We start from the raw sequence: 54,864 nt of genomic DNA, 5'->3' as shown, positions 1-54,864 counted from the left end.
GTTCAGCCCGGCTAGCGCATTGAGGCACTCCGGGCATGTTTCGATCTTCGGATCCGGGGGAGTGCGGTCGGCGGCGAGATAGTCGCTGAGCTCATCGATGGTGTTCCCACATCCCAGCACGGTGGGTGTGATCTCGGTCACCGCCATCCCTCCATTTGTGCGTAGACACTTGCCCTAGCCCGTGCGAGTTTACCCCGGACGGTCGAAGGACTGATTTCCAGCTCGTCGGCGATTTGCTCGTAGCTGAGTTCTGCAATCTCGCGAAGTAGCCAGCACTGCCTTTGGTCGTCGCTCAGGGTGTCCAGAGCTGTCGCGAGTGCTCGCAGCTGAGCGTGCCGAATCGCAAAATTTTCAGGCTCCGTCTCACGGGGGAGAGCGATCTCCCACTCCGGCAGTGCGTGATCAGCCGCACGTCGACGTACGTGCGTGAGCGCCTGTCTGCTGGCAATTTTCATTAGCCAGGCTCTCACGCTTGTAGGGTCACGCAGAGTGGGAAGCTGCCGCCACGCGAGAAGGAGTGAGTCCTGTACGACATCGTCGGCGTCGCTGATGGATCTGAGCATGCGCGCAACGTAGGCACGCATCATCGGGACGTGGCGTCGGCACAGTAGATCAAAAGCTGCAACATCGCCGTCGATGGCACGCTCCGCAAGGATTCCATCGGCCACATCCTCCCGAAGGCCGGTTGCGCCGTTTTCGCCTGTGGGAGTCATGCCGGAACCAATCAGAAATAAATTCGTGACGAATTTGGGGCGAAACGCGTCTTATTTGTAGAAAGACGATATCGCGAGATCCGCCGCCACACGGTGACGGTCAACCTTTTAACAGATTGAGGAATCATGGTCACCGAAAATGAAAACCAGTCCACCAGCTCCGTAACACCCGCGCAGAGTGGCACACCCAAGTCCTCGGGAACATCCGGATCGCGCGTCGATCGCGCTTCTTCGCCCTCGAACCTGGATTCGGGTACGTCAACGGCTGGTAAGACGACGATCAGCGACGGCGTGGTTTCGAAGGTCGCCGGCATCGCAGCCCGGGCCGTTCCCGGCGTATTTGCCCTCGGTGGCGGAGGAGCTCGCGCCTTCGGCGCCGTGCGGGACGCATTCAACGCGACAGACCTCACTCAGGGGGTAAAGGTCGAGGTCGGCGAAACACAAGCCGCCATCGACATCACTCTCGTAGTTGACTATCCGACACCGATCCAAGAGGTATCAGACAACGTGCGGGCAAGTGTCGCCGGTGCAATCACCAACCTCGTCGGCCTGGAAGTTGTCGAAGTGAACGTCGCCGTCAATGATGTGCACCTCCCTGGCGAGGACAACAATGACGAGCCCGAAGAGTCACGCGTCTCATGAGTGGCACCACGACCGGCGTTCTGAGTGGGGCGATCCTCGCGTTCGCTATTCTGCAATTCGGCTTCTGGGGGTTCCTCCTCGTCGCGGTACTGATGGCGATCGGTGGGCTTGTGGGTCGCCTCGCATCCGGGCAGCTAGACCTTCGCCGAATCGCAGACGCGTTCCGCGGTCGGGGTAGCTCCTGATGGAGACGCAAGCCGCGGTTCGTAGCGCTGACGGGTCACCTCGACACGCCGCTGAGGTGACCCTGCAGCCTGGCAGGACCGTCATCCACGACCGAGTCATCCTCAAGGTGGTAGAGCAGATTTGCGCTACTGCGTTGGACGTTGATCGCGGCAGTGTGACCGCGAAGGTCTCTTCCGCTGGTGGAGGGATGACCGTGACGGTCGCCTCCCCGCTGTCGATCCCTCCGCTGGATGACGACATAGCTGTTCACGCCGCGGGGTCGATTGTGGACCGCCTCAGCTCCACCCAAACCAGCCTCCGGGAAAGGATCGGACGGGTCACGGGCAGGGAAGTGGCCCGCGTGAACATCACGATCACCGGCGCCATTCTCAGTGAGGTACGGAGAGTTCAATGAGCGGCAATGCAGCATCTCGGCGCATCATCCGCCGAGAGACGCACTCCCCCCGAACTGTTGCGATGGTAATCGCAGCAGTTCTCTCGATAGTGGCGCTGGCGTACCTCAGCACCGAAATCGTTCTTTCGCTGCTGTTGCAACCCGCGTTGCTCGTTTCGCCGGTAGCCGTCGGCGAGTGGCTGACCCGCCTACCCGAACAGCAACCGGTGTGGGCGATCATCACTGCCGCGGCTGTTTTGGCCGTAATCGGCATTATTTTGTGCGTGATTGCGCTTACACCGGGGCGTCTACCCAAACATCAAATGATTGCCGAGGGACGCGCGGTACTCGTCGACAATGCCGTCATTGCTGCAGCGTTGGCCCAGCACATCAGCGATCACACCGGCATTATCCGTGACCGCATCACAGTCGGGGTGTCTCGCCGTGTTGTCGACGTCACCGTCGCCCCTGATGCGGGCCTTCCTGTTGTCGACTCTCAAATCCGCGACCTGGTTGCCAGCGAACTGGAACACTATCAACTCACCCGAGCAGTCAAAACTCGGGTACGAACACCGCAGCCGCATAAGGGAACACGCTCATGAACAACACCAACCGGTTCCTCAATCGCGCGCTCATTCTCGTCGTGGGTGTCATGCTCCTCGCCATGGGTGCCGGAATTGTCGTCGTTTTCGTCTGGAGCACTGCGGCACAGTGGTGGACCACAGCATCCGCTTACGCGCACACTTGGCTCGACGATGCGATAACCAGAACCACAATCGGCAACACCACAGCTAGCTGGGTAGCCTTCGGTTCCCTCGCAGCGATCACGCTTCTCATCGTGCTGCTGATCGTCGCTCTCACACGATTAGGCGGTGGGCGCACCAACGCCTTCATCCGCACCGGAGGTAAAGACAGCCCCGATGGGCGGATTGTTATCGACACCGCTTTCGCCTCCGACGCGCTGCTGAAGTCACTAGACCAGCGGCCCGAGATCCTATTTGGCCGAGTATCGGCCGCGAGCGTGCGACGCAAGCCCATGCTCCACGTCAGCATCACTCCTCGCCAGAACACCTCTCCGCGGCAAGTCACCGATGACGTTGAGCGCCTCCTCGACAACCTGGCGGCGCTTACCGGTCAGCAAATGCCCACCTACGTGTCTATCCACAGCGGGCTCAGAGCACGGCTCGCGCACGACGAACGTGGAATCGCTTGACCTAGCTTCGCTTAGTCGCGTGTGCTGGATTAGCTTCCAGTACGGGGTGTGGCACGTCCGTAGCTTCTGCAGGCGTGTCCATGCAGCACAGCGCGGCGTTCGCTAAACTTGGTCAGTGACTATTCGCCTGTATGACACTCGGAGTGCCAGCCTCGTCGACCTCGAACCGCGTGAAGCGGGCAAAGTAGGTATCTACGTGTGCGGCCCCACCGTTCAGGCAGCACCCCACATCGGTCATCTCCGTTCCGCTCTCGTCTATGACATTTGGCGTCGCTGGTTGACCTACCGTGGGCTCGACGTCACCATGGTGCGCAACGTCACCGACATAGACGACAAGATCTTGAACCAGACAATGGATGCTGCAGCAGCGGGCTCTACCGAACAATGGTGGGCCTTGGCCTACCGCAGTGAACTCGAGTTCACCGCTGGCTACACCGAGCTCGGCATCCTGCCGCCCACCTATGAGCCGCGCGCTACCGCCAACATCTCTGAGATGCGCGAGTTGATCACCAAGCTCATCGAACGCGGTCACGCTTACGCTGCAGCAGATGATTCGGGTGACGTCTACTTCGACACCCAGTCGTGGCCGACCTATGGCGAGCTCACGCGTCAGAAGCTCGACGACATGGTCGTTGCGGGCGACGCCGACCCTCGCTCCAAGAGAGATCCTCGCGATTTTGCTCTGTGGAAGGGCAGCAAGCCGACTGAGCCAGAGTCTGCCTCGTGGCCGTCGCCGTGGGGCAACGGGCGTCCCGGTTGGCACATCGAGTGCTCTGCCATGTCTCGCCGATATTTGGGTGGGGCCTTCGACATCCACGGTGGTGGCCTTGATTTGCGGTTCCCGCATCACGAAAACGAGCTTGCCCAGTCGACCGCGGCAGGCGATGACTTCGCTAAGCACTGGGTGCACAACGGCATGGTCAATGTGAATGGCCAGAAGATGTCGAAGTCTCTCGGCAACTCGGTGTTTGCGCGCGACCTTTTGGATGCCGCCCGCCCGATAGTGGTTCGTTACCTGCTGGGTGCTGCCCACTACCGCTCGACCATTGACTACACCGATGGCTCGCTTGATGAGGCCGAGGCAGCATTCGAGCGCCTTGAGGTGTTCATCGAACGTGCGGCCCGTCGCCTGCGAGACACTCGTTTTGACGTTGCCAACACCAACGAGGTTCCCGAAGCATTCGGTGAAGCGATGGATGACGATCTGGCCGTTCCGCAGGCGCTCGCAGTTGTACACGATACAATTCGAGCAGGTAATGCCGCGCTCGACGACGGAGATCTCGCGGCAGTCGCCACCGCGCGATCGCAAGTAGTCGCTATGGCACAAGTCTTGGGTATCAACCCACTAGATTCACGATGGGGTTCTGAGCGTTCAGAACCAGCCGTTGCTGCTCTGTCAGCACTGGTTGAGAAGCTCATTGAGGATCGCAATACGGCCCGCACAGCAAAGGATTTTGCTGTTGCCGACCGAATCCGTGATGAACTATCAGCGGCGGGCATCACTGTAGAAGATGACTCGACCGGATCGCATTGGAGCTTGCCGTGAATAATCGGCGCTTCCGACAGGAGCAACACTCGTGAAAAACCCAGGTAACAAACCCCGCGCAGGAGCGGTACGCAAGGGCCGCAAAGGCCCCCAGGTCGGCTCGGGAGGCCAGGGACGGCAAGCTCTCGAAGGTCGCAAGCCCACCCCCAAAGCTGTCGATCGCCCGTACCACCCCGCAGGCAAGCGCAAGGCTGCTGCCGACCGTTACGAAGCAGCTGGCGGTCGCCGCACTGGCGGCAAGCCAACAGATGCTCCTCAGCAGCGTACGAACCGACCAACTCAGTCACGCGTCGCGAAGTCTGCCGACGAGTCTGAGATGGTCACCGGCCGCAACTCGGTACTCGAAGCACTGCGCGCCAAGATTCCCGCACAGACTCTCTACATGGCTGCGCGCATTGAATACGATGACCGTGTCAAAGAGATCCTGAAGCTGGCTACGGCGCGCAACCTTGCGGTGCTCGAAGTCATGCGTCCAGAACTTGACCGTCTCGCCGGTTTCGACTCGGTGCACCAGGGCTTCGCCCTCAAGGTGCCGCCGTACGAGTACGCGCACCCCATGGAACTGCTCGACAAGGTTGAGGCGCGAGGCCAGGTTCCCCTGCTCGTTGCTTTGGATGGCATTACTGACCCACGCAACCTCGGCGCCATCGTGCGATCGGTCGCCGCGTTTGGCGGCCAGGGTGTCATTGTTCCGCAGCGTCGCTCAGTGGGTATGACGGCATCCGCCTGGAAGACCTCTGCTGGTGCCGCTGCACGCACCCCTGTTGCGATGGCCAACAACCTCACGCAGATGATCAAGGAATACAAGAAGCGTGGCGTGTTCGTGCTTGGCCTTGACGGTGACGGAGACGTATCGCTGCCGTCGCTCCCGCTGGCTAAAGAGCCCGTGTTGATCGTTGTCGGCAGCGAAGGCAAAGGCCTGTCGCGACTCGTCACCGAGAACTGCGATGCAATCGTCTCGATCCCGATTAGCGCCTCAACCGAGTCGCTCAACGCCGGAATTGCGGCCAGCGTCACGCTCTACGAAATCTCGAAGCTGCGCGCAGCCGCACGCAAAAAGAAGTAGTTCAATTCATACAACGAAAGAGCCGCTGTCCCCGAGGGAACAGCGGCTCTTCGCTTTGCGTACGACGGAGTAAGTTTGGCTACTTGCCAGTCACTGCGTCAAGCGCGGCGGTGATGTCGTTCATGAGATCTTCAACGTGTTCAAGGCCGATCGAGATGCGCACGATGCCCGCGCCCGGCTTCGCTTCAGAAGCAACCGGACGATGTGTAAGCGATGCAGGGTGCTGCACGAGAGTGTCGATTCCGCCCAGCGATACTGCGTGGGTGATGAGCTTCACTGACTCGGTGAACTTGGCCGCAGCGTCATAGCCACCAGCGAGATCTAGGGCGATGAGCGAACCGGCGCCAGCAGACTGAGTGCCGATAAGACCCGCAGGGTCCTGGCCGGGCAGACCGGGGTAGAGCACGCGAGCGAGAGCAGGATGCCCCTCAAGACGACGAGCAAGTTCGTCGGCAGTCTCCTGCTGTGCCCGCACGCGCAGTGGCAGAGTGCGCAGTCCACGGTGGAGCAGGTAAGCGGCGAAGGGGTGAAGCACACCGCCGGTGAGGGCACGCACGTTGCGTAGGCTCTTGGCGTGCTCTTCGTTGGTTGCGATGACGCCACCCATGACGTCGCCGTGACCGCCGAGGTACTTGGTTGCGCTGTGAAGAGCCATGGCAGCACCGAGCTCAATCGGGCGCTGCAACACGGGGGTCGCGAAGGTGTTGTCGACCAGCACGGGCACGTCACCCGCAGCCGCAATGATCTTCTTGATGTCGACGAGCTCAAGCGTGGGGTTGGCGGGGGACTCGATCACGACGAGTCCGGTATCGGCCTGAATGGCATCCGCAACAGAGTCGGCGTCAGCCCACGTGACGGTGGTGCCAAGCAGTCCGTTGTCGAGCACGTGGTCGGTCCCGCCGTACAGCGGGCGCACGCCGACAACGTGGGGGCGACCTGCGGATGCGATGGAGATGAGCACTGCAGAGAGTGCAGCCATGCCGCTGGCGTACGCGACGGCGGCTTCTGCGCCTTCAAGCGCGGCGAGACTGTCTTCGAAGCGGGCTACGCCCGGCTGCCAGAGGCGCTGGTATACGGCGGAGTGCCCATCGATGATGGGGTTTCCGGTAGCGAGGTTTTCATAGGAGTCGCCGCCGTCCAGAACGTTGGGTAGGGGGTTGGTGGTCGAGAGGTCAATGGAGGGAACGTGTTGGCCACTTTCGTGAACGCCCTCCATTCCCGCGTGAACAGCAAGGGTTTCGAGACGAATGTCATGAGGCAGCATCCTCTGATATGAGCAGAAACTTCGACACAAATCAACTCCTGATGTAGATCATTCACGGATTATGACGTTTTCCGCATAAGCTGCGGTCAAGGAGGACACCATGACTGAGCAGAAAGCTTTGCCGATCGACTCAATAGATCGTGCGATCCTCGCCAGTTTGGCCGCTAACGCCCGCATGTCGGGTTCTGCGCTTGCAGCTCAAGCTGGTGTTGCGGAGTCAACTGTCTCGCAGCGGTTACGCCGACTGCACGATGACGGCTACTTGCGAGGATTTCACGCCGACATCGATGTGGCCAAGCTCGGAATGAGCGTCCAGGCGCTCATCTCGATCAAGCTCGTCAAACATGTGCGCGAAGATGTGGATGCATTCCGCAGCGCCGCACCCAACTGGCCCGGCGTGCTAGCTTTTTTCCACACCGGTGGCGGAGACGACTACTTGCTGCATGTTGCGGCCCGCAGCGCGGCAGAGCTGCGCGACTTCATGCTCATGTACTTGGCGAGTCATCCGGCCGTCTCCCACACTGAAACGAATCTTGTGTTTGAGCACGTGACAGGCCGCGGCCTCGAGCAGTTGCTTTCGTAGCGCGCAGCGCCGCGCGCTAAACCGTGAGGCGCCAGTCCTCGCTGTCGCTGTCGCCCTCGCCCTCGCCCTCGTCGTCCTCGTCACCGTCTAGTTCGCCGCCGGGGATCGTGATGGGCGAGGTGAACGCGCCCGTTGGCGGGTTAATCATGGTCGCTTCGTCTCGACGGAACTGCAGCACGTTCTCGACGTAGCTGCCGACGGCTTCAGCTAGCGGAATGTCGTGGCCTGAATCTTGCGCAAGTTGGCGACGGTGGTCGAGCAGTTGGTGGAAAATCTCGGCAGGCTCGAGCTTTCCGCGCAGGGCTTTCGGGATTGCGCGGATCACGGGCTCAAAGACGCGAGCGGCCCACTCGTGGGCAAGCATCTCTTCATCCATATCTTGCTTCTCGAATGCCGCTCGGTACGAGTCCATGTCGTTCAGCAGGCGCCGGGCCTGATTCTCTTGAGCGTCGAGACCGGTGAGGCGCAGCAGGCGACGTGAGTGATGTCCGGCATCCACGACCTTGGGCTGGATGCGCACCCGCGTGCCCGAATCTTCGGTCTTGATGGCGAGTTCTTCGATGTCGAAGCCGAGAGCGTTTAGACGTTCCACGCGCTGGTTGATGCGCCACCGCTCTGAGTGATCGAAGCGTTCGGAGCCAGTGAGCTCTTGCCAGAGTGTGCGGTACTGGGCCACAATGCCGTTGCTGATCTCGACGGGGTCGATGTCTTGTTCGAGTCGGCCGCCAGCCTGCAGGTCGAGCAGTTCACCCGCAATGTTTACGCGTGCGATTTCGAGATCGTTCTCGCGTTGCCCGTTCGAGAGGCGATCATAGAGTTGGCCGGTTTCGGCATCCACCAGATAGGCGGCGAACGCGCCAGCATCGCGGCGAAAGAGGGTGTTGGAGAGGGACACGTCGCCCCAGAAGAAGCCGACGATGTGCACACGCACGAGTAACACTGCGAGCGCATCGACTAGGCGGCGAGCGGTTTCTGGTCGCAAGCTTTGCGAGTAAACAGCCCGGTAGGGGAGCGAAAACCGCAAGTGTCGGGTGACGAGCACCGACTTGAGTTCTTCACCGTCAGCGCTTGTGCGGTTGGTGATAACAGCGAGTGGATCCACGCAGGGCACGTCAAGCTTTTGCAGGGTGCGCAGCATCTCATATTCGCGCTTAGCTAGCTCGCTTGACGTCTCTTTGATCGCAACGATGTACCCGCTGAGGTTGGCGAATCTCACCAGATGGCGGGAGATGCCCTTGGGAAGCGTCGCGATCGCATCGTCAGGCCACATCTCCAGAGGCAGCTCCCACGGAAGATCCAGCAGCGCGGGGTCGACAGTGGCCGCGGTGATGTTGACAGAACCAGACATTCACGTTTCCTTAAGCTGAAACGAGCCCGTCGACGCATCCGAACAATGTTCGACGTCGACGGGCTCGATCGTAAAGCGGGAGTTAGCTCGCTACGACAGGTGTCTTTGTCAGGCGCAGGCCAGACTCGATGTCAAACACGTGAACGTGGTGAGGCTCAGGCGTAACGAATACCTGGTCGCCAGCGTTCGGGTGTGAACGGCCATCAACACGAGCAACAATGTCGACCCGCTCGCCCTTGATCTCTGCGTGACCGTAGAGGTAGCCGTCGGCGCCAAGCTCTTCAACAAGGTCAACTTCAACCGGAAGTCCGGCGCCTGAAGTCGAAACGAGAACGTCTTCTGGGCGAACACCGATGGTCACAGTCTTAGCATCGGTTTCGCCGAGCGTTTCGCGGTCAACGTGCACCACAGCATCGCCGAGCTGGAGGCCACCGTCGACAATGTCAACGGTGAACAGGTTCATTGCGGGGCTGCCGATGAAGCCAGCAACGAAGATGTTCTGCGGTGCTTCGTACAGGTCACGAGGGGTACCAACCTGCTGGAGGAGGCCATCCTTGAGGACTGCGATGCGGTCGCCCATGGTGAGTGCTTCCGTCTGGTCGTGAGTCACGTAAACGGTGGTGACTCCGAGCCGACGTTGAAGGCTAGCGATCTGGGTACGAGTCTGAACGCGAAGCTTCGCGTCCAAGTTCGAGAGCGGCTCGTCCATGAGGAATACCTGAGGCTGGCGAACGATCGCGCGACCCATGGCAACACGTTGACGCTGACCACCCGAGAGAGCCTTGGGCTTGCGGGCGAGGTAGGGCTCGAGGTCAAGCAGCTTTGCTGCCTCAAGTACGCGAGCTGCGCGCTCTTCCTTGTTGATGCCGGCGATCTTGAGCGCGAAGCCCATGTTCTCGGCAACAGTCATGTGCGGGTAGAGAGCGTAGTTCTGGAAGACCATTGCGATGTCGCGGTCTTTCGGAGGAACATCAGTGACGTCACGGTCTCCGATGAGGATGCTGCCATCGTTGACCTCTTCGAGGCCGGCGAGCATGCGAAGGCTGGTGGACTTGCCGCAACCGGAGGGGCCGACGAGTACGAGGAATTCGCCATCTTCAACATGAAGATTCAGCTTGTCTACAGCCGGGATCGTTGATCCAGGGTAGAGGCGGGTTGCGTTGTCAAAAGTTACAGACGCCATTGTTGTATTTTCTCCTTCACCGGCAGGTACGTGCCGGACGATCCTTAGTGAATGGACAGCGGTCGAAACCGCGTTGGGTCATTATCGCACTCTTTTAGGGGTCACGTGACCGGGTGGTATCGCCTGCAGAAGTCCCAATCTCAGGCTCTAGTTGGGCAATTCCCAGAGATTGCTCCTAGAATTCGACGGGTGCGCCGTGATTTCTGGTGGCCACACAGCGAAAAATACGGCAGATGAGGTTCGATTGAGCAACGGCAACTCCGGCGATGGCCGACTCAGCAAGAATGAGCGACGAGAAGCGGCACGTGAAAAGGCTCGCGTTCAGCGCGATGGGCAGAAGAAGAAAGACCGCCGCACCAAGCTGTTCCTTCAGGGCGGCGTAGGTCTCGCACTCATTGCGATCGTCGCAGTGATTGCGCTCGTGCTCGTGAACTCGAACCAGCCTGTGGGGCCCGGCCCGAAGAACTTTGCCAGCGACGGCATCCGCTTGGACCAGGGCTTCATCGCGACACCGACTGGCGCACTTGAAGCAGATGCCGACCCTATCCCGAGCGTTCCCGATGAGGAATCAGGCGTGCTCGACATCCAAATCTATGTCGACTACCTGTGCCCGATTTGTGGCGATTTTGAAGCGACCAACGCTGAGTACATCGCGAGCCTGGTCGATAACGGTGCGGCTACCCTCGAAGTGCACCCCATCACAATTCTTGACCGTTTCTCGCAGGGCCAGCGTTACTCCTCGCGCGCAGTGAACGCTGTCGCGTGTGTTGCCGATTCCTCGCCCAACGATTTCTACGGCTACCACACGCTGCTCCTCTCTGAGGGCGTCCAGCCTGCAGAGAACACGAACGGTTTGAGCAACGATGACCTCATCGCGCTGCTCGACACCGCCGGCGTTGAGAACGTGCCCGCCATTAGCGAGTGCATTCAGGAGGAGACGTTCAAGTCGTGGGTTAAGAACTCCACGGCACGCGCCCTGTCGGGGCCACTCCCTAACACTGACGTGCCTCAGGTAACCGGAACCCCCACCGTTCTTGTGAACGGAATCAAGTACGAGGGTGCAGTCAACGACCTCGCTAGCTTCCAAGCCTTCGTCATCCAGGCTGCTGGAGACGACTTCAACGAGAGCTCGAGTTCCACGCCTACGCCAACGCCTGCCCCGTAGGTAGCGTTAGCGCTTGCTGCGCTGCATACGCAGAGATGGTCCCGGTCGGCGTGGTTCGAGGCGGGCAGGATTCATTCCGAACCCAGTCGCCCGGACGTTGTTTCGAGCGTGCCGCGGCGTGGGGCACGCGCCGGCGTAATCACAAGCGCGACGGCGACCGCACCCAGCACAAGCCCCACGAGTGTGGCAGGGGTGAAGGGGTCCGAGAAGAGGAGGCTTCCGATCACGGCGGTCGTTGGCGCCACCAGATAGAGCAGCGCGTTCAGCGCTGTGATGCCTAGCCGACGCAACAAATACCAGTAGAGCGCGTAAGCGACGAGTGTGGGGAGTACGGCTAGTACGAGCGTTGATGCCCAGAATGTGATCGTAGCGGGCGGCACTAGCGCGCCGGTGGCGGCGGCGAGCACTGTCACCGCTACGAGCGTGACGGTGGCGTGCACGGCGAGCGTCGCGAAGACCCCGAGTTGTGATGTGCTGCGGCGTTCCAGAAAAGTGGCAGCGACGAGGCTGGCGAGTCCCACCAGGGGCAGTAGGTATGCGAGGGTGGGGGAGATGGCGGCCGTTACATCTGAAGCAACAATCAGGGCAACACCAATGGCGCCCAGAATCAACCCTACCCACTGCAGTGCGCGCACCTTTAGCCCGAGCAATGGACCCACAAGGGTTGCGACAACCAGCGGTTGGATGGCATCAATTAGGGCAGTCGTTCCGGCTGCGACTCCGGCTGCGACTCCGGCTGCGACTGCCAAATACACGGGCAGCACGTAGCCGGATTGCTCCGACGAGCAGATAACGCCACACCAGGGCAGTTAGCGCTGGAGCTGCGTCGGTGCTGATTTTGGCGATGATGAACCCGGAGCTCCAGCTCAGCACAAAGGTCGCAGAGGCCCCAACGAGGAGGAGGCACGCAGGTATACCGATCTGTTTACTCATTTGGTTTACTATACAGCACGGTATACTGATGTGATGACCGTCGAGAATCTTCCTGAAGCAACCCCGAGTTACACTCCGGGCGCCGAGCGACTTCTTGCCGCGGCAGCAGATCTCTTCTACCGCGATGGCATCCACGCGGTCGGTGTCGATGCGATTGCCGCCGCGGCCGGCGTCACCAAGAAAACTCTCTATGACCGTTTCGGATCGAAAGATGCGCTCGCTGTGGCCTACCTTCGCCGGCGCGACCTACTCTGGCGTGACTACCTCGAGCAGGGGCTTGCGCAATTTCCAGAGGGAAGCACCGAGCGGGTTCTTGCCATCTTTGATCTCTCGGAACAGTGGGCGCACGACTACAGCGGCAAAGGGTGCAGTGCGATTAACGCGCGTGGCGAGATGGGCGACTCCGAACATCCAATTGCCGTTGAAGCAATGCGCCAAAAAAAGTGGATGCGCGCAGTCATCGAGCAATCATGCCGCGACGCAGGCATTGCGAATGCCGAGCGCGTAGCCCGCAGCCTGACCCTGCTCTATGAGGGCTGCTTGGTGACCGGGGGAATGGGCACCTTCGCGGAGCCGTTCGCTGTGGGGCGCGAAGCTGCGGCTCTCATGCTCGACGCTGCTCGGGCCCCTGCCGGGCGCAGCTAGGGCCGCGGCTTCGGTTGTGCGCAGGGATGCGCGCCTCGCGCTGCCGACACTTACTCCTGCTGTCTGAACAAAAACTGATTCGCCGCTGACCGTTTTCAGGCGTTGAATAGAGTCATGCGAGCTACATACATATACGGCGCCGGCGATGTCCGCGTGATCACTGCACCCGACCCCAAGCTCATCGAGAGCACTGACGCGATTGTGCGCATTACGCGGGCTTGCGTGTGCGGCAGCGACCTGCACCCGTTCCATTCAATGCCAGCGGATGCGGATGCTCGCCCGATCGGGCACGAGTTCATCGGAACCGTCGAAGAAATCGGTAACGACGTCACCACCCTCAAGGTGGGCGATTTCGTGATTGCGCCGTTCGCGTACTCGGACGGTACCTGCGAGTTCTGTCTCGAAGGGCTACAGACGTCGTGCATCCACGGTGGCTACTGGGGCAACGGTGGCATCACTGGCGGCCAGGCCGAGGCAGTGCGTGTGCCCTACGCGGACGGCACCCTCGTGAAGGTTCCCGGCACGATCGACGAGTCGCAGTATGCCGGGTTGCTCTCGCTCTCAGACGTATACGCCACTGGATGGCACGCAGCCCACAAGGCACAAGTCGCCCCCGGCCAAACCGTCACCGTCATCGGCGATGGCGCTGTTGGTTTGCTCGCCGTCCTGTCGGCCAAGCAGATGGGTGCCGAACGCATCATCCTCATGGGGCGCCACAAGGCGCGCACCGATCTGGGCATCACGTTCGGTGCGACGGATGTCGTGGCTGAGCGTGGCGAAGAAGGCATCGCGAAGGTGCGCGAACTTACCGGAGGCTCAGGAAGCCACGCGGTTCTCGAAGCTGTCGGTTTCATGCCCGCCTACGAGCAAGCACTCGGTGTTGTTCGTGCCGGTGGTGTGATCAGCCGCGTCGGTGTTCCTCAGTACGAAGAGGCCCCGGTCGGCCGCCGCAGCTTGTTCGGCAAAAACGTCACCCTCACCGGTGGTGTGGCTCCCGCTCGCGCCTACATCGAACAACTGCTGCCCGCAGTGCTCGACGGAACCGTGAACCCGGGCCTCGTCTTCGACAAGACCGTTCCGCTCGAGCAGACCCCCGAGGGCTACACCGCAATGGATGAGCGCACCGCCCTCAAGGTGATGGTCGACCCGACGTAGCCACCCGTCAAACAGCAATGTCGAGGGCCGCTAGGGTTTAGACAACCCCGACGGCCCTCGACATTCTTTGCTGGGCCTCCTGTCGGATTCGAACCGACGACCCCCGCTTTACAAGAGCGGTGCTCTAGCCAGCTGAGCTAAGGAGGCTTGGACCAACGTCCTATTTTAGGCATGACTAGCCTGTGCTCCCAACCAACCCCAAAAGTTGCCGTCATGCACCGGTCGGGATTCTTGCTGCAGCCGTCGCTGACTCTCTCGCCCAACTGCAGCTCAGCCGGTTGTCATGTGCTCTGCCAGTGCACACAAAGGATTCTGGTGGGATAGGTGCTGCGCCGGGAACACCCTAATTTTGGAGTGGGCACACAGGAAAGTTGGCGGATGTGTGGTCTATTGTTCTTCAGTAGAGAACAAATCGTAGAGCTCTCTTCTACCCTCAACATTGTGGTGGCTGAGAGTGAACAACGTAGGAGATGATCAGAAGTGGCCGACAACGAGACCGATAGCGACTGGTCAACTGCCGGTGAACGAATCCGGTTGGCCCGCGAATCCGCTGGCATGAGCGTCCGCGAGCTCTCGCGCCGTATTGAAGTTTCAGCAAGCCACGTTTCTCAAGTAGAACGCGGTTTGGCCTCTTTCAGCGTACGAACGCTCTACAACGTTGTCAGTGTGCTCGGCATCTCCATGGACAGTCTCTTCGGGGAGGTGCTGTCGGGCGATGGTGATCTTGACGTGCTCGGCGACGAGTCGACAGCAACCTCATCTGAGACGCCATTAGACCAAGCCGGCATTGTTCTCCGCGGGGCATCGCGGCCAACAATCAACTTGCATTCAGGCCCACGGTGGGAGCGGTTAACCGCTAAGCCCGAGGTTGGAACAGAGTTCATCGAAGTCATCTACGACGCTGCGCCAGGGAGCGAACCACCAACCGACTTCATCCGCCACAACGGTCGCGAATACGGCATCATCATTTCTGGATCGCTGAACGCTCAAGTGGGGTTTGGGGTGGCAGAAATGCAACCCGGCGACTCTATTGCCTTCGACTCCAGCACTCCTCACCGATTCTGGAATAGCCGCTCGACGCCCGTCGTCGCCGTCTGGTTCGTGTTGGATGCCGTTGGACAGCAGGACCCGTTCGGTTCGAAGACCGAATCCGACGGCTACCACCACGGTCTGTAGCCTTCGCCCCACGCCTTCTTCGATGCCGCCTGACAAGGTGCGCGTTCTCTATGGCAGAACAATATGCACACAGTCGGGCAAATAGCACCCGATATTGTGCGTGAACGAGACCTCTAGCGCGGAATTCCCGCTTGCATCGACAAAGTGTGCTGTGTGTGTTTACACTGGGCTTCACACCCAAGTTCACTCAACCAATGGAGGTTGACCGCAGTGACGATTGACAATTCCCGGCCGGCGCTCGAAGCGAACGGAATCGTTAAGCGGTTCGGTGGCGCTCTTGCGGTCGATGACGTTAGCATCTCGGTTGCCCCGGGTGAGATTCATGCTGTTGTAGGTGAAAACGGCGCAGGCAAGTCAACACTCATGCGCGTGCTCGCTGGCATCCTGATTCCAGACGAGGGCGTCGTCTCGGTGAATGGTGTTCCATTGACCGGCGGAGCCAAGTCTGCGCTCGACGCAGGAATCGCGCTCGTGCATCAGGAACTTAGCCTCATCCCAGAGATGACGGTCGCCGAGAACATCCTCTTGGGGTCAACACCCACATCGTTCGGATTCATTCGCGCCGCAGAGCTCCGTGCCACGGCCGCAGCGGCCCTCGAAGAGATCGGCGTCTCCGTCGACCTCGATGAGTCGATCTCCCGCCTGTCCGTCTCGCTCAGACAGTTTGTGGAGATCGCCCGTGCGGTGGCGCGCAAGCCGCGGGTGCTCATCTTGGATGAGCCGACCGCCACTCTCACGCCAGCCGAGACGGATTACCTCCTTGCTATGTTGCAGCGTCTGGCAGCAAAGGGTATGGCGGTTATCTACATTTCACATCGCATCCCTGAAGTCTTCCGAATTTGTAATGCGGTTACCATTCTTCGTGATGGACAGGTTGTTGACGTTACGCGGATTGAAGACACTACTCCTGGAGCGGTCATCGAGAACATGGTGGGCAAGGAGCTCAAGCAAGATCTTGATTCGCGGAGAGACTCAACTTCCGGCGAACTCGTTCTGTCCGCGAGGGGCATTCGGGCACACAACGTAAACGGAGTTGACCTTGACGTCAGATCCGGTGAGATCGTTGGGCTGGGCGGACTCGTCGGTGCTGGACGAACGGAACTCGTACGTGCGATTATTGGCGCCGATGTGCGAACGGCCGGAAGCGCGTTCATCACCGTAGATGGAATCCCCCGCTACCTCACCAGCTACCAGGTTGCTGTGCGCTCAGGAATTGGCTATGTGCCAGAAGAGCGCAGAACCGATGGCCTTGCATTGACCATGACCGTCGCCGACAACATTGCTCTTCCGAATCGGCGTGAGCTTTCCGTCTTCGGGGTTCAGCTGAGGAAGAAAACCACTGCGTTCGTCACCGAACTTGCCGCCGCTGTCGCGCTCAGGCCACCGCAGATTGAACGCAACGTCGGCGAATACAGTGGAGGAAACCAGCAGAAGGTCGCCATAGCGAAATGGTTGGGCCGAAAGCCTCGACTGATTGTCCTCGACGAGCCAACCCGTGGTGTTGACGTCGGCGCGAAGGCAGAGATTCATCGGCTTGTTCGTGAACTCGCAGACACGGGCACCGCAGTGCTAGTCGTGAGTTCCGACCTTCCAGAACTGCTTGAACTCTCCGACGTGATTCACGTCATCCGTGACGGCCGAATCATGGGGACACTCTCCGCGGCGGAAGCGGACGAAAAATCTGTGATGTCTCTGGCGTCCGGCGAAAAGATGGTGGGTGCCTAATGACGACACAATCGATCGAGACAATTGGCGAGGTTGGCATAAAGCGCAACCAGTTCAATCTCTTGGTGTGGATTTCTGAACGCGGTGTCTTCGTGTTCACCGCGCTGCTGATCCTTTTTGGCGTCATCTTCGTCAACGGTTTTGCGTCCCTCATTAATATCACTGACGTCTTCTATCGGGCGGCTCCGATTGGAATCGTCGCCGTGGGCATGACCTTTGTTGTGATCAGCGCCAACTACCTTGACCTGTCGGTTGTGGCCCAAGTGGCAACGGCGGCCGTCATCCTCATCGGTGTCAGCAACGACTACGGGCTGCCCCTGGCTTTCGCTGTCGCATTGTTCGTCGCGGTCCTCTACGGCGTTGTCAACGGCATCGCCGTCGGAGTGTTCAAGGCGAACGCCGTCATCGTGACCCTGTCAACGACATTTATCGGGCTCGGTATCCTTCGATGGCTCTCCGGCGGAAGCATTTTCTTTGGGCCCGAGGACGGCCCAATCCGCGCGTTCGGGCAGGCCAAGATCGGTGCGATCCCGCTCTCCGCGATCGTGCTGCTCATCATCACGATGATCCTGTGGTTTGTCTTGACCCGCACGAACTTTGGATTTGTTGTGAGGTCATTTGGCTCCAACAAGGAAGCGACTCGCCTCTCGGGTGTGAATACGCCATTGGTCGTCATCGGTGCGTTTGTGATTACGGCGATCTCCGCCATGCTCGCTGGCTTTGTGCTCGCGGCATTCTCCAACACGGCAGTTTCAACGATGTCTGACGGCTACGACTTCCGCGCACTCGCCGCGATCATCATCGGTGGTACCAGCGTGTTCGGCGGCAAAGGTAGCGTGCTGAGAACTCTCCTAGGCGTGATCTTCGTCAGCGTGCTCACCAACATCCTTGTTCTGTCCGGTATTGGATTTGGCTTACAGCAGATGGCAATTGGCGCGCTCATTGTGGTCGCCGTTTCTGTTGATGCTCTCGCACGAAAGGTGACCAAGAAGTGACCGATACACAGCCCATGCGGCTCGGCAAAGAAACCGTTGGCGTCGTCAACAAACTCAAAGTTGGCATCGCTCGGAGAACCGAAGGTCGAGGCGTCGCCCTTCTGGTGATCGTGGTCGTTCTCGTGGCCATCTTGGAACCGACGACGTTTACGGCATACTCGGTCACCCTCGGTCGTATCGCCCTGATCGGTCTCGTCGCGCTCGGCCTCACTGCGGTCATCCTGATGGGTGAACTTGACCTCAGCGTTGCCAGCACGCTGGCGGTATCCGGCGTAATCATGGCCAGCATGCCCAATATCTGGCTCGGAGTAGTCGCCGCGCTGGCGGCAGGCATCGTCATCGGAATGATCAACGCTTTCTTCGTCTTCTACGTGGGAATCAACTCGTTCATCGCAACGCTCGGAATGTTGTTTGCGCTTCGAGGCCTCGCTTTCGTGCTCTCGGATGCGAAGCCCGTGCGAATCGCCGACATCGACGCCGGAATCGCATTTGGAACACCGCTTCTCGGGCCAATCACCCCACGAGTGCTGATCTTCATCGTCGCGTTCATTGCTCTCCAGATCTTCCTCAGCAAAGTGCGCGCAGGTCGGGAGTCCTACGCAGTGGGAGGCAACCGCCAAGCAGCATTCGATGCTGGAATTCCTGTTCGCCGTCGAATCTTCACCGGATTCATGATTTCTGGATTCGTTGCTGCACTCGCCGGGGTCATCAACACCCTCGAGCGGACCGCGGCCGACCCGACCGCAGGATCTTCGGTGCTTCTCGCAAGTTTCGCTGCTGCCATCATTGGCGGCGTCGTGCTCAACGGTGGCCGCGGGTCGATTCTGGGAACTTTGATCGGTGCATTCTCGCTCGGTATCCTCCAAGTCGCCCTGACCCTCTCTGGCGTGCAGGTGGACATCCAGGACATCTTTATCGGTTCCATCCTCCTCATCGCGGTCATTTCCGACCCCACACAACTTCGCGCAGCACTGACCAGTATCCGATCTTGGTTCCAGCGTCGCGAGAAGACTCAGGCTCACACCTGAGCATCGGCCCGTCAACCCTGACGGAACCACAAACAGCAGTAGTCAACAGAAAGAGGCATAAAATGCGACGTTATCGCATCCTTTTCCCCGCAGCAGCGGCGCTTGCGGTTGCAGGGCTAGCGCTCTCCGGCTGTGCAGCGACCGAGGAAGCTGACACATCAGCTGACTCGTCGGACAGCTTCAACGTGTACGCACTCCTTCCTCAGGGAACGGACCAGCCGTACGGCACCACCTACCTGCCAGCGATGCAGGCCAAGGCTGACGAGCTGGGGATCGAACTGACGATCACCAACTCGCAGTACGACGCCGACACACAGGCAAGTGACTGCGAAGTTGCAGTTGCAGCCGCGCCCGACCTGATCATCTTGTGGCCCGCCGTTGGCGACACAGTTCGACCGTGTCTCGCCGCAGCAGAAGCAGCGGGAATTCCCGTCACTGCAACGAACTCCGACGTGAACGCCGAGGACAAGGGCCTGATTCAAGGTTACTCAGGCCCCGACACATACGGACAGGGTGTTGCTTCGGCCGAGATGATGTGTGACGCCGCCGATGGCGCGCCCACCAACATCCTCGTGATCGATGGCCAGACCGGAAACTCGACGGCAATCAACCGCCACGACGGTTTTGCTGACTACATCGCCGACAACTGCACAAACATTACGATCTTGGCAGAGCAGCCAGGTAACTGGAACAAGGATGACTCACAGATTGCGGCATCAGAAATGCTGACATCAGTGGGCGCAGAAAACGTTCAGGGAATCTACGCAGCGGACGACACCATGGTTGCCGGTGCGATCGATGCACTCAAGGCTCGTGGTATCGATCCTTCCAGCATGATCATCACGTCCATCGGTAACACCTTCTTGGGCAACCCGCTCGTGATCTCCGGTGACCTGTACGGCACCGTGTTCCAGTCGTCCTCATGGGATGGCGAGAACGCTGTCGTTGTAGCCCACAACGTGCTCACCGGCGGAGCGGTAGAAGAGAACCTCTTCATGCCTTCCGTCAAGGTCACGATGGACAACGCAACAGACGCAGCCGTCGCACCTGAGTGGTAACCACCCACCTCAGTAACTAAATATAGCTACAACTAACTGCCGTCGGCTGGGTGAGCGCACTGCTCGCCCAGCCGACGCCCAGTACTTATTAACATCTTCCAGGAGACACTGTCATGATTAATAATTTCGATACCCAGCCGATATCGCCAGCGTTGGACTTCGACAACCGGATGATTCCGTCGCACGGACACATGGCAGTGGACTTCGAACAGCGCGTCGACTTCGACCGACTTCGCAACTATCGCCTTGCACGCAGCATGCAGTCGCTGGAAGCGAGCGAATGTGGCGCCTTCCTCTTCTTTGACCAGTACAACATCCGCTACTCAACCCAGACCTGGATTGGTGGCGCCCTCGGCGACAAAATGTCGAGGTACGCCCTGCTGACCCGTGACGGCAAGCCGCATCTGTGGGACTTTGGATCAGCAGCGAAACACCACGCACTCTTCTCCCCCTGGCTGGCAGAAGGCCATAGCCACGCCGGCATGCTCGGACTTCGCGGCGCAGTAAACCCAGACGTGGGCCTCATGAAGGAAGCAGTCACCACCATCAAGGGGTTATTGGCCGACGCAGGAGTTGCCGGCATGCCCGTAGGTGTCGACCTCGTCGAGCCCGCCTTCCTCTTCGAGATGCAGGCGCAGGGACTCATGGTTGTCGATATCCAGCAGTCGATGCTTGATGCACGCGCCATAAAGAACGTCGACGAGATCATGCTGCTCAGCCAAGCTGCAGCCATGGTCGATGGGGTGTACGACGACATAGCTCAAGCGCTGCGTCCCGGCGTTCGCGAGAACGAGATTGTCGCTCTCGCATCCAAAAAACTCTATGAGATGGGCTCCGAGCAGGTTGAGGCCATCAACGCCGTCTCTGGCGAGCGCTGCAACCCGCACCCACACAACTTCACTGACCGCATTATTCGACCAGGCGACCAAGCCTTCTTCGACATCATCCATTCGTTCAACGGATACCGCACCTGCTACTACCGCACCTTCTCCGTCGGCAGCTCCACGCCAGCTCAGCATGACGCCTACTCGCGCGCGCGCGAGTGGATGGATTCCGCGATCGAGACGGTGCGAGCAGGGGTCGGCACCGACGAGATCGCCAAGTTGTGGCCAAAAGCCACCGACATTGGCATTGCGAATGAAATGGAAGGCTTCGGGCTCCAGTTCGGTCACGGTTTGGGGCTCGGCCTCCATGAACGCCCGATCATTTCACGGCTCAATTCGCTGACAAATCCGGTCGAAATTGAAGCCGGCATGGTGTTCGCGCTGGAAACCTATTGCCCCGCCTCTGACGGCATTTCAGCGGCTCGTATTGAAGAGGAAGTCGTTGTTACTCGGACTGGCGTGCAGGTTCTCACGAAATTTCCGGCACAAGAACTCTTTGTTGCCAACAAGTACTAACTGAATTAATAAGCGAAGAACGTAATCACATTGGAAGGTAAATAGGGTCATGGATACCACTCGACTTGCAGGCAAAAACATACTCATCACTGGCGGAGCTCAGGGGATGGGCGCGGCTGTTGGCAAATATTGCGCAGCTCAGGGGGCGAAAGTCTGCCTCGGTGACGTCAACGAAGAGGGTGCTGCTGCTGTTGCGAAAGAGATCAACGACGCCGGCGGGGTCGCGACCTCGGTGAAACTCGACGTGACGAAGCGTGCGGATGCTGCTGCAGCAGTTGCGCACACCGTCAAAGAGTTCGGCAGCATCAACGTTTTGCTCAACAACGCGGGCATCAACAAGCCCTTGTTCTTCCTCGACATCACCGAGGAGAACTGGCAGCGCATCATGGATGTCAACGCATGGGGCACGCTCGTGTGTATGCAAGAAGCAGCCAAGCAGATGAAGGCCCAGGGCAAGAAGGACTTCCCCTACAAGATTGTCAATGTCGGTTCTATCCTGTCGCGTGAAGCATTCGTCGACGTTACTGTCTACACGGCGAGCAAGCACGCCGTGTTGGGGCTCATTAAGGCCGGAGCCAAGTCGCTCATTGAGCACAACATCACGGTCAACGGCTACGGCCCGGGCGTCGTGGCCACCGAACTCTGGGCGCAGTTGGACAAGGATCTGGTCGAGATGGGCATGTTCAAGAAGCCGGGTCAGTCCATGGATGACATAGCGGAAAACATGATCCTTATGAAGCGCTACTCGTACCCAGAAGACATCGTCGGAACGGCAGGATTCCTCGTGAGTCCCGACAGCGACTATATGACGGGCCAGCTGCTGATGATTGACGGTGGAATGGTCATCCAGTAAGTACATAACCACGCACAATAATGAAGCGCTCAGGCCACTGGCCAGGGCGCTTCATTAGTGTGGTCGGTGCTAACACTCTTCTCGACCGGCTGTTCGCCTGTGTGAAGATCGTGATCCGGACGACGCGTAACTTCTGCGACGGCCGCCCAATCGAGGTCGGCCAAGGTCGGATCTGCCTGCGCGCGCTCGAAACGATCGCGAAGAATCGCCGCCGTAGGCAGGACCACGCCGCCTTCGGCGGCGAGGTCCTCGGCAAGGCCGAGATCCTTGAGCCCGAGCGGCAGGGCGAACAGCGCGGGACTGTAGCGCCGTTCTGCAATGACAGGCCCGTAGCCGCTGTAAACGACTCCGGCAAAGAGCGTGCCCGACAGCAGGTCAACGAAGTCACTCGCATCGATGTCGTGTGCCTCGACGAGAGTCACGCCTTCGGCGAGCGCTTGGAGGGCATGGAGAATCGTGAAGTTGACCGCGATTTTAGTTGCGTTGGCGCGGCGGGGTTCCGCCCCGAACTGCCACACCCGCGAACCGAGGGCGTCGAGGATGGGGTTCACAGTTTTAAGCGCCGACTCCGGGCCAGCGACGATGATGTTGAGCGCTCCTGCCGCGGCGACTGGCGGCCGCCCCAGCACCGGGGCGGCAACGTAGTCCACGCCCGCGCCGCGGTGCACGTCGCCGAGGCGGTCTGCTGTGGCGGGGCTGATTGAGGCCATGTTGACGTGGATGCGGCCGGACACACCGGTCAGGGCCTCGGGTGTCAAGACTGCTTCTGCGGCTGCGTCATTTGCGAACATTGACAAGGAGATAGGTGCGGCGAGGGCCTCGGCGGCCGTAGCCGCCCGTGCAGCGCCGGCCGCCACGAGAACGTCGGCGGCCTCCGGCGACCTATTCCACACGATCACCTCGTGACCGGTGGCGATGAGTCGCCCAGCCATAGCGCTACCCATGATGCCGAGTCCGAGGAATCCGATTCGAGTCATGTTCGCTCCTTCTGTCGGGGTTTATGGTTGTCGCTCTGCTCGCGTTTTCCACGGCCGCTGGATGGGGGATTCCTCTGATCTGTTCGATTCAGGACGGCGCGTTCGTGCCAGCCTCGATGAGGAGCGCGGCGTTCGATGGGTCGGGTGCGAGTTCTCCGCGTTCGATGTGTTCGGCAATTCGCAGGATCGCTTCGTTGACCGGCGCACGAGTCCCGAGCGTCTGCTGCTGGGCGACGACATAACCGCTGAAGGCGTCGAGTTCGGCGCGCCGACCCTTGTCCCAGTCTTGAAGTACGGCCACGCGGGTATCCGGCAGCGAGTAGCGCTCTAGTACGGCGTCGAGCAGGTCGATGCCGTATTGGTCAGAATCGGGCACTTCTTCGGCGGTCTTCCCAAAGATCGGGACCATCGCGATGCCGAGTGCTTTCGCCGTGCGATAGGCCTCACGGGACGCCGCATCCATCACCGCTCGTACGCCCGGAATGCGGCTTGCTTCGAGGAGTGGGACGTTGAGGATCGCCGACGGAAGCATTTCGGGGATGTTGGCGATGAGCTTCATCCACTTTGAAGCGCGGATGTCGTCGGAGATGGAAATCTTGCCAGCATGCCCAAGTGCTGCGGCTGCGGCCTCGAGCGCGGGGGTTCGACCGCCATCCATGGATCCAACGGTCAGCCAGGTCTGGTCCCGTGAAACCTGACGTACGACCACTCCAGGGGTGACCATGTTGGCCGCGATTCCGAGGACTGCGCCCGCCGACCGATCACTGCCGACGATGTTTGCGATGTCATCGATCGTCATTCCGTTCTGAAGTCCGACGACTAAAGATGACTCGTGAAGGAGGGGCTTGATCAACTCGGTGGCCCAGCGTGTGTCATAGGTTTTCACTGAGGTGAAGACTAGGTCGAAGGGCTTGCGAAGCTCGGCGACTTGAGAGACATGGTAGACCGTGACCGGGGTCATTTCGCTTATTCCGTTGGGAAGATGCACCGTCAGCCCGCTGGCTCGCATAGCTTCAACGTTGGCGGGCCACTGGTCGATGAACGTCACGTCGAGCCCGGCGCGGATCATATCAGCACCAAGCGATGCACCGTTCGCGCCGGTGCCCAGCACCGCGATTCTCATTCCTGCCATGGGCGTTCACTCCTGTCGCTGTGATGCATGGCCCGCGCTACCGGCACGCGGGCCATGCTCAATGGGGGCGGTGTTACGCCTTCCAGACCGTTTTCAGGTTGCAGAATTCGCGGATTCCGGCCGCAGCAAGTTCGCGACCGTAACCGGAGTCTTTGATGCCACCGAACGGCAACTCCGGGTAGGAGATCGTCATGCCGTTGATGAACACAGCGCCGGCGTCGAGATTGCGAGTGAACCACTCTTCCTCTTCGGAATCCTGGGTCCAGACGGCGCTAGACAGACCGAACGTGGTTTGGTTGGCGATTGCAAGTGCGTCGGCGCGATCGGCCGCCCGGTACAGTGAAGCGACGGGTCCAAAGGTTTCCTCCATGACGATGCGCATATCGTCGGTGAGGCCGGCCAAGACTGTTGGCGAGTAATAGAAGCCGGGTCCCTCTGGTGCGCTTCCTCCCACGAGTACCTCGGCACCCTTCGCGACCGCGTCATCGACGAGTTCTGCCAGGTCGCTGAGGCCAGACTCTGTCGCGATCGGACCGACCTCAGTTGCTGGATCGAGCGGGTCTCCGACCACTAGTGCCGCCATTTTTTGACTAAGTAGGCGAGAAAACTCGTCGTAAACATCCGTGTGCACGATAAAGCGCTTACCCGCGATGCACGATTGGCCGTTGTTCGAGATGCGCGCCTTGACGGCTATTGTCGCCGCGGCATCCACGTCAGCCGACGGCATGACGAGGAATGGGTCAGAGCCTCCTAGCTCCAGTACAGCCTTCTTGATTTGTTCACCTGCGATCGACGCAACGGACCGCCCGGCGAGTTCTGACCCGGTCAGGGTCACTGCCTTCACACGGCGGTCTTCAAGCACCGCTTTGACCTCTGCCGATCCGATCAGCAGTGTCGTGAACGCGCCAGCGGGGAACCCGGCTCGCTCGAAGAGCGTGTCGAGGTACAGCGCAGACTGTGGCACGTTTGAGGCGTGCTTGAGCAGCCCGGTGTTTCCCGCCATGAGCGCGGGGGCAGCGAAACGGATGACTTGCCACAGCGGGTAGTTCCAGGGCATTACTGCGAGCACAACGCCGAGAGGGTCATACCGAGTCCACGCGCTCGAGGCGTTGACCGAGCTCGGGTCGGCGAGCTTCTCTTCGGCAAGGAAGCCTTCGGACTCGTCGGCGTAGAACCGCATGTTCTTGGCACACTTGAGCACCTCGGCCTTCGACTGGGCAATGGGCTTGCCCATCTCGATGGTGAGCATCCGCGCCGTTGCGTTGACCTCAGCGTCGAGCAGGTCGGCGGCCGCACGCATCCAGTGCCCGCGCTGCTCGTAGCTGGTGGATTTCAGTTCGAGAAACGCGCTCTGGGCTGCGGTGATCCTGCGCTCGACCTCGTCTAAATTGTGCGGCTCGAAGGTCTTCTCGATGACTCCCGTCGCGGGGTTAATCGTGGCAATGGCCATGGGGGTGCTCCTCAAATTTGGTGGTGGGTAGGGAGTCGCGGAGTTCAGTCCGCGAAGATTTCGGGATGCCGCGAGAGCTCAAAACGTGTGCGCCGGATGTGGGCAGCGAGAATGCGCTCTGCTTCGTCGACGTCGCGACGTCGAAGCGCCGCAACCAGAAGATGATGTTCGTGGTGCACGCTGCGGTCGCTCGGTCTGAACGCCTGCATGAACGCGCGGCGGTAGTGCTGGGTGCGATTCCACAGTTGGTGCACGGTGTCTGTGAGCAGTGTCGTCTCGGCTGCCTCGTACGACCCGAGGTGGAATTCGCGGTCAAGGGCGAGAAAATGTTCAACATCGTCGCCGTGTTCCATCTGCGTCGCGAGCGCATCCAAGTGGTCGATCTGAACGTCGCTGAGCAGCGGAACGTTATAGCGAAGGAGAAGTGGCTCGATTCGCTCCCGAATTTGATACATTTCCTCGCAGTCGGCGAGGCTCAAGTGAGTTACCCATGCTCCGGTATTTGCTACGAGTCTGACGAGGCCTTCGCCTTCAAGCATGCGCAGCGCCTCACGAACGGGCAGCCGGCTTGCACCGTAGCGGTCGGCGAGATTTTCCTGTCGAATTCGCGCGCCCGGCGCATACTGGCCGTCGAGGATTGCGGTGCGCAGGTCGTCCGCGATGCGGAGTCCGGCACCGCCGTGGGTGGAGGGCTGAGTCGTTGCCATGACTCTCATTCTGCCGGACGCGTCGGGTGCCACAGCAGGCGCGGAGAATTTTGTTCGTAGGCCTTGCCTTGGGGAAAGCTGACGAGCTCAAACTGCATTCCCCAAGGACTGCGAAAGTATTGCCAGCGTTGCCCCTCTGCCAGCTTGCCGCTTGCCACCGGTTCTCCCATGAGCTCTACCCCCTGAGTGCGCAGGTACTCAATGGCCTCGTCGAGGTCGTCAACGTAGATCGCGAAGTGATGTCCGCCGATATCACTGTTGCGTGGATTATCGGCTTGACCGTCCGCGGAGTCGTACTTGAACAGTTCGAGATTGCTGCCATTGCCGAGGCGGAGAAACCGGATCTCGCGAATGACCGTGCGCGGATGCACTCCGAGGGTTACCTGCATCCAGTCATCGTCAGCCTGTTTTGCGCCAAGAGTGTAGATGAGTTCGGCGCCGAGCACGTCAACAAAGAACCGCTCCGCCTGATCTAGATCAGGCACGGTCACCCCAATGTGGTCGATGCCCCGCATTCCCGGTAGTCCCGCGCTCATACTTGCTCCTTTGCACAGATGTTATTGGATACATTATGACTCATTACTCGAACTAATTCGAGGTTTTTCTTGAGTAGTCTCTTGGATTGGATTCAATACTGCGCTATCGTGGCCACTATGCCAAAACAGCGACGTCTTGAAACTGGTCAACCGTGGGTGGAACTCACCACGACTGCAGCCGATTGGAAATCCGCGGATGCGGCCCTATTGGCGACCATGCTCGGTGAACTGCACCTCATTCGTGCGTTTGAGGAAACCGTGCTTGAGCTCGCCGGTGAATCCTTGGTTCACGGCCCAGCCCACTCCAGCATCGGTCAAGAGGGTGGCGCGGTAGGTTCCATCGTTGGGCTCCGCACAAGCGATGCCGTCAACGGCTCTCACCGCGGGCACCACCAATTCCTCGCCAAGGCAATCACGCACGTCTCAGACGGCAACCTCGATCTCGAGTCGCTCGTGACTGAGCCGATCCAGACCGTGCTTCAGCGCACGCTCGCCGAAATCCTCGGACTCTCGCAGGGCTACTGCGCCGGGCGAGGCGGCTCGATGCACCTCCAGTGGTTCGAAGCTGGCGCACTCGGCACCAACGCCATTGTTGGTGGCGGCGCCCCGATGGCGGCAGGCAACGCCTGGGCGCAGATGCATTCCGACACCACCGACCTCACAATCAACTATTTCGGCGACGGTGCCAGCCAGATCGGCTCCGTACTTGAGTCCATGAACCTCGCTGCCGCATGGAAGCTTCCGGTCTGCTTCTTCATCGAGAACAACATCTACGCGGTCGCCACGAACATTTCAGAAAGCGTCGCCGACACCCGGCTGTCTGTGCGCGGCCAGGGTTTCTCGATCCCGTCTTGGCGAGTCGATGGAATGGATCCACTCGCCGTTCATCTCGCGATGCAACAGGCCGCAGAGGTCATGCGCTCGGGCGGTGGCCCGGCCATCGTCGAGGCCGAGGTCTACCGCTTCTTCCACCAGAACGGTTCGGTCCCGGGAAGTGCTTTCGGCTATCGCTCAAAGAAGGAAGAGGCGGAGTGGCGCGAGCGCGACCCACTCTTGCTCGTGGCGCGACAGATGATCGCCCGCGGGCTCATCGATCAGGCCGGTGTTGACTCGGTGCGCGAGCAGGCGCAGAAGGCCATGACCGCGGCAGTTGCCCCGTTGCTCGAGGCGGACCCGGAATCAGCTGGCAAGCGCAGAATTCGCCCCGAGCTGTGGCCCGACGTCGACTTCGTCAATGTCGGCGTTCGCGGCGACACCAGCGAGCTGGCCGATGCCAGAACGCTGGAACCAATCGGTGCCACCGGGGAAACCGAAACCGTGAAATTTGTTGACGCCATCGCCTCCGTCATGGCTCGTCGCATGGCCGAGGACGACCGCATCGTCGTCATGGGCGAGGACATTCACCGTCTCAAGGGCGGCACCAACGGCGCGACTAAGGGTCTTGTCGCGAAGTTCCCCGACCGCATTCTTGGCACGCCCATCAGCGAGAACGCTTTCACCGGGCTTGCCGCTGGCTTGGCGCTGGACGGCCGATTCCGCCCCGTCGTCGAATTCATGTACCCAGACTTCCTGTGGGTTGCCGCCGATCAGGTCTTCAACCAAATCGGAAAGGCCCGCCACATGTTCGGCGGAGTGAACCCGGTGCCGCTCGTGCTGCGCACCAAAGTCGCGATGGGCTCTGGCTACGGCTCGCAGCACCTCATGGACCCAGCCGGTATCTTTGCGACCAGCCCAGGATGGCGCATCGTCGCCCCATCGTCTGCCGCGGACTACATCGGATTGATGAATACTGCGCTCGCTTTGCAAGACCCGGTGTTAGTCATCGAGCACGTTGATCTTTACGGCCAGACCGAAGAAATTCCCGCCGGTGACCTCGACTACCAATTGCCTTTCGGAAAGGCGGGCATCAAACGAGAAGGTTCGGATGTCACCGTCATCAGCTACCTCTCCATGGTGCGCCACTCGCTCGAGGCAGTCGAGCAGACCGGAATTGACGCCGAAGTTGTCGACTTGCGGTGGCTTGACCGCGCATCGATCGACTGGGAGACGCTCGGTGCCAGCATCAAGAAGACCAACAGCGTGCTGATTGTCGAACAGGGAGCTCAGGGCACGTCGTACGGTGGATGGCTTGCCGACGAACTGCAGCGGCGGTTCTTCGACTGGCTCGATCAGCCCATCGAGCGGGTAACTGGCGGCGAAGCAAGCCCCAGCATCTCCCGAGTGCTCGAACGCGCGGCAATCGCGCGCACCGAAGAAGTCGTCGCCGGTCTCGAACGGGTACGCCGCGGAATGGGGGGAAACTGATGTCGACAGTCGTACGGATGCCCGAGGTACTTGCGGGCACAACAGAGGCCGCAATTCAATCGTGGATGGTCACCGTTGGCCAGGCGATCACCGTTGGCATGCCCATTGCCGAAGTGGAAACCGAGAAGGCGAACGTTGAGTACGCCTCCGAGGTCGACGGCACTGTACTGAAGCTTGTGGTTGCCGAGGGACAAGACGTCCGCGTCGGCGATCCAATTCTGCTTGTCGGCGCTGAGGGGGAGGGCACTGATCATGTTGAGCTCGACGGTCTAGGAGGGCAGAGCTCTACAGAAGCTGCTCCTCTCGACAACGGCCAAGCGGACGTCAACCCCGCATCGGAGACCGCTGCTTCCGTTGCGAGTCCAGCCGCAGCAGAGTCTGCAGACCAGAGCAGAAGATTCATCAGCCCACTCGTGCGCCGTCTCGTCAAAGAGCAAGGTCTCGACCTCAGTGCTGTCGCCGGATCCGGCCCTGGTGGCCGCATCGTTCGCCGTGACCTCGACGGACTCAGTGCTGCCACGCAGGCGGCTCAAGCAGCACCCCAGTCGGCACCCGCACCCACCCCTGCAGCGGCAGTCGCTGCGGTGGAATCCGCTGGTGCCACGACCGAGGTGCCGCACACCGGCATGCGCAAGGCGATCGCCCGCCGGCTCACCGAGAGCAAATCGACGGTGCCGCATTTCTATCTCGTCGCCGACTGCCGCGTGGATCGACTCGTCGCGTTGCGCAAAGAAGTCAACGAATCCGCATCCGTCAAGGTCTCCATTAACGATTTCGTGCTCAAGGCATCGGCGATGGCGTTCATCGATGTGCCGGACGCCAACGCGACATGGGGAGAAAGCGCCATCACCCGCTACTCAACCGTCGATATGTCGGTTGCGGTCGCCATCGAAGGCGGATTGCTCACTCCCGTTCTGCGGTCAGTGGAGCGCCAAACTCTCACAGAGATCGCACGCGGTGTTGCCGATCTGGCCGGACGCGCCAAAACAGGTCGCATCAAGCAACACGAGCTTGAGGGCGGCAGCTTTGCCGTCAGTAACCTCGGCATGTACGGCACAACCGAGTTCTCGGCCATCATCAACCCACCGCAGTCGGCGATCCTCGCTGTCGGACTTGCGCGTCAACAGCCCGTCGTAGTCGATGGCGCGATCGAAGTGGGAACAATCATGACGGTGACGCTATCGGCGGACCATCGAGTGCTCGATGGTGCGCTCGCAGCCCAATGGCTTTCCGCGTTCGTTCGCCACATTGAGAATCCACTGGGGATGCTCGTCTAGTCACCAGCACGGTGTCACCAGAACGGCGCGACCAGAACTTCCCGACTAAGTTGGGCACCCGCGGAGGGGTGCCCAACCGCGGTCGAACTAGTCCTCTTCGTCGAACGCGAGCGAGCTCGAGTTCAGGCAAAAACGGTCACCGGTCGGGGTCTGGTCGGCGTCATCAAAGAGGTGACCCAGGTGCGAGCCACAGGTTGCGCAGAGAACTTCGGTGCGCACCATGCCCAGCGAGCTGTCTTTGCGAAGCTCCACGGCATCCGGGTTGATCGCTTCATAGAAGCTTGGCCAACCCGAACCGGAATCGAACTTCGTTCCACTCTTAAAGAGTTCAGCGCTACATGCGCCACAGCGGTACGTACCCTCACGCTTTTCGTCGAGAAGCGCGCCAGACCAAGGGCGATCCGTGCCAGCTTCGCGCAGCACCGAATACTTGAGCCCGAGCTCTTCGCGCCACTGCTCGTCAGTCTTATTCACCTTATAAGCCATAGTGGTCTCCTTGTTCGTCAGCTTTCGCTGCCCAGTACATTAAACTCGTTTGTGTGCTGAATGATTCCGTGATCGCCAAATCTTGGGGCGAATTAACAACAACCGAGCTCTACTCGATCATGAAACTGCGCACAGACGTATTTTTTGTTGAGCAAAAAGTCGACGAAGAAGAACTCGACAACCGCGATCAAGAAGATGCCACCGGGCATTACTGGATAGCCGATGAGCAGGGTGTCGCCGCCTACATCCGCGTTCTCTACAATGAAACCGCCGAATATCTGGATGGCCACCGCGTCATCGGCCGGGTTGTTGTGCGCGAAGATCGCCGTGGCGAGGGCCTCGCCCAGATCATCATGGAGCGCATCGTCGAAGACTTCAGCAGTGAAGCGATGATGCTGCACGCGCAGGAATACATCGTTCCGCTTTACCTGAAATACGGTTTCGCATCATTCGGCGACCTCTATGAAGAGGCCACCATCATGCACCAGTCCATGTATCGCGCGGCCCACTAGTGCGCGGTCTCAACGTCTGCGTGCTCGGACCTGCAGCACTCATCGTGACCGCCATTGTCATCGCGCTCACGCCGATGGTTGGCAACGCTGCGGAGTCGGACGCCGCGGGCGCTCGTTCTGCGACAACCGACGTGACCCTTGCTGCCGAAGACAGCGTCTGCCAGATCTCGGATGCCGTCATCACTTGGGGCGTCAAGGAGTCGCTTCGGTCATACATCAGCGGCACCATCGCCAACGGAGAATGGGCAGTGAGCGACGGCGCCCGCTACGAGACCCCTAGCTTTGGTTGGAGCGGAGGCGCGGGCGAACTGGACGCGGGTAGCGGCACTCTCTCCTTCGACGGAAGTCTCCGCTTCATGGGTCACGATGGCGTTCTCGACACCACCCTCAGCGGACTCGAACTGCGCTTTGATGGCAGCACAACGGCACACCTCATCTTCGATGTCTCTGGCACAACACAAGACGGAACCCCGGTCGACGAAACCGGAGTTGAATTCGCGGACATCGAAACCTCTGACCTCACTGTTGCCGGCGACATCGCAACGCTCGATGCTGCACCCGCGACCCTCACCGAGGCAGGGTCCGCCGCGTTCGGCACCTACCCCGCTGGCGAGCAGTTCGACCCCATCACACTGTCGTTTAGCGCCACCAGCGACTGCATGCCCGAGCCTCACGCGGTCGACCGCGTGCTGGCACGCAACACCGTCGTGGCATTGGGGGGCGTGGCTATCGCCGTCGGAGTCGGAGTCGTCTACCTCTTCAGCCGTCGGCGCGGAACCATCCGCGAGCAAGACCAGCAATAATCAAACGGTCGCGAGAGGGCTGTTCAGACTGTCGCGACCATTCGTCAGCTGGCCCGCTTACGTCCCAGAAGCGGGCGCGTAGATCGCACGCGCGAGAGCATCAAGCACCGTGACCGTACGCGGGCCGAAGCTCAGAATCTCGCCATCATCCATCTCGACAAAACGCTGATTCTTGCCCGCCTCGGTGAGCGCGACTGCAGGGCGGGCCTCGAGCAGTCCGCTCACGCCGCCAACACTTGCGAGACCGTTAGTCATCACCAAAATGAGGTCAGGGTTCGCCGCGACCATCGCCTCATCCGTCATCGGACGCATGCCCTCAAGACCGATCTCGGCAGCGACATCCACGCCACCAAGAGCGCTGATCAGCACATCGGAACCCGACTCCTGGCCGAACAGGTAGTAGACGCCCGATGTGCCCCGCAAGTAGAGGAACATCATGCGCAAGCGTTCACCGCGCGGAACGATGCCCGCGATCTCAGTGATCTTCGCCTCGATCTCGGTGCTCAACTGCTCAGCAAGCACCTCGCCGGCCGCAAGAACACCCAACGCGGCAGCAGTCTGACGTGCCAATTCGGCAACCCCATTAACGGACGGCTCCGTTTCAACAAAAACCACAGCAATGCCAGCATCACGCAACTGCAACACCACATCAATCGGGCCAATTGAGCCGTCCGTCAGAATCAGATCCGGGCGCATTGCCAGAATCGCTTCACTGTTGAGCGTGTGTGCGCTCGACGTAATCACAGGCAACGCGGCAGCCTCATCAAACGTCGTCGAAATGTCACGCGCAACCAGAGAATCAAGCAAGCCCAGGCCGGCAATCGTCGCCGCAATCGACCCCGAGATATCCATAGCAATGACGCGGTCAGTCGACGTGACAGTCACGGACGTATCGCCACTGAGATCGTGCGACATCACCGTAGCCGGCAATGACTGCTCAGGCACGGCATCCGGAGCAGAAATACCGGATGAAGGGAGGGCTGCGCGAATAACCCCGCTGTAATCTTTGGCATCGCCCAGAGTCGCCAACCCGGCTAGGGGAGTGCCGGGATCAGCCGTGACCGTGACCGCCGGACTCTCCGCGATCGTCGCGGTCGAGCATCCGCTAGCCACAAGCGCGACACAAGACAACACCACAGCAGTGGCGAAAAGTCGTATGCGCATGAAGGCCAATCGGAGAAATCGGGTACTAAGGCAATCCTAACCTCGACGACCCCGAATTGGGCCGCCAAGCCGAGTCGTTGGGCAATCACAGAGACAGAACGCCCTAGGATTGCGTGCATATTGGAGGTCTTGCCGTGTCTGAAGCTGAATCCGCGTCGCACGCCACTACAGGCCTGCCCGAACGCGCAATTCAGATCCTCGACTTCGAACGCGAATGGACCAGACACGTTGGCGCCAAAGAAGAGGCAATCAGCTCCCAGTTCCACGTATCAAGTGCGCGCTACTATCAAATACTTAACGCCGTAATCGACGCACCAGCAGCCGTAAAATACGACCCGATGCTGGTCTCGCGACTGCGCCGCAACCGAGACAACCGGATGCCCAACCGCACCGTGCGCACTGCCAACCACCACAACGAAGAATTGACAGACTAAGCAATGGCGAGTTACCCGAAAGATCGATTCGACGAAACGCCCGACGACGTCGAACGCGTAGGAGCCCACCGCGGACCCAAACGACGCGGACGCGGCTGGATCGGCCTCGCTTGGGCACTGCTCGCAACCGGTGTGCTCGTCTTCGGCGGACTCTTCGCCCTGAGCCAATACCTCGACGACGACCTCGGCATCCCCCTCTTCGCCACCCCCGAAGACCCAGCCGCCGCCCCCAAACCCGTCGAAACAGTCGAACCCCTCACCGACCCCGCAACCATCGACCCCGAACGAGCACTCACCATCGACGTACTCAACGGAAGCCCCGACAGCGCACTACAAACAAGCGTGTTCGACGAACTCACCACCGCCGGATGGCCGATGGGCAGTGCCGCCCCAGCCTCAGCCCGCGATATCGAAGACACCTACGTCTACTACAGCAGCCCCGACGACGAAGACGTAGCCTCCGGCCTTGTCAGCGCCCTCGGCATCGGATCCATCCGCTTCGTAGAAGCCGACGTATTCCCCGCCGCAGAACTCACCATCGTGCTCGGCACCGACTACCTCGCCAGCGGCGAATAAACAGCCGAACGGCAAACGCTAAGCGTCAGAACGCACAGCGACACTCGCCTGCGAAGGCTCACATCCGCGCACAGCGGAACTGAGGCGCCGCCGACCGCAGCAAGTGCGCCGGGCTGTCTTGCACTCGCCCCTATCGAGTGCTAATTTTGACCTTGGCACTCGCACAGTTCGAGTGCCAACTTATTCGCTTGTACGACGTCCGGGAGGGACGAGAAACACACATGGCAAAGATCATTGCTTTTAACGAAGAGGCCCGTCGCGGCCTCGAGCGCGGCCTCAACATTCTTGCCGACGCCGTAAAGGTCACGCTCGGCCCACGCGGTCGCAACGTTGTTCTCGAGAAGAAGTGGGGCGCTCCCACTATCACGAACGACGGTGTATCAATCGCTAAGGAGATCGAGCTCGACGATCCTTTCGAGAAGATCGGTGCTGAACTCGTCAAAGAGGTAGCAAAGAAGACGGATGACGTTGCCGGCGACGGTACGACGACCTCTGTTGTTCTTGCACAGGCTCTCGTTCGCGAAGGCCTCCGCAACGTTGCTGCGGGTGCAGACCCCATCAGCCTCAAGCGCGGTATCGAAAAGGCCACCAACTCGGTAATCGAGGCGCTGATTGCTAGCTCCAAAGAGATCGAGACCAAGGAAGAGATCGCGGCTACCGCATCCATTTCTGCTGGTGACCCCGAGATCGGTGCACTTATCGCTGAGGCGATCGACAAGGTCGGCAAGGAAGGTGTTGTCACCGTAGAGGAGTCGAACACGTTCGGCACCGAGCTTGAGCTCACCGAAGGTATGCGCTTCGACAAGGGATTCCTTTCGGCATACTTCGTCACCGACCAGGAACGTCAGGAAGCAGTCTTCGAAGACCCTTATGTTCTGATCGTCAACGGCAAGATCTCGAACATCAAGGATCTTCTCCCCATCGTCGACAAGGTAATCCAGAGCGGCAAGCAGCTGCTCATCATTGCTGAAGACGTTGACGGCGAAGCGCTTGCAACTCTGGTTGTAAACAAGATCCGTGGCATCTTCAAATCGGTTGCTGTCAAGGCTCCCGGTTTCGGTGACCGTCGCAAGGCTCAGCTCGCTGACATTGCGATCCTCACCGGTGGTCAGGTCATCTCAGAAGAGGTTGGCCTCAAGCTGGAGAACGCAACTCTCGAACTCCTCGGTCGCGCCCGCAAGGTCGTTATCACCAAGGACGAGACCACGATCATCGAAGGTGCTGGTGAAGAAGAGGCGATCGCAGGTCGCGTCAAGCAGATCCGTGCCGAGATCGACAACACTGACAGCGACTACGACCGTGAGAAGCTCCAGGAGCGTCTCGCCAAGCTCGCCGGTGGTGTTGCAGTAATCAAGGCAGGTGCGGCAACTGAGGTTGAACTCAAGGAGCGCAAGCACCGCATTGAGGACGCAGTTCGCAACGCAAAGGCCGCTGTTGAAGAGGGAATCGTCGCCGGTGGTGGCGTGGCCCTGATTCAGGCGGGCAAGATCGCGTTCGACAGCCAGGCAATGGCTGATTTGGTCGGCGACGAAGCAACCGGAGCGAACATCGTTCGCGTTGCTATCGATGCACCGCTCAAGCAGATCGCGCTCAACGCAGGTATGGAGCCTGGTGTTGTTGCTGACAAGGTCCGCAACCTCCCCATCGGTCACGGCCTCAACGCAGCAACCGGCGAATACGTCGACATGCTCGCTGCTGGCATCAACGACCCGGTAAAGGTAACTCGATCAGCGCTGCTCAACGCATCGTCGATCGCTGGTCTCTTCCTCACGACCGAAGCTGTTGTTGCTGACAAGCCTGAGAAGAACGCGGCACCCATGGGTGACCCGTCAGGCGGCATGGACTTCTAAGTCTTACTGCTTTACACAGTTTCACCGCTGTACACAGAATGGGCGTCTCCTTCGGGAGGTGCCCATTCTGGCGTTAACGGGCGGCAGCCGCCACAGCGGCTCTAGCGCGCAAAGAGGCGAGCGTTGGCTGCCTCGATCTCCGCATACTGCTGGCCTGCCTGCGTAAGGGAGTGATTGATGGCCGCGAGGTTCTCTTCAACCCGCTGCTGGGTGGCCTTCCAATCTGTGACCACTGTGGAGAAGGCCGTCGCTGCTTGCCCGGTCCACGAACCCTGAAGGTTGGTGAGCTGGCCATGTAGCCCGGAAACCTCTGCTTGGATCCTGCTGATGGAGTTCTGCACCGCTCCGGTGGCACTGAGAACGGCGTCGCTATCTACTTGGTATCGAGTCATTTCTCGACGGTAGGTCGCAGCGGAAGCGCACGAGGTAGGCTAATCCTCTTCGGTGCCCTCAGGCGCGTCAGGTTGGCTGGGGAGGAGGGGAAGCTCAACCCGGAAGGTTGCACCACCACCGGGCGTCTCGAGCGCTTGAACGGTGCCCTTGTGTGCGTGCACGATCGCGGCAACGATCGCGAGACCGAGGCCACTGCCTCCGGTGTCGCGGTTTCGCGAGCTATCCGCGCGCCAGAAGCGTTCGAAGACTTTGTCGCGAATCTGTTCCGGGATGCCCTCGCCATGGTCAATCACAGACAGCACAGCTAGCTGGCGCTCGCGGTCAACTCCGACACCGATCTCGACCGGAGTCTCTGGCGATGCAAAACGCAACGCGTTTGTGACCAAGTTGGTGAGCACCTGGCGAAGCTTGTTCTCTTCTGCCATCACAACAGCATGGAGATCCTTGGGCGGCGGGGCGACCACCTGAGTGATGCGCGCCGCAGCTTTGGCTACAGCAACAGACTTCTTGCGTGACGCAAGCCGTGACAGGCGGGCGCCGGCAGCCGCGATGGGCCCCGTTGCCAGCGCAGCCACGCCGCGGGGTGGGGTGCCCGGCGACGGGTGTGAACTCTCCGGCAACACAATCACCTTCGTGTCAGTGCTTGTGTCAGTTCCCGTGTCAGTACTGGTGTCAGCGCTGGGTTCAGGTTTGACGGTGGGGTGGGCGTCGATTGAGGGGTTGGTGTTGATGACGTTCACGATGCGGCCAGCGGAGGCGCGGGCATCCATCGCCGCATCGTTTGCTAGCGGCAACAGGTCGACCTCGGTGAGTTGCAGGGGCTTGGTTTCATCGATGCGGGCCAGCTCAAGCAAGTCTTCGACGAGACCGCCCATGCGGATGGCCTCTTTCTCGATGCGTTCCATGGCCTGTGCAATGTCATCCGGCTTGGTGATGGCGCCCATGCGATACAGCTCGGCATAGCCGCGCACGGTAACGAGTGGTGTGCGCAATTCGTGGCTGGCATCACCAACAAAGCGGCGCATCTGGTCGATGGTGCGCGCACGGTCAGCGAAGGCGCGATCGATTCGGCCAAGCATCGAGTTGAGCGAGCGGTTGAGGCGACCCACTTCAGTGTTGGGTGTTGCCCCCGAAAGTCGTTGGTCGAAGTCACCGTCAGCAAAGCGGGCGGCAGTCGCCTCGACTTCGCGCAGCGGAGAGAACGTTGAGGTAACGAGTAGGCGGGTGAGGGCACCGCCGACGATCACGACGGTGAGGCCAAAGAACAGGAAGATGGCGGCATACCGAGAGACGAGTTCGTTGGAGTCGACCAGGTCTCGGGCGATCACGATCGTCACAAAGTCGATGCCGATAGTGCTGGCCGCGGGGTAGGCGATGACCCGCCACTGGCCTCCGATAGAAGTGCTGGGGAGAGTGAAAGCGCCGGTTTGCTCACTGGCAATCTTGAGCGTGAGGCCGTCGAGCACGGGGCGGGCGGCATCCTCTTCACGGCTGTTGCAGCGCATGCTGCCATCGTGGTTGAGAACCGCGAAATAAAGGTCGTTGGGCAGGCGGGAAACGCTGCACTGAGGGTCACGGGCTGTTCCCGTGTATTGGATACGGCCATCGAGATCGTCGGCTGCGGCCGTGATCTTCTCGTCAGTTTGCTGCAGCAGATAGTCGCGCAGAACCGCAGCCGTGCCGACGCCGGCAACGAGGAGCCCCATGGTGAGTAAAAGCACCGTCACTCCGGTGACTTTCGTGCGAAGCGAGATGCGGCTCCACGCGTCGGGGATGTTCTCCTGCATGATAGTGAACGGTACCTTGCGTGGCTGGGAATCGGTGACCAGTTGTAGCCAGCTCAACCACGTAAACGAGTCGAACTGACCACCTAGTTAGGTCAGGCCTTTGCAGCCTTCAACATGTAACCAAAGCCACGCTTCGTTTGGATGAGTGGCTCTTCGGTGTGAATGTCGAGCTTGCGGCGCAGGTACGAAATGTAGCTCTCGACAATGCCTGCGTCGCCGTTGAAATCGTACTCCCAGACGTGGTCGAGGATCTGAGCCTTCGAGAGCACACGGTTGGGATTCAGCATGAGGTAGCGCAGTAGCTTGAACTCGGTGGGGCTGAGCTCGATCTGTTCGCTGCCGATGCTCACTTCGTGGGTGTCTTGGTCCATGGTGAGGTCGCCGGCGCGGATGATCGTCTCTTCGTCATCTGCCATCGTGCGGCGCAGGATCGCCTTGATGCGGGCCACGATTTCGTCAAGGCTGAATGGCTTCGTGACGTAGTCATCGCCACCGACGGTGAGGCCGGTGATCTTGTCTTCCGTGTCATCTTTTGCCGTGAGGAAGAGGATGGGGGAGGTGTATCCGGATGCGCGTAGGCGCTTGGTCACCCCGAACCCGTTCATGTCGGGCAACATCACATCGAGGATGATGAGGTCGGGTTCTTCTTCAAGAACCGCCGAGATCGTCTGTGCCCCGCTTCCTACCGCACGCACCGCAAATCCTGCGAAGCGCAGGCTCGTGGTGAGTAGGTCGCGAATGTTGGGTTCGTCGTCAACAATCAGAATCTTGGGTCCGTCAGCCATTTACCCAGTATCTGCATGTTTCCTGAACGTTGGCTGATGGGTCGGGCGTGTCGGCGAGTTGTTCATTCAATCTTTCGTTGAGAACTCGTCATTTTTAAGCGTAGGGTACATGTATCGGGATTTCGGGTGGAGGGGAGACGCGTGATGAAACGTCTAATTGTGGGAACGCTGGTTGCGTTCGGCGTTGGGGCGCTGTCGTTTGTTGTAACGGCGCTCATCGCAAACTTTGCGCACTCGAACAGCGCCCAGTGGGGGAACGTTGACGGGATGACTCCGATGTGGCCTCTGGGTGTCGGCTTTGGCGCCATGTTGTTGATGGCCCTCAGCATTGCCGTGTTGGTTGTGTGTGCCGGCGTTAGGTTGATTCGCGACCTGCTGGTAAAGAGTCGCGCAAGAACGTAGAGAAGCGCACACTGGATGCGTGAACGACGCAACGGATGACGCGACTGGCAGTGACCGCGCGGGCGATGCCGCCTGCTGGTTGCGACGCGTCTGCACCGAGTGCGGTGCCCTCGTCGAAACAGAGCTGCCGGCGAAATGCTGGCGTTGTGGCGCGATCGTTGGCGAGCCGTCAGCGTGACCAGCGGAGGCTAGGTCAGGTCTGCGGCATCCAGGATCGTGTAGCTGTAGCCCTGCTCGGCCAAGAACCGCTGACGGTTTTGGGCGAAGTCTTGGTCGACGGTGTCGCGGGCGACGAGCGTGTAGAAGTTGGCAGGAAGTCCGCTCTCTTTGGGGCGCAACAGCCGGCCCAAACGCTGGGCTTCCTCTTGGCGTGAACCGAAAGAGCCACTGACTTGGACGGCGACGGTCGCCTCAGGCAGGTCAACCGAGAAGTTGGCGACCTTCGATACCACCAGCAGCTTCGTGATGCCTTCGCGGAACTCTTGATACAGGCGCTCACGCTCAGACACCGGTGTTGCGCCCGTCAGTTTCGGGGCGTTGAGCTGTTCGGCAAGCTCGTCGATCTGATCGAGGTATTGCCCGATCACGAGTATGCGTTCACCGGCATGCTTCTCCACGAGCGCACGCACAACCTCGGTTTTGGCTGGAGCTGTGGCGGCAAGCCGGAAGCGTTCGTCATCGGCGGATGCCGCATATTCAAGTCGCTGAGTCTCGGGTAGGTCGACGCGCACTTCGAAGCAGCTTGCGGGGGAGATGAAGCCTTGAGCCTCGATCTCTTTCCACGGGGCATCGAAGCGCTTAGGGCCGATGAGCGAGAACACGTCTCCCTCACGCCCGTCTTCGCGCACGAGTGTGGCGGTGAGACCGAGTCGGCGGCGCGCTTGCAGATCGGCGGTGAGCTTGAAGACGGGTGCGGGCAGCAAGTGAACCTCGTCATAAATGACAAGACCCCAGTCGAGAGCATCCAAGAGCGACAGGTGGGCGTATTCGCCCTTTCGCTTAGCCGTGAGAATTTGGTAGGTCGCGATGGTGACCGGCCGAATCTCTTTAGTCTGCCCCGAATATTCGCCAACCTCGTCTTCAGTGAGGGTGGTGCGCTTCAGAATCTCAGAACGCCACTGACGCGCCGACACCGTGTTTGTGACCAAAATCAAGGTTGTGGTCTTGCTTTGGGCCATGGCACCCAAGCCGACGAGCGTTTTGCCTGCGCCACAAGGCAACACGACAACACCGGAGCCGTGGTGGAAGAAGTTGTCTATTGCGTGCTGTTGGTACTCGCGCAAACCCCAGCCCGAAGCATCCAGATCCATCTCGTGGGGAGTGCCCGGCGTGTAACCGGCATTGTCTTCGGCAGGCCAACCCAGCTTCAACAGTTCTTGTTTGAGCTGACCGCGTGCCCACGGCTGCACCACAAAGGTGTGCTCACCACGACGCTCGAACAGCAGACTCGCTACCTTCTTGCCGCGCGTAATCTCACGCAGAACAGCCGGATCAATCGCAGTGAGTGTGAGCGCACCATCGTCATCGCGGTTGATGACAAGGCGACCGTAGCGGCCGACAGTCTCCGTAATATCAATGCTGACGCTCTGCGGAATCGGAAACTTCGAATACTTCTCGAGCGTCTCCAACATCGCATCGGCATCGTGGCCAGCGGCGCGCGCATTCCACAGCCCCAACCGCGTGATGCGATACGTGTGGATGTGTTCGGGGGCGCGCTCTAGCTCAGCGAACACAGCCAAATCGTGACGTGCGTCTTCCGCGAGGGGGTGCGCGACCTCAAGCAGAACCGTGCGGTCAGACTGCACGATCAGAGGTCCGTCGGGTGCTGTGTTCATCCGACCTAGCCTACGCCCGGATGCTTAGCGTTCAGTCGTCGCTTCAACCCCGATGATGCTCGACAGCGGCAGAGTGCGCTCGATATCTGCGCCGCGGTCGAGCCCGCGCATCCGCCCCGCTGCCACGGTTGACGGTTCGAGTGTGTAGAGAACCTCTCGACCATCGGGCATTTTCACGGTGACCTTCAGTAGAAGTTTGTTGCGAATAGCGACCTCGATTTGTCGAGACAGCCACGCCTGATCCTCATCACCGGTAGCCCCGCCCTGGCCGTTGCGAAGCTTCGTCAGCAACTGCTCTGGTTGGGCATCCTGAGGCTCGGATGGGTTTGCGTCGCTCACCTGATCACGGCGCAACGACAAAATGTTGCCAGACCTGTCTTCGGCGGCAACCGGGTAGCGGGCGTCACTGAGCGCCCAAAACAGTTGCTCAACACCAAATCGCGAGACCAAACGATCGGTGTCGTGGCGCAGCCCAAACGGGCCAAAGTTGGGGTCAATGGCAATCGACTGCAGCAACAGGGAATCAGGTGACATGACATAGCTGCCAACGGACCCGTGCAAACCGACACGCACAAGCCCATGTCGCGATGCAGCTTCGGCGAGCAGATACTCCACCGGCTGCGGAACACCCGTCAACGAAATCTTGGCCAAGAACTCGCGCATACCTTCAAGCGTTTCACCAAGCGTCATCGCGTGATGCAGGCTTGACGGCGAGATGCGATAAGTGGATGCCAAGGCCCGAGTCTCAACATCGGCAAGAGTGCGCAAGCGAGCATCTAGTTGCGGTGCCAAAGGTCCGGGCGAAATCACCGTCAGGTCGGGCTGCACGTAAACATGGTGAACTTCTTTCGGGAACAGCGCAGCCATTGCCGCCGCCGCTTCAGCCGGGGTGCGAGTGAGCAGCGCAACCCCTGCCGTGCTGGGGAGTCGCTCTGCGGTCACGCCAAGCAATTGCGCATCGCGACTGTAGCGCCGCACTTTTTCGAGCATCCAGTCAACGCCGGCGGGGAACAGCCAGCGAACATACGCTTCGACTCCGTCGCCCCAGAAGCTGTGAGTGCGGTCGGCCAAGATGGTGCGAATCTCATCGGGCACGCCCTGATGCCAGGCTTCGGCGAGGTGCAGCCAGCGTTCGTCTGCGGAACGTGACATCCACTCTGTGGCCTCAGCGGTGGGCATCCATTGGGCATTCGTGGTTGCGACAAGCCCGGCACGTTCAGCAATATCGACGAGCCCCGCGACCTTGTCGAGCGGCACAGACATGGAGAATGCGAGCCGTTTTGAATCGGGTAGCGAGACGCCGCCTCGAGCAAGATCGCGCACAGGGGAAGTGCGAAGCTGATTGAGAAGTTCGGTGACTTCGTTGGTGGTGGCGAAGGCGTTCTCGGCGGCAATGCGGTCGAGAGAGGCACGCTCGGAAGGCTCAACCGAAGTAAGCGTCGACGGGGAAGCCGTATCGAGCAGCTCTCCGGTCGACGGCAGGTCATCGAACGGCCAACCAGCGAGATGGTCGGTGACACCGTCTGGGGCGCTGTAGCGACCCCCGCGGAAAATCAGCAGCGCATGCTCAACAAGCCGGTCGAGTCGCGACTGCACCGCCACCGGATCGGTGCCGAACCCGCCAAGCGCGGCCGCAACATCATCCGCAGTCAGCGAAGTCGTGTCGGCAACAACCGCCATCGTCGCGAGAGTGGGACGGTCGAGAGTGCGAAGAACCCGCTCGAGTGAGGTGGTCTGCTGCAGGGCATCCGCGAGGTCAAAGAAGTCGCTGACGGAGTTGCTGCGCACAACGCGCGAGCGCAACAATTGAAGGAGTTGACTATCGTCTAGTGCGCGCAGCTGAGCGGCGAGCAGAAGAGCAGCGTCACTAATTGTGGCCATTCCTATATTCACGTTGGCGGCGGCGCCCGTTCAGCACCAAAAGGGTGATGATGAAAGCCACACCCAACGGGAGAGCAAAGTAGGGCATAGTGATGACTGCGGGCCACGCACCTGTGTCGAAATCGCTGAGACCGGCTGCCGTGGCAACAACTACGGCGACAAAGCTAATCACGGCGAGTGCGATCGAGATGGCGACGAGGTAGGCGAGCACACGCTCGATACGAAGGTCGCGTTCAGTTGAATGATTTGTCACGGTGACAAGGATACGCGCCCGTTTACGTTCTAAGCTTGAGTCACGATACGAAGGAGCATGCCCATGCCCACCGGCAAGGTTAAATTTTACGATGACGAGAAGGGTTTTGGCTTCATCATGAGTGATGAAGGCCAAGAGGTCTTCTTGCATGCCTCTGCGCTGCCTGCAGGCACGACAGGGATAAAGGCGGGCACTCGTCTTGAGTTCGGCATCGCTGACGGCAAAAAAGGCGCCCAGGCACTCTCGGTGCGAGTCATGGATGCTCCTGCGAGCATGAGCAAGCTCAACCGCAAGCCAGCCGATGACATGGCCGTGATTATTGAAGATCTCGTCAAGCTCATGGATGGCATTGGTTCCGGCCTCAAGCGGGGTCGTTACCCTGACAAGGCGCACAGCGCCAAAATTGCTTCAATGCTGCGAAAGGTAGCGGACGAACTAGATGCCTAATAGCCAGTACGAAAAGCTTGCTCGGGGAGCACTCCTCGAGATCACTGACACGGCGTCGATTGGTGCACTCGTTGGTGAGCAGGTCGAAAGCGACGGTGCCGTCTCGGTGATCTTTGCTTCGGCCATGCGTGGCTATCCGGGCTGGAACTGGACCGTCAGCATCGCCCACATTGAGGGTTCAGAGCCGACGGTTCTTGAAGCGGAACTCATGCCGGCCGAAGGCGCACTGCTTTCACCCGACTGGGTTCCGTGGTCTGAACGACTCGCTGACTACAAGGCTGCCCAGGCGGCAACCGAAGCCGCGGATGCTGAAAAAACGGCGTCAGAAGAAGCGCCAAGCGGCGACGAATCAGACGACGACGACGAATCGGATGACGACGACGACCTCGATGACGACGAGGAAGACGACGACGACCTCGATGACGACGACGATGACGACAGCGCGTTCGACTCAGGTGCCTTGCACGGGGGCGACTTCGATGGAGTCGACATCGATGACCTCGACGAGTCTGACGATGACGACTAGCGTCTAAGCCTCTGTAATGGTTATAGCTGATACCAGACCAGCTATAACCATTACAGAGGCTAAGCGCCACCGCTCGGCGGCACCCGCTCACTCGCCGACATTGCCCGTTGGGCTGGCCTACAACCCCTCGGCGATTGCGGCCGTGGCCCGCAGCCAGGCCGCGCGAGTGCGCGGGTCGAGTGCTTCTATGTTCATGGGACCACCGGCAACCAGCCCAGGGTCGAATGGGACGTCGACGACCGATCGGGTGAGCTGCTTGAAGTGGTCGTGCAGGCGCCGTGACAGCTTGCCGTCAACACGCTTCGCCGGCGACGCCAGGATCGTAACGGCCTGAGCAACCTTCTCCCCGTGGCCCTTGTGCCTGAGGCCGTCGAGCAGCGACGCGGCGCCGTATGCCGTGTCCTCGCGGATCGTCGACACGACGACGAGCTGGTCGGCCGTCTCCACGGCCGCCTCCCAGTTGGACGCCCGCATGTTGTTGCCCGTGTCGATGACCAGCACGCGGTAGAAGCGGTTGAGCGTGGAATGCAGCTTTCGGAAGGCAACATCGTCGATGCTGGCCGCACCGGCCGGGTCCTGGTCTGATGCCAGCGCGTCGAAACGGGAGGCGCCCTGGTTCCGCACGTAACGGTCGATGTCGGACACACTCACCGTGCGGTCGCCGTCCAGGCGGTCGAGGTCCCTGAGGAGGTCAACGGCGGTGTTGGCGTGACTCGCACCCTGCGCCCGAATCCCGAGCGTGCCCATGGTTTCGTTGTTGTCCCAGGCGAGCGTGTAGCCGCTGCGGTGGATGCCGAAAGTCGCCGCGATCAGCAAGGTGGCCGTCGTCTTGTGGGCCCCACCCTTGGGGTTCAGTACCACGATCGTGCGAGGACCGTTGAATCCGCGTTGAACCGCAGCAACGGAAGCGCGGTGGGAAACCTCGGCTCTGTTGGGCGAGGGCGAGAGGCGCCCGCCGGTCATCCGGCTCATCGAACCCTGCCATCCCTTTTCGGCGGGGCCTGGTGTCTCCGCCGGTCGGGAGTTGAGGAAGTCGGCGAGGCGGGGCGGAGCGCCAGCGCCCGACCGATTGGGCAGGGATGCGGGCGGCGCGCGCCTGACCGACGTGGCTTCCGCGGGTACTCCGGCGAGAAGCGCGTCCATTGAGACGATTTCGGGCTCCGACGTCGGTGTGAGCTTCGGCTCCGCGTTCGGCAGGGGGATAAACATTGGGGCCGGCGTCGAGGCCGACTTCGGCGCAGGTGTCGGCTCGGGCTCGGGCTTTGGCTCCGTGACCAGATCCCCGGCCGTGGGGCGCCGATCGGCTGCAGGGATGAAGTCCCCGTCAGGCTCGACGCGACCGTCCGGGTACACGATCAGTGGCGCCTGGCCCTGCGAATCCTCGGCCACAAGCCGAACCGGTCCGCCACTCTTGATCGCCGCCCTGGTGACCCGCGCGATGATCTCCTCGCGCACCCCGGCTTCGTCCGCCGCGGTCACCATCTGCCGCACCCCGTTGATCGTCAAATCGGCCGTCGAGTCATCCCTGACGAACGCGCTGAAGCTGGGGAGGAGGGGTGCTTGCTTTGTCATGGTGCTCTCTTCTAGTGTTCCGCGATTCCTCTGGCGGAACCTTGACACTGAGGGTTCCTTGAAGCGCACGGACAACTCGCCGATCGGGCCTTGCCCCTGCAGTTTATGGATAGATCATCCCCACTATAGGCATCGGGACTGCTAATTCGCGGGCGGTTCGCCCCGAAGGCTCTCCCGCTAGTCCAGCCCCGGGATCCGCAGCCAGCCGGCCGAGGCCAGCACGACGACCGTATTGGCGACGAGCGCGACGATGACCAGCGTCGGCGCGCCTTTGCGTCCGCGGCCCGGCACGAGCAGCAGGAGCAGAAGGACGGCTTCGAGAACGAGCGAAAAAAGGAACGTGGTGAACGGCGCCGGCAGCGCAGTGAAGGAGGAAACTAGCATCAGCGCCGCGGCCGCAACCTCAATGATGGGCAGGAGCGAGTTGCCGCGCCTTCCGCGTAGACGCATGGCTCCGTCCACAATGGCCAGCGCCCCCGCCACGATGGTGACGAGCAGAAGCCAGGAAACAGTAATCATGCTTCTTCCTTTCAGGAAGGAGGTTCCACGGGCCGAACGCGGCTCCGACCCCCAAGATTAGCCGCCCCCGGCCACCGCGCAGGCGTCAGCAGAATGCGAGATGCCGGTGACGGCCCTGCCGACGAGGAGGGCGTTGACTTCGTAGCTGCCCTCGTACGAGTAGATCGCCTCCGCGTCCGCGAATATTTTGGCCATCTCGAAGTCCGTGCTGATCCCGTTTCCGCCGAGGATGCCGCGGCCGAGCGCAACCGTTTCGCGCATGAGTGAGGTGCACGATGCCTTGGCGAGCGCAACCTGGTCCATGCTGAGGCGGCCGGATTCCTGCAGCCGCGCCAGCTGGATCATCAGCGACAGCGACAGCGTTGCGTTGCCGATCATCCGGGTGAGCTTCTCCTGGACGAGCTGGAATGACGCGATCGGCTTGCCGAATTGGCGGCGGTCGAGGGCATAGGCCCGCGTTCTGCACGATCCGCACGGCGATCTTGTTCTCGATCGTCGACGCGGTGAACCCGGCGCTTCCCTTCTCAACGATGAAGCCTTTGATCTGATGATCCGCCCCAACCCGCGACCATCTGACCACCAAGCCGAACGGCGCAACCAGGACCAGGAACACCAGACCAGCTATAACCATTACAGAGGCTACGGGACTAGCGCGAGCGCTTCCCGCGCCTCACGTGCGTGTAGATCATCCCGATTAGTCCGAGCACGAGCCCAGCGACCGCCGTCCACAACCACCACAGGTTGCCCGCAGTGTTCAGCGGTTCGATGAACAGCAACAAAATGGCGAGGGCGACGACCCACACGGCGATGCCAACGAGCATCGCCTTGCGGTCATCGGTCTCGACCGGTTCTGGGTCGGGCCGTCGTTCCGAGTCTTTGAGCCAGATACGCACGGTTTCAGGTTAGTGGCTGTTGGCAATCACATAGTCGATCGATGAGACCAACTTGCGTACGTCATCCGGTTCAATGGCAACGAACGTGGCAACGCGCAGCTGGTTGCGGCCGAGCTTGCGGTACGGATCGGTATCGACGATGCCGTTGGCTCGAAGCGTTGTGGAGATTGCGGAAGCGTCGATGGAGTCATCGAAGTCGATCGTCGCAATAACCTGCGAACGGTGCTCTGGGTTGGTGACGAATGGCGTAGCGATGTCGCTGGCGGCAGCCCAGTCGTAGAGCACTGACGACGATTCGCGAGTGCGGGCATCCGCCCACGTAAGTCCGCCGTTGCCGTTGATCCAGTCGATCTGGTTTTCGAGCAGCAGCAGAGTGCTGAGTGCTGGAGTGTTGAGGGTCTGGTTGAGGCGCGAGTTGTCGATCGCGTTCTTCAGCGACAAGAACTCGGGGATGTAGCGGCCAGAGGCGGCGATCCGCTCGACGCGTTCAATCGCGGCGGGGGAGAACAGGGCGATCCACAATCCGCCATCCGAGGCAAAATTTTTCTGCGGTGCGAAGTAGTAGACGTCAGCCTGGCCGGCGTCGAACTGGATGCCACCCGCTGCGCTTGTGGCGTCAACCACGGTGAGCACGTTGTCGCCGTCGGCCCGTCGCACGGGAGCCATCACGCCGGTTGAGGTCTCATTTTGGGGGTACGCAAACACGTCAGCACCGTTGAGGTCGTCGAGTTCGGCTAGCGACCCGCCCGGGGCGGTCACAACATGAGGCGATTCGAGATGCGGCGCGGCGGCGGCTTTGGCGAACTTGGAGCCGAACTCTCCGAAGGAAAGGTGGGCGCTGCGACGTTCGATGAGGGCAAAGGCTGCGGCATCCCAGAAGGCAGTCGATCCGCCATTGCCGAGTACTACTTCGTAGCCTTCCGGAATCTGGAACAGCTCGCCGAGCCCCGTACGTACGCGGCCGACGAGGTCGCGAACGGGCGCCTGACGGTGAGACGTGCCAAGGATGGTGCGCGCGGCAGACGCCAAATATTCGACCTGTTCGGGGCGCACCTTGGAGGGGCCAGCTCCGAATCGTCCGTCGGTGGGAAGGAGGTCAGTGGGAATCGTCAGGCTTGCCATACGTCCGATTCTATTGGCCAGTTCGGGCTAGTCTTATTTCATGACCGATCTCGTTGACACCACCGAGATGTACCTGCGCACGATTCTTGATCTTGAAGAAGAGAACATTGTTCCGCTGCGGGCACGCATCTCTGAACGGCTCGGCCACTCTGGGCCAACCGTTTCGCAAACTATCGGCCGCATGGAACGTGACGGCCTTGTCGTCGTTGAAGGCGACCGCCACCTCGAATTTACGGTTGAGGGCCGCCGCCGCGCTACGCATGTGATGCGCAAGCACCGTCTTGCTGAGCGACTGCTCGCTGACGTGATCGGCCTCGACTGGGCGCTCGTTCATGACGAGGCTTGTCGCTGGGAGCATGTGATGAGTGAGCAGGTTGAGCGCAAGCTCATCGAAATCCTCGATCACCCCACCGAGTCGCCCTACGGCAACCCGATTCCTGGTCTGGAAGAGTTGGGTGGCATTGCCGCTGCCCTGTTCAGCGACGGGATGGTGAACATTGTTGACCTGGTTGCGGACACGACGTCTCCGGTCTCAGGTTTTATCCGTCGTCTGGGCGAGCCAGTGCAGTTCGAGCCAGAACTTTTGCAGCAGTTGTTCAACGCGGGGGTCATGCCCGGTAAGACGGCTACATTCTCTGCCGCCGACTCGTATGTTGCGGTAACCGTCGAAGGCTTCGGCGAAGGCCTTGAGTTGCCCAATGAAGTAGCCGTGCACATCTTCGTAGAGAAGCCAGTCGCCTAGTTCTCTGAAACTGGTGTTCACGGAGGCGTTACGATCTCGTCATTCGATGCGGCGCGCCCGCGTGCGGAATGCGCCAAAAATTGGGTTAGCCTATAGCCCTTGGAGTTCACGAATGAACCGGAGAATCGCATGTTAAGTAGGTGTAGCATCCAAACCGTGGATGCGCGCGCTCACTTTTACATACGACACAGCAGTACTGTGCGCGGCAGTTTTCGCGCACTGAATCATTAGGCATCGTCTTACGACGATGTCTTTTTGTTTTCTGCCTCCTATTCGCTGAGCCTCAAGGAAGTCGATTGCCTGCAAGCCGTGCAGGCTCTTTCGAGAGGATGACAATGCGCACACTGGTACTGAACGCCGGCTATGAGCCGCTTGCGGTCGTGTCTTTCAAGCGAGCGATTGTGCTCGTGTTGAATCAGAAGGCAACGATCATTGCTGCTGATTCGGAGCATCCCGTCTGGGGCTCAAGCGGATCGTGGGATCGCCCGTCGGTGATCATCCTGCGAAATTATGTGCGCATCCCTTCTACGCGCAGACTGCCGGTGTCGCGCAGGGGAGTGCTGCGGCGTGACGGACACCGTTGTGGTTACTGCGGCGGTTCAGCGAACACCATCGATCATGTGTTGCCGCGTTCGCGGGGTGGGCAAGACACGTGGGAGAACTTGGTGGCGTGCTGTTTGCGGTGCAACAACATAAAGAGCAATCGCACTCCTGGAGAGATGAATTGGCGCCTGCTGACTAAGCCGCGCCCGCCACACACGAGCGCGTGGCTTGTGAGGGGAATTGAAAAGGCACTCCCGGATTGGGAAGAATATTTGGCTCCAGCGGCGTAGCTGTTATGCTGTTGTGATTATTCTCGTCATTCGTGGTTTGCCCTAGATCAGTCTCGAATGCGCTCCACTCGTAAGGTTTCCGTTTGTCCCGCATGCCATCTGATAGCACGGATGCCTTTGGTGTCCCCGCGGGCGAATTCACCAGTGATGCACCAGTATTCGTGTCGCGCCGCGAAGCGCGTGCTGCCCGCGAGGCTGCAGCGGCAAGCTCTTCGACAGCTGAGACCGCCACCGTTGTGCCTCAGATTCCTATTGCGCCAGCCGCGGTCATGCAGTCGGATGTTGCTCTTGCGCACCCTATAGCCAAGTCTGCGAATGTCGCAGTCGCCCGGCCGCGCGCGGTTGCGCCGCCGAGACGTGTACGCCGAAACCCGGTGCGGGCCATGGCATCGATGGTTGTTATCGGTGGCCTTTTTGCTGTTGCTGCGTTGCCTGCTTACGGGCAGACCGGCTTCCTCTCGGATGAGGGTTCGGTAGTTGCTTTGGCAACGGTTGCAGATGCTGCCACGCTGAGCGCACAGTCAGTCACCGTGAGCGCGGATCTTGCGCTTCCTGAGCTTGAGCGTGACCAGTTCGAGGCGACTTCGCCTGAAGATCTTGCGCTGATCCGCCAGCAGTCTGCCATTGCTTCGTCGAACGCCCTGTATGCGGCATCGGGCGCTCGTGAGCTGGGCGATGACTACCCGTGGGCGACCGGTGGGTATGAAATGTCGTCGCTCAACTACTACATACGCCAGTGCACCGACTTTGTTGCGTGGCGTTTGAACCGCGATGTTGGTTCATTCTCGGCACCGTTCCGTTGGGCGTGGGCTGACCTCACCCCGAACGGCGGAAATGCTTCCCAGTGGAAGGATGCCTGGGATGCTCACGGCTGGACCGTTAGTGCCACACCGATTGTCGGTTCGGTTGCTTGGTTCGGCTGGGACAACCACGTTGCCTACGTGAAGACGGTCAACGAAGATGGCAGCGTTCTGGTTGAGGAATACAATTACGTGAACCGCGTTTACGGCCAGCGCACTCTCGCTGCAGCCGACGTAGAGGCTTTCCTCTACCCGCCCGGCCAGTAGTCGGCGACTCGGCTACACTCGGAACGCCAGCCTCTGTAGCTCAACGGAAGAGCAACTCCGTCCTAAGGAGCAGGTTGGGGGTTCGAATCCCTCCAGGGGCACCATGTGAAAGTGCTGGTCAGGGCCGCTATTTACCCGCAAACTCGCGGATCATGAATCGTGTTTGCCCACAACTGAGCAGGATCGGCCCGATTCTCGGCGGTTTTGCCCACGGTTTGCCCACATTCGACGCAAGATTATGGACCACCGCGAGGAGCGTCCTCTGAGGGTCTTCAGAGCTGTGGGCGCTGTTCCTGTGAGCGCGATCCGCGTAGTTGCAGTTCGCCGACCCATGCTTTCTTTGTTGCGACGATGAGCTTCTGATCAATTTTCGATAGCGGAATGATGGTGCGGATCAGATCGAATGCCTCGCCGATCATGGCAGGCAGATCCTCGATGCTCACGGTCGACGCTCGCTGGAGGATCTCGGCTGCGACAGTAGGATCGACATTCTCGAGTTTCAAGAGGGCCAGAATCTCGCGCGCATCTTTCTGGCCCTTCTCGGAGAAGTCTCGGTCGAGCAGGGCAGCCATCTTGGTCGCGATGTGTGCTTCGAGTTGCAGAAGTGTCCACTTCTCGAATGAGAGCTCGTCGGGATATTCAGCGAGCACTTCGACCTTGAGGCGCAGTTTGCCGCCGAGTTGGGATTCGTTGCGCGGAGCTTTCGCCCTTGGTGATTGTTGCTGGGCGAGAGGTCGGTCATCAGTTGCTCGAGTTTGTGGCGGCTCTCCTGCGAAGTGATGAGGTCAATGTCGAGGCTGATCTCGCCGCCGACGCGAACGAACGTTGCCCACCCGCCGATGAGGATCGATGGTTCGAGGTCGTGACCAAGCCGGTCAACGAGAGCACGGATGACGCCGTTGTCGTCTTCGTAAAGGCTAGGCACTGTTGCGTTGCTCCCAATCGGCTTCGGCGAACAGCTTTGTCTTCAGTGCGCGCGTGAACTCGGCGGCCTGCCAGCCGGGGCTCGCCCACAGGTCGGCATAGGTTTGCGCGAGACTGGCGTATCCGGTTCGCCAAGTACGAGCCGCGACCGGATCTTGAGCGAGGATGATGACGTCGTCTCCCGCGGGGAAGTCACCTTGGGACACGGGGCGGGTTGTATAGACGATCCGCCGTCCGAGATCGGCGACAGTGTTGCGGCCGCCAAGGTAGTGCACGGCGCCGCTGCCGCCGCTCAGTGCGTAGTCAACCTTAGCGTCGTCGAGAAACTCTTGCGCTGCGGTCAATGTCGTTGAGACCATGGTGTCGGCGCGCAGGTTGCGGTGGGCAGCGAAGGCATCCAAGAGCTTCTCCGGCGAGACGACAGTGTAACCGCGACGCGGATTCGCGCGCACGGCCCCGATATCGACCAGTCGCCCCAGCGCTTGGTGAGTAGTGGATGGAGCAACCGACGCAGCGTCAGCGATCTCGCCGATACTGGTCCAGTCTCGCTGACCATCTAGCGCGGCGTCCGCCAGAGTGCGCCAGACTATCTCCACGTTCTTCATAGCACCATGCTCACAGGTTTCATATAAATACGGAAGTGCGCATCCGTATTTATATGGATCAAGAATTTTGCCGGATCCGAGAATGAAATGGTGACATCGTTGAAATTAAATAACGCAAAACGATCGAGTAGCAAAAGTGCAGCATCAACCATGAATATGACGCCACGACATTAATTGTCAGCATCTACTCGCTAAAATAGCTCTATGCAAGAGATCAAGTATCCGGAGTTCGCATTTGACAGTGACCTCACTCGAGCAGTCATCGAACTGGAACGTGCCCGCGCTGACTTGAATCGCGGTACCACCCCGCCGGAGTTCTACTTTCAGCTTAAAGATCTGTTCCAACTGTTGACCAGCATCATGTCAGCACGAATCGAGGGAAACCGCACATCAATTCTCGACGCAGTCGTCGGCGATTCCAACCGTAGAACATCGCCGGGCGCGGGGCCCTTCGACGAAGGAGTCCAGGAGATCCTGAATATTCAGGAAGCGATCGATTTCATCGAAGAGCACGTGAGAACGTCGCCAATCAACCATGTGTTTATCCGCGAGCTGCACCAACTCGTTGTTCGGGGGCTTTCGAGGGAGGGTGACCGCACACCGGGCGCCTACCGTCTTGGCGAAGTGCGCATAGGACAGTCGGCGCACCAGCCACCGTGGCCAGCCGACGTCTTTGACGACATGACGGAACTGATCGAGTTCATCGGGCAGGACGTTGAGCCACAAATGCAGCTTCTTCAAACCGCGATTGCGCACCACCGCTTCTTGTGGATTCACCCGTTCGGCAACGGCAACGGTCGAGTATCGCGCTTGGTCACCTACGCGATTCTGGTAAAACAAGGATTCACTTCCGCGTCGGACTACCGCGCAGTGAACCCCACCGCGGTGTTTGGTTCGGACCGTCAGGGCTACTACGACAACCTCGAAGCAGCGGATTCTCTGACAAACGATGGCATCGTCGCATGGTGCACCTACGTGCTTGCCGGATTGAACACCGACCTGAAGAAACTCTCGCGCCTAAGTGACGCAGACTTCGTCACCAAACAGATACTCGTTCCCGCTATCGAGCGCCTGCGGGCGGCAGGTGGGCTCACGGCAGGGGAAGCGCGCGCACTCACCATCGCCGTCCTCAAAACGGTGATTAAGGCCGGTGACCTCAGCGAGGCTCTTCCGGGTTCTCCGGCCACACGCAGCCAGGCCGTGCGCCGAATCCTCGATCGACAGTTGCTCAAACCCCTCACGGAAGGCGGCAGAAGTTACCAGCTTGTCTTCGCACCCAACGACCTCACAGTCCATATCGTCAACCGACTTGATGCGCTCGGGCTCTTGCCGAGAATCCTTCACGAAGACCCGATTTAGGGCATAACTTTTGCCCATCGTTTGCCCACAACTGTGGGCAAACGAGGTAGATCGAGCATCATCATCGTGATCCAGAAGCGCTTTGTCCCCGGGGTTTTGACCGCTCCCTACGTGTTTTCAAGGCTGTGACGGGGGGTTCGAATCCCTCCAAGGGCACTGAATAAAAGCGCCGGTCAGCGACTATATTTAGCCGAGAACAATCGAATATTGAGTCTCGGTTGCCCACAATTGAAGGTCACGTCCCGCCGAGTGGTGTGATTTCTCATCTCCGTGCGGGTCAGTGGTTTTAGCTTACGCGGCGGTGAGTTCGGGGATGAGGTTCACCTCCTCGACAGTTTCGATGGCGACGTTCATGGCCTTCAGCTCCAGCATCGAGGCTGCAGAGAAATAGCGGCGGTCGCCGGCTTCCCATTCGTCGTGCTGCTCGATCAGTACCGAACCTGCAAGACGCAACAGGGCGG

General features: G+C 60.1%; 59 protein-coding genes, 2 tRNA genes and 1 pseudogene (1 of these 62 only partly in view). 34 read left to right on the top strand and 28 right to left on the bottom strand.

Annotation, left to right across the window (positions count from 1 at the left end; translation table 11 throughout):
• A protein-coding gene (locus ACTJJW_RS00310) for an Asp23/Gls24 family envelope stress response protein (RefSeq protein WP_462642000.1) crosses the window boundary here: on the bottom strand, window positions 1-141 show its beginning. The gene continues 453 nt to the left of window position 1, outside the view; only the first 141 of its 594 coding nucleotides appear in the window; the start codon lies at window positions 139-141; the stop codon falls past the left edge of the window.
• Window positions 138-713, bottom strand: coding sequence for an RNA polymerase sigma factor (locus ACTJJW_RS00305; RefSeq protein WP_462641999.1), 576 nt, complete (start codon window positions 711-713; stop codon window positions 138-140). Before ACTJJW_RS00305 ends, ACTJJW_RS00310 begins: the two co-directional genes overlap by 4 nt.
• Before the next feature lie 126 nt (window positions 714-839).
• On the opposite strand from ACTJJW_RS00305, the gene ACTJJW_RS00300 reads away from it, so the two are divergent.
• The 7 genes from ACTJJW_RS00300 (at window position 840) to rlmB (ending at window position 5,739) form a co-directional block, all read left to right on the top strand.
• Complete coding sequence (locus tag ACTJJW_RS00300; protein WP_462641998.1) at window positions 840-1,355, top strand: Asp23/Gls24 family envelope stress response protein; 516 nt, start codon at window positions 840-842, stop codon at window positions 1,353-1,355.
• Window positions 1,352-1,540 carry a DUF2273 domain-containing protein gene (locus ACTJJW_RS00295; protein ID WP_341952717.1) on the top strand — a complete coding sequence of 63 codons (189 nt, stop codon included), beginning with the start codon at window positions 1,352-1,354 and terminating at the stop codon, window positions 1,538-1,540. The genes ACTJJW_RS00300 and ACTJJW_RS00295 overlap by 4 nt, the downstream gene beginning before the upstream one ends.
• Window positions 1,540-1,935 (top strand): hypothetical protein, encoded by a 396-nt coding sequence (locus tag ACTJJW_RS00290; protein WP_462641997.1) that lies wholly within the window; start codon window positions 1,540-1,542, stop codon window positions 1,933-1,935. Before ACTJJW_RS00295 ends, ACTJJW_RS00290 begins: the two co-directional genes overlap by 1 nt.
• Window positions 1,932-2,516: an Asp23/Gls24 family envelope stress response protein gene (locus ACTJJW_RS00285; protein WP_462641996.1), complete on the top strand. Its 585-nt coding sequence runs from the start codon at window positions 1,932-1,934 to the stop codon at window positions 2,514-2,516. The genes ACTJJW_RS00290 and ACTJJW_RS00285 overlap by 4 nt, the downstream gene beginning before the upstream one ends.
• Window positions 2,513-3,127 carry a hypothetical protein gene (locus ACTJJW_RS00280; RefSeq protein ID WP_462641995.1) on the top strand — a complete coding sequence of 205 codons (615 nt, stop codon included), beginning with the start codon at window positions 2,513-2,515 and terminating at the stop codon, window positions 3,125-3,127. The genes ACTJJW_RS00285 and ACTJJW_RS00280 overlap by 4 nt, the downstream gene beginning before the upstream one ends.
• A gap of 115 nt (window positions 3,128-3,242) precedes the next feature.
• The gene (gene cysS / locus ACTJJW_RS00275) at window positions 3,243-4,673 is read left to right on the top strand and encodes a cysteine--tRNA ligase (protein ID WP_462641994.1); all 1,431 of its coding nucleotides are present in this window, start codon (window positions 3,243-3,245) and stop codon (window positions 4,671-4,673) included.
• 31 nt (window positions 4,674-4,704) lie between these two features.
• Complete coding sequence (rlmB, locus tag ACTJJW_RS00270) at window positions 4,705-5,739, top strand: 23S rRNA (guanosine(2251)-2'-O)-methyltransferase RlmB (protein WP_462641993.1); 1,035 nt, start codon at window positions 4,705-4,707, stop codon at window positions 5,737-5,739.
• A 79-nt stretch (window positions 5,740-5,818) separates the two neighbouring features.
• Here rlmB and ACTJJW_RS00265 read toward each other — a convergent pair whose 3' ends face one another.
• Window positions 5,819-7,003 (bottom strand): trans-sulfuration enzyme family protein, encoded by a 1,185-nt coding sequence (locus tag ACTJJW_RS00265; RefSeq protein WP_462641992.1) that lies wholly within the window; start codon window positions 7,001-7,003, stop codon window positions 5,819-5,821.
• A 100-nt stretch (window positions 7,004-7,103) separates the two neighbouring features.
• On the opposite strand from ACTJJW_RS00265, the gene ACTJJW_RS00260 reads away from it, so the two are divergent.
• On the top strand, window positions 7,104-7,586 hold the full coding sequence (locus ACTJJW_RS00260) for an Lrp/AsnC family transcriptional regulator (RefSeq protein ID WP_462641991.1): 483 nt from the start codon (window positions 7,104-7,106) through the stop codon (window positions 7,584-7,586).
• Between the two features lie 16 nt (window positions 7,587-7,602).
• On the opposite strand, the gene ACTJJW_RS00255 is transcribed toward ACTJJW_RS00260, so the two are convergent.
• Window positions 7,603-8,934: a DUF4032 domain-containing protein gene (locus ACTJJW_RS00255; protein WP_462641990.1), complete on the bottom strand. Its 1,332-nt coding sequence runs from the start codon at window positions 8,932-8,934 to the stop codon at window positions 7,603-7,605.
• An 82-nt stretch (window positions 8,935-9,016) separates the two neighbouring features.
• Window positions 9,017-10,117 (bottom strand): ABC transporter ATP-binding protein, encoded by a 1,101-nt coding sequence (locus tag ACTJJW_RS00250; protein WP_462641989.1) that lies wholly within the window; start codon window positions 10,115-10,117, stop codon window positions 9,017-9,019.
• Between the two features lie 196 nt (window positions 10,118-10,313).
• Between ACTJJW_RS00250 and ACTJJW_RS00245 the strand changes: the two genes are divergently transcribed.
• Window positions 10,314-11,282: a DsbA family protein gene (locus ACTJJW_RS00245; RefSeq protein ID WP_462641988.1), complete on the top strand. Its 969-nt coding sequence runs from the start codon at window positions 10,314-10,316 to the stop codon at window positions 11,280-11,282.
• Between the two features lie 71 nt (window positions 11,283-11,353).
• Here ACTJJW_RS00245 and ACTJJW_RS00240 read toward each other — a convergent pair whose 3' ends face one another.
• Window positions 11,354-12,037 carry a DMT family transporter gene (locus ACTJJW_RS00240; protein WP_462641987.1) on the bottom strand — a complete coding sequence of 228 codons (684 nt, stop codon included), beginning with the start codon at window positions 12,035-12,037 and terminating at the stop codon, window positions 11,354-11,356.
• A 211-nt stretch (window positions 12,038-12,248) separates the two neighbouring features.
• On the opposite strand from ACTJJW_RS00240, the gene ACTJJW_RS00235 reads away from it, so the two are divergent.
• Window positions 12,249-12,860, top strand: a complete 612-nt coding sequence (locus ACTJJW_RS00235; protein WP_462641986.1) for a TetR/AcrR family transcriptional regulator — start codon at window positions 12,249-12,251, stop codon at window positions 12,858-12,860.
• Window positions 12,861-12,974: 114 nt separating this feature from the next.
• Window positions 12,975-14,015: a zinc-dependent alcohol dehydrogenase family protein gene (locus ACTJJW_RS00230; RefSeq protein WP_462641985.1), complete on the top strand. Its 1,041-nt coding sequence runs from the start codon at window positions 12,975-12,977 to the stop codon at window positions 14,013-14,015.
• A 73-nt stretch (window positions 14,016-14,088) separates the two neighbouring features.
• On the opposite strand, the gene ACTJJW_RS00225 is transcribed toward ACTJJW_RS00230, so the two are convergent.
• Window positions 14,089-14,162 (bottom strand) — tRNA-Thr (locus ACTJJW_RS00225).
• 333 nt (window positions 14,163-14,495) lie between these two features.
• On the opposite strand from ACTJJW_RS00225, the gene ACTJJW_RS00220 reads away from it, so the two are divergent.
• The 7 genes from ACTJJW_RS00220 to ACTJJW_RS00190 all read left to right on the top strand — a co-directional run bounded on the left by ACTJJW_RS00220 (window position 14,496) and on the right by ACTJJW_RS00190 (window position 22,250).
• Complete coding sequence (locus tag ACTJJW_RS00220; protein ID WP_462641984.1) at window positions 14,496-15,191, top strand: helix-turn-helix domain-containing protein; 696 nt, start codon at window positions 14,496-14,498, stop codon at window positions 15,189-15,191.
• 210 nt (window positions 15,192-15,401) lie between these two features.
• Window positions 15,402-16,916 carry a sugar ABC transporter ATP-binding protein gene (locus ACTJJW_RS00215; RefSeq protein WP_462641983.1) on the top strand — a complete coding sequence of 505 codons (1,515 nt, stop codon included), beginning with the start codon at window positions 15,402-15,404 and terminating at the stop codon, window positions 16,914-16,916.
• The gene (locus tag ACTJJW_RS00210; protein WP_462641982.1) at window positions 16,916-17,911 is read left to right on the top strand and encodes an ABC transporter permease; all 996 of its coding nucleotides are present in this window, start codon (window positions 16,916-16,918) and stop codon (window positions 17,909-17,911) included. Before ACTJJW_RS00215 ends, ACTJJW_RS00210 begins: the two co-directional genes overlap by 1 nt.
• Entirely contained in the window at window positions 17,908-18,939 is a 1,032-nt protein-coding gene (locus ACTJJW_RS00205) for an ABC transporter permease (RefSeq protein WP_462641981.1), read from the top strand. Before ACTJJW_RS00210 ends, ACTJJW_RS00205 begins: the two co-directional genes overlap by 4 nt.
• 62 nt (window positions 18,940-19,001) lie before the next feature.
• Window positions 19,002-19,997 carry a sugar ABC transporter substrate-binding protein gene (locus ACTJJW_RS00200; protein ID WP_462641980.1) on the top strand — a complete coding sequence of 332 codons (996 nt, stop codon included), beginning with the start codon at window positions 19,002-19,004 and terminating at the stop codon, window positions 19,995-19,997.
• Window positions 19,998-20,110: 113 nt separating this feature from the next.
• Window positions 20,111-21,397 (top strand): M24 family metallopeptidase, encoded by a 1,287-nt coding sequence (locus tag ACTJJW_RS00195; protein WP_462641979.1) that lies wholly within the window; start codon window positions 20,111-20,113, stop codon window positions 21,395-21,397.
• A gap of 49 nt (window positions 21,398-21,446) precedes the next feature.
• Window positions 21,447-22,250: an SDR family NAD(P)-dependent oxidoreductase gene (locus ACTJJW_RS00190; protein WP_462641978.1), complete on the top strand. Its 804-nt coding sequence runs from the start codon at window positions 21,447-21,449 to the stop codon at window positions 22,248-22,250.
• A 29-nt stretch (window positions 22,251-22,279) separates the two neighbouring features.
• Here the strand turns inward: ACTJJW_RS00190 and ACTJJW_RS00185 are convergent, their stop codons facing one another.
• From ACTJJW_RS00185 to ACTJJW_RS00165, 5 genes are all read right to left on the bottom strand, one after another.
• Window positions 22,280-23,227, bottom strand: coding sequence for an NAD(P)-dependent oxidoreductase (locus ACTJJW_RS00185; RefSeq protein WP_462641977.1), 948 nt, complete (start codon window positions 23,225-23,227; stop codon window positions 22,280-22,282).
• Between the two features lie 88 nt (window positions 23,228-23,315).
• Window positions 23,316-24,359, bottom strand: a complete 1,044-nt coding sequence (locus ACTJJW_RS00180; RefSeq protein WP_462641976.1) for a ketopantoate reductase family protein — start codon at window positions 24,357-24,359, stop codon at window positions 23,316-23,318.
• 73 nt (window positions 24,360-24,432) lie between these two features.
• Window positions 24,433-25,809 (bottom strand): NADP-dependent succinic semialdehyde dehydrogenase, encoded by a 1,377-nt coding sequence (locus tag ACTJJW_RS00175; RefSeq protein ID WP_462641975.1) that lies wholly within the window; start codon window positions 25,807-25,809, stop codon window positions 24,433-24,435.
• Window positions 25,810-25,853: 44 nt separating this feature from the next.
• The gene (locus ACTJJW_RS00170; protein ID WP_462641974.1) at window positions 25,854-26,516 is read right to left on the bottom strand and encodes a GntR family transcriptional regulator; all 663 of its coding nucleotides are present in this window, start codon (window positions 26,514-26,516) and stop codon (window positions 25,854-25,856) included.
• A gap of 5 nt (window positions 26,517-26,521) precedes the next feature.
• Window positions 26,522-27,052 (bottom strand): VOC family protein, encoded by a 531-nt coding sequence (locus ACTJJW_RS00165; protein WP_462641973.1) that lies wholly within the window; start codon window positions 27,050-27,052, stop codon window positions 26,522-26,524.
• A gap of 117 nt (window positions 27,053-27,169) precedes the next feature.
• On the opposite strand from ACTJJW_RS00165, the gene ACTJJW_RS00160 reads away from it, so the two are divergent.
• A complete protein-coding gene (locus tag ACTJJW_RS00160) occupies window positions 27,170-29,356 on the top strand; it encodes an alpha-ketoacid dehydrogenase subunit alpha/beta (RefSeq protein WP_462641972.1) in 2,187 nt (728 codons plus the stop codon).
• Window positions 29,356-30,633 carry a dihydrolipoamide acetyltransferase family protein gene (locus ACTJJW_RS00155; protein WP_462641971.1) on the top strand — a complete coding sequence of 426 codons (1,278 nt, stop codon included), beginning with the start codon at window positions 29,356-29,358 and terminating at the stop codon, window positions 30,631-30,633. The genes ACTJJW_RS00160 and ACTJJW_RS00155 overlap by 1 nt, the downstream gene beginning before the upstream one ends.
• Window positions 30,634-30,720: 87 nt before the next feature.
• Here ACTJJW_RS00155 and msrB read toward each other — a convergent pair whose 3' ends face one another.
• Window positions 30,721-31,119 (bottom strand): peptide-methionine (R)-S-oxide reductase MsrB, encoded by a 399-nt coding sequence (gene msrB, locus ACTJJW_RS00150; RefSeq protein ID WP_462641970.1) that lies wholly within the window; start codon window positions 31,117-31,119, stop codon window positions 30,721-30,723.
• Window positions 31,120-31,172: 53 nt separating this feature from the next.
• Here msrB and ACTJJW_RS00145 point away from each other — a divergent pair, with 53 nt between their 5' ends.
• Both ACTJJW_RS00145 and ACTJJW_RS00140 read left to right on the top strand, forming a co-directional pair.
• The gene (locus ACTJJW_RS00145) at window positions 31,173-31,631 is read left to right on the top strand and encodes a GNAT family N-acetyltransferase (protein WP_462641969.1); all 459 of its coding nucleotides are present in this window, start codon (window positions 31,173-31,175) and stop codon (window positions 31,629-31,631) included.
• On the top strand, window positions 31,631-32,434 hold the full coding sequence (locus tag ACTJJW_RS00140; protein WP_462641968.1) for an HtaA domain-containing protein: 804 nt from the start codon (window positions 31,631-31,633) through the stop codon (window positions 32,432-32,434). The genes ACTJJW_RS00145 and ACTJJW_RS00140 overlap by 1 nt, the downstream gene beginning before the upstream one ends.
• Window positions 32,435-32,491: 57 nt before the next feature.
• Here the strand turns inward: ACTJJW_RS00140 and ACTJJW_RS00135 are convergent, their stop codons facing one another.
• Entirely contained in the window at window positions 32,492-33,598 is a 1,107-nt protein-coding gene (locus ACTJJW_RS00135) for a heme/hemin ABC transporter substrate-binding protein (protein WP_462641967.1), read from the bottom strand.
• 134 nt (window positions 33,599-33,732) lie between these two features.
• Here ACTJJW_RS00135 and ACTJJW_RS00130 point away from each other — a divergent pair, with 134 nt between their 5' ends.
• The 3 genes from ACTJJW_RS00130 (at window position 33,733) to groL (ending at window position 36,458) form a co-directional block, all read left to right on the top strand.
• On the top strand, window positions 33,733-34,032 hold the full coding sequence (locus ACTJJW_RS00130) for a DUF3263 domain-containing protein (RefSeq protein WP_462641966.1): 300 nt from the start codon (window positions 33,733-33,735) through the stop codon (window positions 34,030-34,032).
• Window positions 34,033-34,035: 3 nt separating this feature from the next.
• Entirely contained in the window at window positions 34,036-34,608 is a 573-nt protein-coding gene (locus ACTJJW_RS00125; RefSeq protein ID WP_462641965.1) for a LytR C-terminal domain-containing protein, read from the top strand.
• 221 nt (window positions 34,609-34,829) lie between these two features.
• Complete coding sequence (gene groL, locus ACTJJW_RS00120; RefSeq protein ID WP_010203551.1) at window positions 34,830-36,458, top strand: chaperonin GroEL; 1,629 nt, start codon at window positions 34,830-34,832, stop codon at window positions 36,456-36,458.
• 101 nt (window positions 36,459-36,559) lie between these two features.
• On the opposite strand, the gene ACTJJW_RS00115 is transcribed toward groL, so the two are convergent.
• Genes ACTJJW_RS00115 through ACTJJW_RS00105 form a run of 3 tightly spaced genes read right to left on the bottom strand, consistent with a single transcriptional unit; the run spans window position 36,560 to window position 39,423 of the window.
• Entirely contained in the window at window positions 36,560-36,850 is a 291-nt protein-coding gene (locus ACTJJW_RS00115) for a WXG100 family type VII secretion target (protein ID WP_462641964.1), read from the bottom strand.
• A 39-nt stretch (window positions 36,851-36,889) separates the two neighbouring features.
• Window positions 36,890-38,695, bottom strand: coding sequence for a sensor histidine kinase (locus tag ACTJJW_RS00110; RefSeq protein ID WP_462641963.1), 1,806 nt, complete (start codon window positions 38,693-38,695; stop codon window positions 36,890-36,892).
• Window positions 38,696-38,730: 35 nt separating this feature from the next.
• The gene (locus ACTJJW_RS00105) at window positions 38,731-39,423 is read right to left on the bottom strand and encodes a response regulator transcription factor (protein ID WP_462641962.1); all 693 of its coding nucleotides are present in this window, start codon (window positions 39,421-39,423) and stop codon (window positions 38,731-38,733) included.
• 144 nt (window positions 39,424-39,567) lie between these two features.
• Here ACTJJW_RS00105 and ACTJJW_RS00100 point away from each other — a divergent pair, with 144 nt between their 5' ends.
• On the top strand, window positions 39,568-39,825 hold the full coding sequence (locus ACTJJW_RS00100) for a hypothetical protein (protein WP_462641961.1): 258 nt from the start codon (window positions 39,568-39,570) through the stop codon (window positions 39,823-39,825).
• 19 nt (window positions 39,826-39,844) lie between these two features.
• Window positions 39,845-40,003: a hypothetical protein gene (locus tag ACTJJW_RS00095; RefSeq protein ID WP_462641960.1), complete on the top strand. Its 159-nt coding sequence runs from the start codon at window positions 39,845-39,847 to the stop codon at window positions 40,001-40,003.
• Between the two features lie 10 nt (window positions 40,004-40,013).
• Here ACTJJW_RS00095 and ACTJJW_RS00090 read toward each other — a convergent pair whose 3' ends face one another.
• Genes ACTJJW_RS00090 through ACTJJW_RS00080 form a run of 3 tightly spaced genes read right to left on the bottom strand, consistent with a single transcriptional unit; the run spans window position 40,014 to window position 43,794 of the window.
• Window positions 40,014-41,660: a DNA repair helicase XPB gene (locus ACTJJW_RS00090; RefSeq protein ID WP_462641959.1), complete on the bottom strand. Its 1,647-nt coding sequence runs from the start codon at window positions 41,658-41,660 to the stop codon at window positions 40,014-40,016.
• 24 nt (window positions 41,661-41,684) lie between these two features.
• Window positions 41,685-43,541 (bottom strand): helicase-associated domain-containing protein, encoded by a 1,857-nt coding sequence (locus ACTJJW_RS00085; protein ID WP_462641958.1) that lies wholly within the window; start codon window positions 43,539-43,541, stop codon window positions 41,685-41,687.
• On the bottom strand, window positions 43,528-43,794 hold the full coding sequence (locus tag ACTJJW_RS00080; protein WP_341954069.1) for a hypothetical protein: 267 nt from the start codon (window positions 43,792-43,794) through the stop codon (window positions 43,528-43,530). Before ACTJJW_RS00080 ends, ACTJJW_RS00085 begins: the two co-directional genes overlap by 14 nt.
• 63 nt (window positions 43,795-43,857) lie before the next feature.
• On the opposite strand from ACTJJW_RS00080, the gene ACTJJW_RS00075 reads away from it, so the two are divergent.
• Both ACTJJW_RS00075 and ACTJJW_RS00070 read left to right on the top strand, forming a co-directional pair.
• Window positions 43,858-44,241 carry a cold-shock protein gene (locus tag ACTJJW_RS00075; protein WP_462641957.1) on the top strand — a complete coding sequence of 128 codons (384 nt, stop codon included), beginning with the start codon at window positions 43,858-43,860 and terminating at the stop codon, window positions 44,239-44,241.
• On the top strand, window positions 44,234-44,767 hold the full coding sequence (locus ACTJJW_RS00070) for a DUF3027 domain-containing protein (protein WP_462641956.1): 534 nt from the start codon (window positions 44,234-44,236) through the stop codon (window positions 44,765-44,767). Before ACTJJW_RS00075 ends, ACTJJW_RS00070 begins: the two co-directional genes overlap by 8 nt.
• Before the next feature lie 117 nt (window positions 44,768-44,884).
• Here ACTJJW_RS00070 and ACTJJW_RS00065 read toward each other — a convergent pair whose 3' ends face one another.
• The 5 genes from ACTJJW_RS00065 to serC form a co-directional block, all read right to left on the bottom strand.
• Window positions 44,885-46,339: a MinD/ParA family ATP-binding protein gene (locus ACTJJW_RS00065; protein WP_462641955.1), complete on the bottom strand. Its 1,455-nt coding sequence runs from the start codon at window positions 46,337-46,339 to the stop codon at window positions 44,885-44,887.
• A gap of 177 nt (window positions 46,340-46,516) precedes the next feature.
• Window positions 46,517-46,858: a hypothetical protein gene (locus ACTJJW_RS00060; RefSeq protein WP_462641954.1), complete on the bottom strand. Its 342-nt coding sequence runs from the start codon at window positions 46,856-46,858 to the stop codon at window positions 46,517-46,519.
• Window positions 46,859-46,915: 57 nt separating this feature from the next.
• The gene (locus ACTJJW_RS00055; RefSeq protein WP_462641953.1) at window positions 46,916-47,386 is read right to left on the bottom strand and encodes an acyl-CoA dehydrogenase family protein; all 471 of its coding nucleotides are present in this window, start codon (window positions 47,384-47,386) and stop codon (window positions 46,916-46,918) included.
• 119 nt (window positions 47,387-47,505) lie between these two features.
• A complete protein-coding gene (locus ACTJJW_RS00050) occupies window positions 47,506-47,751 on the bottom strand; it encodes a DUF2530 domain-containing protein (protein ID WP_462641952.1) in 246 nt (81 codons plus the stop codon).
• Window positions 47,752-47,760: 9 nt separating this feature from the next.
• Complete coding sequence (gene serC / locus ACTJJW_RS00045; protein ID WP_462641951.1) at window positions 47,761-48,873, bottom strand: phosphoserine transaminase; 1,113 nt, start codon at window positions 48,871-48,873, stop codon at window positions 47,761-47,763.
• Window positions 48,874-48,913: 40 nt separating this feature from the next.
• Here serC and ACTJJW_RS00040 point away from each other — a divergent pair, with 40 nt between their 5' ends.
• The 4 genes from ACTJJW_RS00040 to ACTJJW_RS00025 all read left to right on the top strand — a co-directional run bounded on the left by ACTJJW_RS00040 (window position 48,914) and on the right by ACTJJW_RS00025 (window position 51,619).
• Window positions 48,914-49,615: a metal-dependent transcriptional regulator gene (locus ACTJJW_RS00040; protein WP_462641950.1), complete on the top strand. Its 702-nt coding sequence runs from the start codon at window positions 48,914-48,916 to the stop codon at window positions 49,613-49,615.
• Window positions 49,616-49,950: 335 nt separating this feature from the next.
• Complete coding sequence (locus tag ACTJJW_RS00035) at window positions 49,951-50,448, top strand: HNH endonuclease (protein WP_462641949.1); 498 nt, start codon at window positions 49,951-49,953, stop codon at window positions 50,446-50,448.
• 92 nt (window positions 50,449-50,540) lie between these two features.
• The gene (locus ACTJJW_RS00030; RefSeq protein WP_462641948.1) at window positions 50,541-51,515 is read left to right on the top strand and encodes a CHAP domain-containing protein; all 975 of its coding nucleotides are present in this window, start codon (window positions 50,541-50,543) and stop codon (window positions 51,513-51,515) included.
• Between the two features lie 29 nt (window positions 51,516-51,544).
• A tRNA-Arg gene (locus tag ACTJJW_RS00025) sits at window positions 51,545-51,619 on the top strand.
• A 168-nt stretch (window positions 51,620-51,787) separates the two neighbouring features.
• On the opposite strand, the gene ACTJJW_RS00020 is transcribed toward ACTJJW_RS00025, so the two are convergent.
• Both ACTJJW_RS00020 and ACTJJW_RS00015 read right to left on the bottom strand, forming a co-directional pair.
• Window positions 51,788-52,165, bottom strand: a complete 378-nt coding sequence (locus tag ACTJJW_RS00020; protein ID WP_462641947.1) for a hypothetical protein — start codon at window positions 52,163-52,165, stop codon at window positions 51,788-51,790.
• A gap of 267 nt (window positions 52,166-52,432) precedes the next feature.
• Window positions 52,433-53,044, bottom strand: coding sequence for a helix-turn-helix domain-containing protein (locus tag ACTJJW_RS00015; RefSeq protein ID WP_462641946.1), 612 nt, complete (start codon window positions 53,042-53,044; stop codon window positions 52,433-52,435).
• A gap of 204 nt (window positions 53,045-53,248) precedes the next feature.
• On the opposite strand from ACTJJW_RS00015, the gene ACTJJW_RS00010 reads away from it, so the two are divergent.
• On the top strand, window positions 53,249-54,403 hold the full coding sequence (locus tag ACTJJW_RS00010; RefSeq protein ID WP_462641945.1) for a Fic family protein: 1,155 nt from the start codon (window positions 53,249-53,251) through the stop codon (window positions 54,401-54,403).
• 291 nt (window positions 54,404-54,694) lie between these two features.
• Here the strand turns inward: ACTJJW_RS00010 and ACTJJW_RS00005 are convergent.
• A pseudogene (locus tag ACTJJW_RS00005) lies at window positions 54,695-54,864 on the bottom strand (IS256 family transposase); the annotation flags it as partial.

This window comes from Rhodoglobus galactosidasius (genome assembly GCF_054957775.1).
Note: the sequence above shows the minus strand (reverse complement) of the source record. Positions and strands in the feature narration are given on the sequence as shown.

Bases quoted from the DNA above. Each gene is read 5' to 3' on its own strand.
- ACTJJW_RS00210 (WP_462641982.1), top strand. From the start codon at position 16,916: ATGACGACACAATCGATCGAGACAATTGGCGAGGTTGGCATAAAGCGC.
- ACTJJW_RS00230 (WP_462641985.1), top strand. From the start codon at position 12,975: ATGCGAGCTACATACATATACGGCGCCGGCGATGTCCGCGTGATCACT.
- ACTJJW_RS00175 (WP_462641975.1), bottom strand. From the start codon at position 25,809: ATGGCCATTGCCACGATTAACCCCGCGACGGGAGTCATCGAGAAGACC.
- ACTJJW_RS00035 (WP_462641949.1), top strand. From the start codon at position 49,951: ATGCGCACACTGGTACTGAACGCCGGCTATGAGCCGCTTGCGGTCGTG.
- ACTJJW_RS00100 (WP_462641961.1), top strand. From the start codon at position 39,568: ATGAAACGTCTAATTGTGGGAACGCTGGTTGCGTTCGGCGTTGGGGCG.
- ACTJJW_RS00290 (WP_462641997.1), top strand. From the start codon at position 1,540: ATGGAGACGCAAGCCGCGGTTCGTAGCGCTGACGGGTCACCTCGACAC.
- ACTJJW_RS00125 (WP_462641965.1), top strand. From the start codon at position 34,036: ATGGCGAGTTACCCGAAAGATCGATTCGACGAAACGCCCGACGACGTC.
- ACTJJW_RS00180 (WP_462641976.1), bottom strand. From the start codon at position 24,359: ATGGCAGGAATGAGAATCGCGGTGCTGGGCACCGGCGCGAACGGTGCA.
- ACTJJW_RS00030 (WP_462641948.1), top strand. From the start codon at position 50,541: ATGCCATCTGATAGCACGGATGCCTTTGGTGTCCCCGCGGGCGAATTC.
- ACTJJW_RS00280 (WP_462641995.1), top strand. From the start codon at position 2,513: ATGAACAACACCAACCGGTTCCTCAATCGCGCGCTCATTCTCGTCGTG.
- ACTJJW_RS00295 (WP_341952717.1), top strand. From the start codon at position 1,352: ATGAGTGGCACCACGACCGGCGTTCTGAGTGGGGCGATCCTCGCGTTC.
- ACTJJW_RS00085 (WP_462641958.1), bottom strand. From the start codon at position 43,541: ATGGCCACAATTAGTGACGCTGCTCTTCTGCTCGCCGCTCAGCTGCGC.
- ACTJJW_RS00200 (WP_462641980.1), top strand. From the start codon at position 19,002: ATGCGACGTTATCGCATCCTTTTCCCCGCAGCAGCGGCGCTTGCGGTT.
- ACTJJW_RS00250 (WP_462641989.1), bottom strand. From the start codon at position 10,117: ATGGCGTCTGTAACTTTTGACAACGCAACCCGCCTCTACCCTGGATCA.
- ACTJJW_RS00115 (WP_462641964.1), bottom strand. From the start codon at position 36,850: ATGACTCGATACCAAGTAGATAGCGACGCCGTTCTCAGTGCCACCGGA.
- ACTJJW_RS00015 (WP_462641946.1), bottom strand. From the start codon at position 53,044: ATGAAGAACGTGGAGATAGTCTGGCGCACTCTGGCGGACGCCGCGCTA.
- ACTJJW_RS00265 (WP_462641992.1), bottom strand. From the start codon at position 7,003: ATGCTGCCTCATGACATTCGTCTCGAAACCCTTGCTGTTCACGCGGGA.
- ACTJJW_RS00075 (WP_462641957.1), top strand. From the start codon at position 43,858: ATGCCCACCGGCAAGGTTAAATTTTACGATGACGAGAAGGGTTTTGGC.
- ACTJJW_RS00285 (WP_462641996.1), top strand. From the start codon at position 1,932: ATGAGCGGCAATGCAGCATCTCGGCGCATCATCCGCCGAGAGACGCAC.
- ACTJJW_RS00135 (WP_462641967.1), bottom strand. From the start codon at position 33,598: ATGCGCATACGACTTTTCGCCACTGCTGTGGTGTTGTCTTGTGTCGCG.
- groL (WP_010203551.1), top strand. From the start codon at position 34,830: ATGGCAAAGATCATTGCTTTTAACGAAGAGGCCCGTCGCGGCCTCGAG.
- ACTJJW_RS00040 (WP_462641950.1), top strand. From the start codon at position 48,914: ATGACCGATCTCGTTGACACCACCGAGATGTACCTGCGCACGATTCTT.
- ACTJJW_RS00010 (WP_462641945.1), top strand. From the start codon at position 53,249: ATGCAAGAGATCAAGTATCCGGAGTTCGCATTTGACAGTGACCTCACT.
- msrB (WP_462641970.1), bottom strand. From the start codon at position 31,119: ATGGCTTATAAGGTGAATAAGACTGACGAGCAGTGGCGCGAAGAGCTC.
- ACTJJW_RS00300 (WP_462641998.1), top strand. From the start codon at position 840: ATGGTCACCGAAAATGAAAACCAGTCCACCAGCTCCGTAACACCCGCG.
- ACTJJW_RS00255 (WP_462641990.1), bottom strand. From the start codon at position 8,934: ATGTCTGGTTCTGTCAACATCACCGCGGCCACTGTCGACCCCGCGCTG.
- ACTJJW_RS00185 (WP_462641977.1), bottom strand. From the start codon at position 23,227: ATGACTCGAATCGGATTCCTCGGACTCGGCATCATGGGTAGCGCTATG.
- ACTJJW_RS00165 (WP_462641973.1), bottom strand. From the start codon at position 27,052: ATGAGCGCGGGACTACCGGGAATGCGGGGCATCGACCACATTGGGGTG.
- ACTJJW_RS00160 (WP_462641972.1), top strand. From the start codon at position 27,170: ATGCCAAAACAGCGACGTCTTGAAACTGGTCAACCGTGGGTGGAACTC.
- ACTJJW_RS00305 (WP_462641999.1), bottom strand. From the start codon at position 713: ATGACTCCCACAGGCGAAAACGGCGCAACCGGCCTTCGGGAGGATGTG.
- ACTJJW_RS00070 (WP_462641956.1), top strand. From the start codon at position 44,234: ATGCCTAATAGCCAGTACGAAAAGCTTGCTCGGGGAGCACTCCTCGAG.
- ACTJJW_RS00060 (WP_462641954.1), bottom strand. From the start codon at position 46,858: ATGATTACTGTTTCCTGGCTTCTGCTCGTCACCATCGTGGCGGGGGCG.
- ACTJJW_RS00190 (WP_462641978.1), top strand. From the start codon at position 21,447: ATGGATACCACTCGACTTGCAGGCAAAAACATACTCATCACTGGCGGA.
- ACTJJW_RS00195 (WP_462641979.1), top strand. From the start codon at position 20,111: ATGATTAATAATTTCGATACCCAGCCGATATCGCCAGCGTTGGACTTC.
- serC (WP_462641951.1), bottom strand. From the start codon at position 48,873: ATGGCAAGCCTGACGATTCCCACTGACCTCCTTCCCACCGACGGACGA.
- ACTJJW_RS00155 (WP_462641971.1), top strand. From the start codon at position 29,356: ATGTCGACAGTCGTACGGATGCCCGAGGTACTTGCGGGCACAACAGAG.
- ACTJJW_RS00235 (WP_462641986.1), top strand. From the start codon at position 12,249: ATGACCGTCGAGAATCTTCCTGAAGCAACCCCGAGTTACACTCCGGGC.
- ACTJJW_RS00065 (WP_462641955.1), bottom strand. From the start codon at position 46,339: ATGACAAAGCAAGCACCCCTCCTCCCCAGCTTCAGCGCGTTCGTCAGG.
- ACTJJW_RS00260 (WP_462641991.1), top strand. From the start codon at position 7,104: ATGACTGAGCAGAAAGCTTTGCCGATCGACTCAATAGATCGTGCGATC.
- ACTJJW_RS00090 (WP_462641959.1), bottom strand. From the start codon at position 41,660: ATGAACACAGCACCCGACGGACCTCTGATCGTGCAGTCTGACCGCACG.
- ACTJJW_RS00170 (WP_462641974.1), bottom strand. From the start codon at position 26,516: ATGGCAACGACTCAGCCCTCCACCCACGGCGGTGCCGGACTCCGCATC.
- ACTJJW_RS00105 (WP_462641962.1), bottom strand. From the start codon at position 39,423: ATGGCTGACGGACCCAAGATTCTGATTGTTGACGACGAACCCAACATT.